Source organism: Desnuesiella massiliensis, from assembly GCF_001403615.1.
Lineage (GTDB): Bacteria > Bacillota > Clostridia > Clostridiales > Clostridiaceae > Desnuesiella > Desnuesiella massiliensis.
This window is the reverse complement of the sequence record NZ_LN879454.1, coordinates 634,386-692,056: the sequence shown is the minus strand read 5'-3', so window position 1 is coordinate 692,056 and position 57,671 is coordinate 634,386. Positions and strand designations below refer to the sequence as shown.

The window sequence follows — 57,671 nt, the reverse complement described above, 5'->3', positions numbered from 1 at the left end:
ATAGGCTGATATACCAAATTAAGTCCATCATGATCTAAAGCATTATATAAATTATGTTCAATCCTTTGCTCTTCCTTAATAGATTCATTTATATCTAAATTATAAAACTGATAGCTGTTTCCTCCGGTCTTTTTAACCTTCAATTTAGCAATGGTAGCCTGGTGAATTACCTCCTCTATAGATGCTTTAGAGGAGTCAAAAACACTAACTCCTATACTGGTTTTAAGAATAAATTCATGTTCCCTAACAGTTCTTTCACCAGTGGATTTCTTCCAAAGATCATAAATTCTATCCTCTGCAGCTTTAATATCCTTTTCCCAAAGCAATAATATAAATTCATCTCCAAAAAATCTTCCTAAACATTCCTCTTTGCGGATGTCTTTAAGAAATTGATTTGCTAGCTCTTTAAGCACTTCGTTGCCTAATTCGTAACTTCCGATGCTATTAATCTTCTTGAAATCATCTATAGAAATAACTGCTAAAAAGCTTTTTCCTTCTTTTTTTTCTAACTCCTTCAGCTTATAGGGAGCTTCTATAGAAAAACCATTATAATTATAAAGACCTGTAATAATATCCCTATAAGTTAAATTCTTAATTTGATTCAGCATCTGATTAAAGCTTTTCGCTGCTGAACCTACTTCATTTTGTATCCTTTCATCTGCCCTAACCTGGAGTTGTCCATTAGCAGCTTTTTCAAATACCTCCTTGAGCTTTAGTATAGGTGTTGATATGCTCTTAGAATATACAAAGGAAAATATCACTATTAAAATTAATCCAAAAATAATAGCATAAATAATAGCATTTCTTACTCCCACTACTTCTGAATAAACTTCTCTTTCTGAAATAGATATTATAAAGGTCCAGCCGGGAGAATCTTTAATCTTCTTAAAAAGAGCCAGCATGTTTTGCCCATTTTTATCCTTATACTTTATAGTACCGGTCTCGTCCTTTAGTACCTTTTCTAAATCATTATTATCTCCTGCAATAAAATCACGTATATTTTTCCTCAAAGGAATCTTTGAGTCCGGATGAGCTACAATCATTCCTTCTTCATTTACAATCCAGCCATAACCAGTTTCTTTTAAATCTATTCCCCTTACAATGCGATTTAAAAATTCCACTTCAACAACTATATTAACTAGTCCTATGGTTTCCCCATTATTTTTTACTGCATGGGAAATAGTTGTAATCGGTGTATTCTCATCTAAATATGGACTAATGAAAGGCTGAGATATATAATAATCTTGTTTTTCTACAAATATTTTTTCATACTGCTCTTGATTAGAGATGTCGATTTCCACACCAGTGGTTCTAAGGGCCTTACCATCCTTTTTTGCCACTGTCATATTTTTATGTTTTCCCTCTAAAACCAAATTAGGTAGATATTCCTTAATGTAGTTTATATCCATGGTTTTTATGATTGGAGATTGTGAAACTATTTTTATCTGATCGATAAACCCCGTTAATTCCTTACTTACCTCATCTGCTCTAGCCTTTGCAATCTCTCTATATTCCTTCTCTATTTGCTGAGGCATCCCATTCAATCTTTCATAGGCAAAGAAACCTAGCGCTGAAAAAACAACGACAGCACCTAGCATTAAGTAAACAAGCATTTGCATCCTGATTGATTTCATAAGCATCCATCCTTCGGTCTCTAAGAACCCAAATTTATCTTCATTCGTTACTGAGTTTAGTACTAGACTATATGTATATAATATATCGAATCAAAAGCATCAATCTTTTATAGCATATGAGGTTGGAAAATATAAGATTTTATTGCAATTTATATTTAGATTGGATTTTAAAATTAATAGTGGTGTTTTATACATTATATAATTTTGGAAACAACACAGTCAATAAGGTTACTTCTATGATTAATATTAAAAATCAGGTAATGATAGATTAAAGTTATCTGCTCTATTACCTGACTTTTAAAATTTTTACTTAAAGATTTCTTTCTCTTTCTATCACTAAGGGAATATCCTTATCTCCCTTAAGCTCCTTATCCCCTTCGATTTTTACATATTTATCTGTTATTATATTAGATAACTTTGCATTAGGCCCAATTTCACAGTTCTGAAGAATTATACAATCCTTTAATACTGCCCCCTTTGCGATATGAACTTTTCTTGAAATAACACAGTTTTCTACATAACCTTCTATAACACAACCGCTAGCCACTATAGAATTCACTACATGACTATCATTAGTGTACTTCGTTGGACTTTCATCCTTTGTTTTTGTGTAAATAGGAGACTGGTCAAAGAAAATTTCTTTATTAACTCTTGGATTTAAGAAATCCATATTTGCTTTATAGTAAGAATACAGAGAATTAACACATTTTAAATAACCTACGAAGTCATATGCTCCTACACTATATCTATCTAATGAAGAATAGATAGCTTTTTTAAGCTTTCTACATCTTCCAGTTCTCACACAATCATATACAATTTCCATAAACAATTCTTTTTTCATTACATAGGTTTCCATACAGATATTTGCTTCTTTATAGGTTCCTATGTTCTCACCCACACTAGCTATTCTATCACCATTATAAATATTCAAAACATCACATTTATAAAAACTTCTGTCAGCATCATTTACTTTTTTATAAACAATAGTTATATCATTTTCTGAATCCTCATGATATTTTGCTAACTTATGATAATCTATATTACATATCATATAGGAAGGTGCCACTATAACATACTGCTGTCTGCTATAAGTGAAATACTCCATGTTGTTTGAAAAATTATGAATATCATCATATACTGGATCATTTTCTGAAAAGTTAAATACCCTTAAACCTTCTATCTTTCTATTTAGATCCCATGGCCTTCCATTGCTTAAATGATCCATTAAGGATCTAGAGTTCATCTTTGTAAATATTCCTATATTATCTATACCAGCATTGGTCATATTTGATAATATAAAATCAATAATTCTATATCTCCCTGCTATAGGCACTGATGCTAAAGGTCTATGCCTTGTTAATTCTCTTATTCTATCTTCATTTTCATCTAGGTTGATAATACCCATATAGTTTTTTAACATAACCCTTCCTCCATTCCTGTGCTTCCGCTTCTACTCTATAGTAGAACCAGATTTTATTTCCTGACCAGCACCTACCACCGTAACCTTACTGCCATCACCGATGACACATTCTTTTCTTATGATTACATCGCTTCCTATAATGGCATTATTTATGATAACATTATCCCCTATTTTAGTATTAGGCATAATAACAGAGTTCTCTACTTTACTATTCTTTCCAATATATACTCCTGAGAATATGACAGAATTTCTAAGCTCTCCAAAAACAGCACATCCGTCTACTACTAAGGAACCTTTTACCAAAGCATTAGGTCCTATGTATTGAGCTGGTCTTACAGGATTTACAGAATAAACCTTCCAGTGACTATCATGAATATTAAGCTCATTATCCTCTCGTATAAGATCCATATTGGCTTCCCAAAGGCTTTCTATGGTACCTACGTCCTTCCAATAGCCTTTAAAGGGGTAAGCATACATTCTTTTTCCTTCATTCAGCATTTTAGGAATTATATTTTTACCAAAATCATTACTAGAATCCTTGTCGTTTTCATCTTCTTTTAAAAACTTTTTGAGCACCTTCCAATTAAAGATATATATTCCCATAGAAGCTTTATTGCTTTTAGGTAGCTTTGGCTTTTCATCGAATTCATAGATTGATAGGTCTTCTTTGGTGTTCATAATACCGAATCTACTAGCTTCCTTTAAGGGTATCTCTATAACTGCAATAGTAGCATCCGCCTCTTTTTTCTTATGATAATCCAGCATTTCGCTATAATCCATCTTATATATGTGGTCTCCGGATAATATAAGCACATACTCTGGATCATAATTATCTATAAAAGGCATGTTTTGATAAATAGCGTTAGCAGTACCTTTATACCAATTGCCACCCTTTTCTTCTTGATAGGGAGGTAATATAAACACCCCTCCATCTCTTCTGTCAAGATCCCAAGGGCTTCCTATACCGATATGAGAGTTTAGCTCTAAAGGCTGATATTGTGTTAATACCCCTACAGTATGAATACCTGAATTAGAGCAATTGCTTAGGGTGAAATCAATTATCCTATATCTTCCGCCAAAGGGTACAGCAGGCTTGGCCAATTTCTTAGTCAGTACTCCAAGTCTAGAGCCTTGGCCTCCTGCAAGGATCATAGCTACTATTTCTTTCTTAGACATTTTTATCTCCCCGTTTCTATAGGTATTTTTATAGTGCAGTATAAAAATTAAATTTATTCAATATTCTGAATAATGTTGTTTGTTACATTATAACAATTCCTCTTAGAAATATAAATAATTTCTTTATAAATCAAGGCTTCGCTGCACAATAATTAATATTAAGCATCTCCCAAAAATAACTAGTCAGTCTACTCGTCTATTTTGCGTAATACTGCGTCCACTATTAATGGAACCGGTGTCCTTCTTCACATCTTTGACTAGTTATTTTTTTACAATGCCTTATTGCACAGCAAAAGCTATTATAGACTATCTTTACTTTTTCTATTAGCTGTGAGTCTTAATAAGTTTCAAAATTTTCACCTGCAAGGGTGTCAGTCTCATAGTACACAGCTCTTCTGTTACATTAAATTCCTCTTTAGTAATCAATTCCTCATATTTTCCCTTTTGAAGGTTTATATTAAAATCAGTTTCTCTTTCTTCCCTATTTATGAAAACTGCTAAGAGCTCTTTGTTGTACCTACGAATAAAGCAAAGAAGATTTTCATTAAGCTCTAGAAAGGTTATATCTCCTTTTTTAAGCACCTCTAAGCTCCTTCTGTAGGAAGAAATTTTCTTATACCAATTTAGTATATCCTGATTTTCTCTTCCCCAAGGGTAGGCTTTTCTATTCTCTGGGTCCTTACCTCCTATTAGTCCCGCCTCATCTCCGTAATATATGAGAGGCACTCCGGGAAGACACATTTGAATAGCTGTAGCAAGCTTTAAAAGCCTTACGCCTCTTTCTTCCTGTCCAAGCTTAGTTAAAATCCTCTCTGTGTCGTGGGTTCCCAAAAGATTCATAGCTCCATAAAAGCTTTCTTCTGGGTAATTTTCTTTGAGGCTCATGAATCTTTTTTTGAATATATCTGAGCTTATATTGCCCAGTAAAAATTCTATTATCATGTCCCTAAAAGGATAATTGGTAGCAGAATCTAACTCCTCTCCAAAAACATATCTTCTTCTATACTCATAGCTTACTTTATTTGAGGCATCTTCCCACACTTCTCCTATTAGCACAGAATCCTCGTTAACTTCCTTCATTCTGCTCTTTATCATAGCTATGAACTCATCTGGAAGCTCATCGGCTACATCCAATCTCCAACCAGAAGCTCCAGCCTTCATCCACTTGCTTATAACAGAATCCTCATCTTTTATTATAAAATCCACATAGCTTTCTTCTAACTCCTCCACATTGGGATGGTTATCAATGCCCCACCAGCATTCATATTTATGTGGATATTCACTAAATCTGTACCATTTATAATATGAGGATTCTTTAGATTCATAGGCTCCGAGGCTTGCATAATTTCCGTACCTGTTGAAGTAGATGCTGTCGGAGCCTGTATGACTGAATACTCCATCTAATATTATCCTTATATCTAAATCCTTAGCCTTGTGGCAAAGCTCCTTAAATTTTTCTTCATCGCCGAACATTGGATCTATGGTTTTATAATCAGCTATATCGTATTTATGATTACTAGAAGCTTCAAATATGGGATTTAAATATATTACATTTACTCCTAAGGATTTAATATAGGGCAGTTTTTTTATGACTCCCTCTAAATTACCCCCAAAGAAATCCCACTTTGCTATTCTTCCTTCCTTAGTTCTCACATACATGGGCTCATCATACCAATCTCCATAGATAAAGCTATTCTTTTTAGGATTATTTACTACTCCATTTTCATTACCATTAAAAAATCTATCTACAAAGATTTGATATATAATGCCTTCCTTATACCAGGAGGGAGCTTTAAAATCTTTATATACTGTTATTTGATAGGGTTTAGGACTTTCAGTATATACCTTTCCTACTCCCCCTAACCCCTCTTCATTATTTCCATAGTACAAAGTTTCGCCATGATTTTTCAAAGTAAAGTAATAGTTAACTAGGCCAAGCTCCTCTAGGAAGATTTCTAAAGTATATAGGCCTATTCCCTGTACTTGCTGCTGTAAAGTCATTTGAAGGCTTCTCTTTTCCTGGTTAAACAAAGTTACATTTAATATAACTTCTTCACAAAAGTCAGCCTCAATACTGAGAGTTACCCTTGAGGCAGCTTTTACTGCCCCAAAGGGTGTTCTATATTTTAAATCTTGGGAATTGTGTACTGCATACATTTCAAATCCTCCGTTTCATCAATGCACAATGCACAGTTCACTTATTCAATGCACAATTCGCAGTTCACAATTCACAATTAAGGATATTTTTCTTAGCTGAGCTAAGAAAAATTAAAAGTTATTTTAATCGATTTTTTTCACAGAGTGAAAAAAATCTTCCTAAATTGTGCATTGGTAGAGTAAGTCGGTGGCTAATCGCCACCTTCTCCTCATCAAACCGTGCGTGCGATTTTCCCGCACACGGCTTTCCGACATTCTTCTTTCTAAGGCATTACGACTTTAATAAGCTAGTTTCTTTAGTCCCATTTCTTTGAGTTTATTTACTACCTCTTTAATCCATCTATGTCGAGGTCTGTTTTGTTTCTTGCTATTATACCAAATGGTAAATCTTTGTATGATATACCAGTCTATTTTACTCAGCTGTTTGTTTGGGTATTTTAATTTATAGTAGTTTCTAAGTCCTACTATTTTCCTATTTATTATTTTGACTAATTCATACATTTCTTTCTTTAGATTTGCTCTGTTTCCTAAAACCTCTTTTACTTTCTTCTTCATATTGTCCATTGCCTTTTTACAGGGTATTTGTATTGTGGTGTTATATCTTTGTCCTTTCCTGCTTTCTATTTGGCTACGTCTATGATGAAATCCTAGAAAGTCAAATCCTTCTTTACCGTCCCACATATTCACAAATCTTGTTTTCTCTAGATTTAACTCAAGTTCTAATCTCTCGAAAATTTTCTTTACTGCATTATATGCGTGGTATATTTCTTTCTTTGTTCTTGAGATAATAATAAAATCATCTGCAAATTTCACAAGTGTACCAAGGTGTTTATAGTATCTATCCCATACCGTATCAAAATAGTTCAGGTATATATTCGATAATAGTGGGCTTATGGATGCGCCTTGCGGCGACCCAATTTCACTTTCTTCATACCTGTCCCTTTCTACTACTCCTATTTTCAGCCATTTCCTTATGAGCTTCAATATTCGTCTATCTGATATTCGTTGTTCTACTAATATCATTAATTTATCGTGGTTTATGTTGTCGAAATATCCTTTGATATCAGCGTCAAGTACCCACCATCCTGAGTTATTGCATTTCTTTCTTATGATTTCTAATGCTTGATGTTGGTTCCTTTTAGGTCTGAAACCATAGGAATATTCCTTAAAATCTGCTTCAAATATAGGCTCGATAATTATTTTAGTAGCTGTTTGTACTATTCTATCCTTTATTATCGGTATTCCTAATGGTCTTTTCTTTCCATCTTTCTTGGGTATATATACTCTTTTAACTGGCTTAGGATTATGATGATTCTCTTTTAATTCTTGCTGTATTTCTTTGAGAAGCTTGCTCTCTCCATATTCTACAACATCATCAATATAGATTTCATCTATTCCTCCAATTCCCTTATTGGCTTTTACTTGTTTCCATGCTTTCATTAAGATATCTTCTCTATATACTTTGTCATATAGAGCATGAAACTTTCGTCTCTTATTAGTCTTGGCACTTAGATATAGTTTCCTCTGAAGTTTTCGAGCTTTGTCTATGGTGTTGTTAGCTTTCGCATTCACTCACTCTTACCTCCTTTGAAAACTTGAATGAAGCAGAGTTCCTTCCCTATATGCAGTTTTGTTGTCTGCATAATCTTTGGTACTATGAACTCCTCCGACTCCTTCTCTGCTGAATAACAATTTCGCTTTTAACTTATATGTTTTCATTTTACGGCTTTCGCCGTGCAGAGGAAGGCCTCTCCAGTTCCAAACCATACTTTAAATACATGTCGTTTTCCCTATACCGAAGGATTCTTCGATGGTGCTATCCAAGTTCTTCCCATCTTCCGTGGTCTTCGCCCCAATGCACTAGGCTCGACTTCCTCTTTGTCTACTTTCGTAGTCTATGCTTACGATACGGCAAAATTCACTTTATGTTACGACCTGTATTTTCGCTCGCACCTTCTCAGGTACTTCACCCTCACGCTTCATACCCAGTATTTCTACTACGCATGGTGATTGGCTACTAGGCTTCTTGGCAATTACCTTGACTGGACTTTCACCAGTTAGCATGGTTCAGCTTAGCTGGACGCACTGCATTGTGCATTGTGAATTGTGAATTAATTTAAATTGTGCAGTGAATTAAATTAAAGATATTAAACTCTACAGATTCTTGTACAAATACCCTGATCCCCAAATACCTGTAGCATACTCTTGAATAGTTCTATCGCTAGAGAAAATTCCAGAGTGAGCAATGTTTATGATGGACATAGATTGCCATTTAGAAAAATCTCTGTATAAGCTATCCACTCTATCCTGAGCCTTTAAATAGGAATCAAAGTCCTTTAGCACAAAAAATTCATCATTATAGGTTAATAAATGTTCATATATGGTTTTAAACTTTTCTCTATCATAAGAATAGCATCCATTTATTAAATCATTGGTGACCCTCTTTATTCTTTCATCTCCCTGACAGGTATTCCAAGCGGAGTAGCCGCCCTTTTGATAATAGTCAAGAACTTCTCTTTCCGTTAAGCCAAAAATAACTATATTGTCATCCCCAACCTCATCTCTTATCTCTATATTAGCTCCATCTAAGGTGGCAATGGTTATAGCCCCATTCATCATGAATTTCATGTTGCTGGTACCAGAAGCTTCCTTGGTGGTAGTGGATATTTGCTCACTTAGTTCTGCGGCGGGTATTATAGATTCTGCTAAGGACACCCTATAGTTTTCAAGAAATACCACCTTTAGTTTATCCTTTATTCTCTTATCATTATTTATCTTATCTCCTACTGCAGTTATTAGCTCTATGGTTTTTTTAGCTAGATAATAGCCTGGCGCCGCCTTGCCGGCGAAAATGAAGGTTCTTGGTACTATATTTAAGTCTGGATTTTCTGTAAGCCTATTATAAAGCTCCATTATCCTTAAGCAGTTTAGAGTCTGACGCTTATAGGCATGGATTCTCTTTACTTGTACATCAAATATGGAGTCAGGATTTATAGTTATCCCCTGCTGCTCCGCTATAATGTTAGCTAGATGGATTTTGTTATTTCTTTTTATCTCATATAGTTTTTGCTGTACTGCTTTATCCTCGGCGAACCTTTCGAAGTTCTCCATATCTGTGGGATGCTTTATCCAGCTTCTCCCTATGGTCTCTTTTAGCAGATTGGTTAGCTCTGGATTGGACTTTATAAGCCATCTCCTATGGGTTATTCCATTGGTTTTATTATTAAACTTATGAGGATACATATAATAGAAATTAGCCATCTCTTGCTTTTTGAGTATTTCAGTATGAAGCTTTGCTACTCCATTTACACTATGACTCCCTACCACAGCAAGATGTGCCATCTTCACATAGCCATCACTTATAATAGCCATCTTTGATATCTTATCCCATTGCCCTATATATCTGTTCCATAGGTCTTCGCAAAATCTTCTGTTTATCTCTTCAACAATCATATAGATTCTAGGAAGTAGCTTTTTAAACATGTCTATGGGCCATTTTTCTAGGGCTTCTGCTAATATGGTATGATTGGTATAGGATATGGTATTTATGGTTATTCTCCAAGCATCATCCCAGCCTATGCCTTCCTCATCCATCAGTATTCTCATAAGCTCTGGTATGGCTAAAACCGGATGGGTATCATTTATGTGTATAGCCATTTTTTCATCAAGATTTCTTATATCTATGCCCTGCTTCTTATGATGTTTTATAATGCTTTGAAGACCTGCTGAAACAAAGAAATATTGCTGCTTTAACCTCAACCTTTTACCCTCATAGAGACTATCATCTGGATATAGCACCTGAGAAATGGCCTCCACAGAGTTTTTATATTCTATAGCCTTTAAATAATCACCCCTATTAAAGGAAGAAAAATCAAATTCATTATTAACGGGTTCTGCGCTCCAAAGCCTCAAGGTATTCACTACATTATTTTCGTACCCTGCTACTGGAATATCATAAGGTACAGCTAGCACTGGATCATAATTCATATGAGTAAATTTTAATTCTCCATTTAAGGATTCTACTCTTACCTCTCCGCCAAATTTAACTATTTGAGCTTTATCTGGTTTCTTTATCTCCCACACATTTCCGTCTCTTAGCCAATTATCCGGCGCTTCCACTTGAGAGCCATTGATTATCTTTTGTTCAAAGAAGCCGTATTTATACCTTATACCGCAGCCATGACCGGGAATGTTTAGGGAAGCCATGGAATCTAAAAAGCAGGCTGCTAATCTTCCTAAGCCGCCATTACCTAGGCCTTGATCTTGCTCTAAATCCTCTAAGGTTTCTAGGTCTATGCCTAATTCATTTAGACCTTCCTTACAAGTGTCCCTGATACCTAAATTAAGAAGGGTGTTTCCCAAAAGTCTTCCTAATAAAAATTCCATAGAGAAATAGTAAACCTGCTTTTCTCCCGTCCTATTGTAACATTTGTTAGTACGTATCCATTTTTCTACTACATAATCTCTTATAAGGCTTCCAAGAGCCTCATATCTATTATTATCCGTTCCTTCTGAAAGGTCTTTGCCATGCATTTCTCTAAACTTTTCTATATAATCATGCTTAAAAGTTTTTTTATCAATTCTTAGCACAAAAATCCCTCCCTTTATATGAATGTTGCTTTATATTAATCTCTCACTTCTTCAATGCACTATATAGTTCTTTATAGCTATTAGCTGATTTTTCCCAGCTGTTATCGGAAGTCATAGCTTGAAGAATCAGACTGTTCCATACTTCTTTATCTCTATAGTAGTTTAATGCCATTTGCAATACACTTAGAAACTCATCTCCATTGTAGTTTGAAAAACTAAAGCCATTTCCTGCCCCTGTGTAGTGATTATAAGGCCTTACTGTATCCTTTAATCCTCCAGTTTCCCTGACTAAAGGTATGGCTCCATATCTTAAGGCTATTAACTGTCCTAAGCCGCAAGGTTCGAATAAGGAAGGCATTAAAAATATATCTGAGGCTGCATATATCTTATGAGCTAAACTATCATCAAATTTTATATTGGCAGATATCTTATTTCTATGCCTTGCTTCTAAATATTTAAAATATTCTTCATAAGCCCTATCTCCTGTGCCCAATATAACTATTTGCACATCCTGCTGCAAAACTCTATCAATAATATAGGTGATCAGATCCATACCCTTTTGACTAGTTAATCTTGATACTAACCCTATCATCGGGGTATCAGCCTTTATAGGAAGTCCTAAATCCTTCTGAAGACTTGTTTTATTTTCTTTTTTATCATCTATGCTATCTGATCCATAGTTCTTGTAAATAAGTTCATCCTTTTCTGGATCATAAGCCTTATAGTCTATCCCATTTATTATGCCTACTAAATCCTGATTTCTGCTTCTTAATAATCCCTCTAGCTTTTCTCCATATTGCGATGTTTGAATCTCAAGAGCATAAGTATTGCTTACTGTGCTTACCTTATCAGAAAAACTTATGCCCCCCTTCATAAAGCTAGCTGCTCCATAAAGCTCTAAGGCCCCATTTCTGTAATTTTCATCGCTTAACCCAAAAAGATCTTCCAATACTTCAGGATTGTAGTTTCCTTGAAATAACATATTATGAATACTATATATAGTTTTTATATTATGATAAAAAGGGTCCTGTTGATATTGCAATTTATATAAAACAGGAATCATAGCGGTTTGCCAATCGTTGCAGTGGATGATGTCCGGCTTCCAGTCTATTTCTTTAAGCATATTCAATACCGCTCTATCAAAATAGGCAAACCTTTCTCCATCATCAAAATGACCATATAATGCATCCCTTAAAAAATACTGCTCATTATCTATAAAATAATATTTAACTCCCTCTATCTCATAATCAAATATCCCACAATATTGATTTCTCCAACCCACAGGTACCATAAACCACTTTATAAAATTCAATTTATCTCTAAACTCAGGCTTTATATTTTTGTACTTTGGTATGACCACCCTCACATCTAAGCCCATCTTATTTAAATACTTAGGAAGCGCCCCAGCTACATCCCCTAGTCCTCCTGTTTTTATAAAAGGATCTGACTCCGAGGCTACAAAAAGAACTTTGATCATTTACATTCCCTCCCCTTTTTTCAATGCACAATGCACAATTCACAATTAAGGATATTTTTCACTTCGTGAAAAAAATCTTCCTCAATTGTGCATTGTGAATTGTGAATTAAATTTCTAAACCTCTTCTTGTAAAATACTCTTCACCTTTAGTATAGTAATGGCCATAGGCGGTACCTTTATGGTTAGGGTATATTTTTGATTGTGGCAAGGCTCCTCTTTTGAAAATAAGGCTTCGTCCATGATTTGGTTTGAGCCTCCGAATTCTTCACTGTCAGAGTTAAATATCTCTTCATAATCTCCTAAATAAGGAACCCCTATGTTAAAATCATAGTAGACCACTGGAGTGAAGTTACAAACCACTACTAGTGTTTCCTCAGGTTTTTCCGTGTTTCTTGTAAACACTAATATGCTCTGCTGGGCGTTGTCTGCGTCAATCCACTGAAAACCCTTTTGATTATAGTCTAGCTCCCATAAAGCCTTCTCCTCTTTATAAAGGTAATTTAAAGCCTTAAAGAAATGCTGTGTTTTCCTATGCATATCAAATTGCTCTATGAGCTTCCATTCTAGCTCCTCATAGTGCCTCCACTCTATGAATTGAGCAAATTCATTTCCCATAAAGAGAGTTTTCTTGCCAGGGTGGGCGAACATATAGCCTGCAAAGGCTCTTAATCCTGCGAACTTATTCCAATAATCCCCCCACATCTTATCCACTAGGGATTTCTTTCCGTGAACCACTTCATCATGAGAAATAGGTAATATAAAGTTTTCTGAATGATTGTACATCATGGAGAAGGTTATTTGGTTATGATGGTTCTTTCTATATATTGGATCTAGCTGCACATACTTAAGCATGTCATTCATCCAGCCCATATTCCATTTAAAATTAAAGCCTAAGCCTCCTATATCCGTGGGTTTTGTAACCATAGGCCAAGAAGTGGACTCCTCAGCAATGATTAAAATATTAGAGAACTCTTTAAAAATGGCACTGTTTAGCTCCCTTAAAAATCCTATGGCCTCTATGTTTTCATTGCTGCCATATTTATTAGCTCTCCACTCACCTTGTTTTCTGCCATAGTCTAAATAAAGCATATTAGCTACGGCATCTACTCTTAATCCATCTATATGAAATTCTCTAAGCCAGTATAGTGCGTTAGAGATTAAAAAGCTCCTTATCTCTGGTCTTCCTAAATCAAAGTTCGCTGCTCCCCAGCCTCTATTTTCTGCTTTAGTTTCATCTTCGTATTCATAGGTTGGTGTACCATCAAATCTATATAAGCCATGCTCATCCTTGCAAAAATGTCCTGGCACCCAATCTAAAATCACACCTAAGCCTTCCTTATGGCAGCAATCTACTAAGTACTTAAAATCCTGTGGTGTTCCAAACCTGCTGGTCACGGCATAATAACCCGTAACCTGATATCCCCAAGAGTCATCTAAAGGATGCTCCATGATAGGCATGAGCTCAATATGGGTGTAGCCCATATCCTTAGCATATTTAGGCAGCAGTTCTGCTAACTCTCTATAGGTTAAAAACTCTCCCTCTTTATTTCTTCTCCAGGAACCTAAATGCACTTCATATATATTTACAGGACTCTTATATATATTTGTTGATTTTCTCTTCTCTATCCATTCTTCATCGCTAAAAGTATAGTTGATATCCTTCACGATTTTAGAGGCATTATTAGGTCTTTTCTCAGAAAAGAAACCATAGGGATCAGATTTTAGTACTACTTTATCATCATTTAAGGTTATGGCTAATTTATATAGTTCTCCCTCTTTTATGCCAGGTACAAATAAGCTCCAAAGCCCATTATCATTTACTTGCTCTAAGTCGTAGCCCTCATCTAAGCTCCAATCATTAAAGCTTCCCACTATTTTTATGTTCTTTGCCTTTGGAGCCCAGATAGTGAACCTTACACCGTTCCTTCGACCTTCCTTTTTGTAGTGAGCTCCCATAAATTTGTAGCATTCATAATGCTTTCCTTCATGAAATAAATAAATATCGTAATCTGTTAAAGGTGGATTTTTCTTAGCTTGAGGAGAAACATTCTTCTTAGTTGAAGAGAGCGCTTCTTTATCCTCTGCAGCTTTGCTTCTATTTCTTCTTTTTACAGGCTCTTCAACTATTTTTTCTTCAGTGGATTTTAATTGCATATCATCACTAATCTTTTCATCAGTTTTTCTTCTTCTGGAAGTGCTTTTAGCTTTTATGTTTTTCTCATCCTTTTCTGATGATATAGATACATCCTTAGCTATATCCTCCATATTTGCAATTTCCTTTTTCAAATCCTTCACCTCAATCTCAATTAATGATTATAAAACTTCCAAATTCTTTAAATTAAACGTCCCTTTATTTATAAGAATGACTTACAATATATAAGGAAATAAGTTAATATTACAGCAAAATCAAGTTTCCTCTGACACTAAGAGAAAAGCCCATAAGCACTCTCTAAAAATTCTTGATTTTTTAGACTATTCTTTCTCTATACTATTCTACATTTTTTAATTTCAACCTTCTGAAAAATATGTCACATCTCTAGTTTTTACAAAATCATAATATATTACAATGAAATTGTTTTCGCTACATTCTTGCAATGGTATACATTTGTGATTTATTACAATTTCTGCAGTAAACTTTTGTGCAAATATCTATATATTAAATTTACTTTCTAAAGTTGCTAGTTTTGTTACAAAATTAGGATTAGAAACATATGGTTGTAAAATTGTAAATTATATGGTAATATATTCACGCAAACAGCTGTTTCATAATATTATAGACATTATATTTGGCTGGATTACTAATAGAATTACGTTACTAATTTCTATATTAAAAGGAGGTAACAACAGTTGTTAAAAATAATGACAAATGGTAACATTTAGTAACAAATAACATTAAGAATATAGATTAGCAAGATTTGGGTATAATTATCTTAAAGACTTATCATGAAAGAAGATGAGAATAGTGAAGATAACCATGAAAGCAATATTAATAAATGAAACTGATGAGCAAAAACAAATTATAAATAATTTAATGGTAGTATTTTGCACAGCTATAAGATATTCATTTAAGAGATTATTAGAAAATATAAAAATAAGTGACTTAGAGAAAGCTGTTTATAAAAAATATAATCTAAATATACGTCAAGCAAAAGATGCAGTAGAATCAGCAAGACAAACTATTCTCTCTCAAAAAGAATTAGTTAAAATGAATTATGAAAATTATTGTAATAAAATTAAAGCTATTGAAAAGATATTAAATAGCAAAAAGAAAATATCAGATAAAAAAAGAAATGCTTTAATAAGTAAATTAGATAAAAGACAAAGAAAAGCTAATTATTTTAAGAATTTCATTGATACAAATACCATTCCTTCAGTAACTTTTGGAACTAAAGAAATATTTATAAAAAGGTGTAAAGGCTTAATTTCCAAAGAAGAATGGAATAGTTGTAGAAATAACAGAATCTATAGTCGTGGAGATAAAACTAAAAGTGGTAATCCTAATTTAAGAGTTATTATAAAAAATGGTATGAGCTATTTAGAAATATCAACTCTTGAAAAAACATCTACAAACAGAGCTATTAAAATTCAAGTGCCAATATATTTACCGCAAAAGTTATCAAGAAAAACTGGTAAAGTTAATGGTACTAATTACAGAGAGTTATTCTTAAATCATTTAATAACTGGTGAAGCTTATCAAGTTGAATTGTTAAAAAGAGATGGTAAATATTATTGTCATATAACCTTTGAATTACCAAAAACAGAAGTAGTTTATACAGGACATAATAGAGTTATAGGAATAGATACAAACCCAGATGGATTTGCATTAACCATGATAGATAATAAAGGAAACTATAAATGGCATACTTATTTAAAGCAACATGAATTATTATATGCTAGAACCAATAGGCGTGAAAATTTATGTGGAGAACTTGCAAAACAAGTTATATTAATAGCGAAAACATACCAATGTGGTATTGCCATTGAGGATTTAAAATTTAAAAATGACAAAGATGTTCATAGTAAATTTGCTAGAGTTAAACATCAGTTTATATACTCTAAATTATTAACCATGCTCTATAGTGCTTGTGTAAAAGAGGGTATAGAAACACTTAAAGTTAAACCTCAGTTTACAAGCAAAATAGGATTATATAAATATTGTCATCAATATGGCATGGGTGTTCACAATGGTGCCGCAATGGTTATAGCTAGAAGAAGTTATAAACTTAAAGAAAGAGTTCCTAAAATTTTAAAGGATAAATTAGTAAATGATTTATATAAATTTAATAAGAAAAATGAATGGTCAAAATGGAATGAAATAAATAAAAATATAAAAGGAAAGGTAGGTGAAAATCCTGATTTATGGTTAGTAAATAGGAAGAAAATACTTGGATTAGTAAGTTAATAATAACTTTAATATAGATTTAAACTGCCAAAGTACACTTAGTTGAAAGGCTTTGGTGGATAATTAACATTAGGGGCTGAGTAACACTCGCAATTCTGTTGTACTTTATAAATGTCTAAAATTATAAAGGCTATATAGAATTTTAGTATTATGGTACTAACCTAAGTAGTTGAATCCTGTGATACTACCGCCTTATTTAGCCAATAAGGTGAAAAATCATGCAAAAATGGTTAATATTACTGTTTGTTATGATTTTAAAAATCAGGTTGGAGAATGAAACGAGCTACTTCCATTTTGGGAATTATATTTAGTTTATCTTTAATTGTTTTAATGACTGGATGTAATTCATCAGCCTGTGTCAAGTAAAAACTAAAAAATTTTTAAATTTTTCACATAAAAAAATAGAACCGAGCGATTTCTTCAACGAAACCACCCGGTTTAAGATTATTAAGAATCATCCGTCCTTTGCTTTGGTTTATTGATATTTCTATAATTCATCTGCCGTAAGCAATTCAATACCTTGCTCCTTCCAATCTCTTAAAAGAGAAAGAACATCAAAAACATTTCTGCCAATCCTGCTCATATCTTTTACAATAACGGTATCAATCGCATTTACAGATATGGCATTCTCAATTTCCTTGAGTCCTTTCCTATTGAGATTCAGCCCACTGCCAATATCTCTTGAATATCCAACTATGCTAAAACAATGTTGCTCGGCCAATTTCTTTAACGATCTTTCTTGCCCAATCAGATAAACATCATTTAAATTTTCAGCATTAGCAATCCTGCTGTAGATCCATACTCTCTTCATTATAACATCTCCATTATTTTTTCATAATCATCGGCAAAGTTCCAGACAATCTCAATCTGATTTTCACCGAACACATATATTGAATCAACGAGTTCATTCACTAAATCCCTGCTTAGTTCTTTGATTTCCTGTTTGCTTTTGAAGTGTTCGACAAATTGGTTTTCCGACTCCTTATTCTTTAGTTTTTGAATTTCGTAATCGGCTTCCAGTTTACTAATCTGTGAGGATGTTTGTTCAATCTCTTGATTGTACATTCCCCTCTGCTTCAGATAGTCATCTTTACCGATCTTCCCATCTGAATATTTCTCATATTCCTCAATTCTCAAAGCATTTAGCCTTTCAAGATATTGCTGAGCTTTCCTTAAGGATTGTAATAATTCAGCCACTTCACTTTCTGATTTTTCTTTTGCCTTAAGTACAAGCTTTTCTGCTTTGTTGGCTATTTGAGCCTGTTGCCGTATTGCTTCCAATAGCACTTCCAGAATCATTGGCTCCTTAGTTCTTCCATGAAAGCATAGGCTGTTTTCGTCATAATAGTTGCTCTTACAAATATAATAAGGCACCTTTGTGTGAGAGCGTTGAAGGTTTTTCTTACAAATACCGCATTTAACTTTGCCGTAAAGAACTCTGGTATTATCAATCTTATACTCCTTACGCTTGGATATTTGACGGATCGCCTTTTGAGCTTCCAAATACAATTCCTCGCTTATAATAGCTTCATGAGTATTGGGAACCACAATCCATTGCTCTCTCGGAACAGCGACCGTACTCATGCTATTTACGTCAGGCTTTTCCCTCTTATGGTTGATTGTCTTTCCTGTGTAAGTTTCATCTTTAAGGATTTTTAAGACAGCCATAGTTTGCCAAACCAAATCTCCTTTGGCTTTTCTCCACTTTTTGTTATTATGATTTTTTTGGTAGTGCCTTGCAGGTGAAGGTACTCCATCTGCATTGAGTATTTTGGCGATCGCACTTGTATTGTTCCCCTCGGCTGCCAATTGAAAGATTCGCTTAACAACAACTGCAGCTTCCTCATCAACAACAATTGCATTTTTCTTATCCTTCGCTTTGAGATACCCAAATGGAGCGAAAGAACCAATATACTCGCCCTTTTTCATTTTGGCTGTTTTAGCTGTCTTTACTTTCTTTGATAGGTCTTTACTGTAAAGGTCGTAGATAAGGTTCTTCAACCCAATATCAAGGCCTGCCGTTATACCATTATCTTTTGCACTGTCATATCCGTCATTTACAGATATAAATCGAACTCCTAAAAACGGAAATACTTGCTCCAGATAATCCCCTAACTCCAAGTAGTTTCTGCCAAATCGTGAAAAATCTTTTACCACAATACAGTTAATTTCTCCTTGCCTTACTTTGGTTAACAACTGCTGTACTGCCGGACGTTCAAAATTCGTACCGCTGTAGCCGTCATCGCAAAACTCCAAGATGTTTGAATCTGCCAAATCAGGATGGCGACTTATAAAATCCATCAACAGATCACGCTGATTACTAACGCTGTTGCTTTCAATTTTTGCATCATTTTTTGAAATGTCCGCATCCTCATTGGAAAGCCTAATGTACATAGCTACTGAGACATTCTTGTTCATCAGGCTTCACCTCATCTTCTATAGTGTTAAGATAATCAAGTAATTCCTCATATTCGTCTTTAAACTTAAAATTGATCTGTATACTCCTATCGGCATACAGTTCCACAGTTTCTATGAGGGCTGCAACCATTTCTTTAGTTAATTCTTTTTCATCTCGGAATGCTCTAAAAGAAGATAACCACTGGTTTTCATAGGAATATGTTTGATCATACTTCTTCTGTTGTAACAACAATTCATTTAGTCTGTCTTTTAATGCAACTTCATCTTTCTCATACTTGATTTTTGCATATAGATACTCCTGTTCAGTAAGCAGTTGTTCAATATAATCATCATAAAGAGAACTTCGCAAGGAAGTCAGCCTTTCAATTTGTGCTTTAACCTTTCTGATTTCATTAGCCAAGTTGTCTTTCCTATTCTCATAACTCGCATCGGAATTTACTTTTCTCAGAATATCATCCACCGATGCAACCATATCTATTTGACTGCGAATAGCAGCATATACTGCTTTAATCATATCAGTTTCTACTATATGCTTTCTCGTGCATTTATAACCACTATTTGTTTCGTAAGTAGTGCATGAAAAATAATAATAAAGCTCATCATTTTTAATCCTTCTCCTGCGAACAAGTTTACATTTGCAATCTCCGCAAATAGCAATATCCTTAAAAATATTCTCAGTATTTTCAAAATGCTTGTTTTGCTCTAAGCGTTCAGTAAATTCTTTATATACTTCCAATCGTCTGGCATGGACAATATCAAAAGTTTCTTGATCGATAATCTGTTCATGGTCGTTTTCAATAATTGTCCATTCATCTCTTGGCACTCTTGATTTTCGCTTGCCTTCATAAAGGGATGCCTGAATTTTGCCATATATCTTGTGTCCTAAATATACTTCATTCTCTGTTATAGCTTTAATTGCCTGACGCTGCCAGATATTGTTATTATAACGGGCATTTTTCCACTCGCCCTTTAAATGTTTGTACTTGCTTGGAGAAGGTATTCCCATATCATTTAAGCGACGAGCTATTGCAGTATCGCTCAGCCCTTCTTCTACTTTCCACTGGTAGATTTGCCGAACGACTAAAGCAGCTTCCTCGTCAACTACAAGTTTATAAGTGCCGTCATCCGGCCTGCTGTATCCATAAGGCACGTGTGCACCTAAAAATTCACCCTTCGACTGTCTTTCTCTGAAGGTAGAGATGATTTTCTTGGATATGTCCTTTGTATAAACATCATTCAAAAGATTTTTCAAAGAAATAATCAAGCCTTCATTACTGTTTTCAGGGTTAAAGCTGTCATAATTATCATTGATAGATATAAAACGGACTCCAAGAAACGGAAAAATCTTTTCAAGATAGTTTCCGGTTTCAAGATAATCTCTGCCAAAGCGCGAGAGGTCTTTTACCACAATGCAGTTCACTCTGCCTGCTTTAACATCGTCCATAAGCCTGTTAAATTCAGGACGGTCAAAATTCGTTCCTTTTTCTCCGTTGTCCGTATATATTGAGTAAATCTGCAAAAATGGCCTTTCCTCAACGAATTGTTTCAACAAATATGTCTGATTTTCAATGGAATCACTATCTTTTCTGTCACGCACATCCTCAATAGAAAGACGGACATACAGTCCTGTTTTAAAAACCTTCTCCTGTGTTACCGTTTCTTTTTGTGCGATCACAGACTGTCTTCTGCTTTTTCTTGCCATGATTAAATCGCCTCCTTAAACGCAACACTCGCATCAAAGGAGTCTGATTTGCTGGCGCTTTCTATAAAACGAATAGCACTTTCATATTCCGCTTGATGTTTAAAATGAATATCGATTTTCCCATTTTCATATACATATATTTTCTCCATCAATGACACAACTACTTTTCGTGTAAGCTGCTCAATGTTTTGGTACTGCTTAAAATTCTCAATCCATAAGTTAGTTGGCGTCTTATTGTTTATAATATCTTCAATCTCTTGTTTACGCTTTAGTATAAGCTTTTCTGCCTTTTGAATTTTAGCATTATATCTGCTGACATGGTTTCGGTATTCTTCTTTGGTGATTACTTTATCTACAAAGTGTTCGTATGATGTCAGCTTATACTTTTGAATCTTTTCTATTTCCTCTTGTGCCTTGACAATTTGAGCATCCAATTTCAATATTTCTTCTTGCTTGTAAGGTAGTGTATCGATATATGTTAGAATACGTTCAATATCAAGAATACTGCGTATATGTACATTTAAAGCCGCCAAAACAGCTTCTTCAAATGCCTTTTCACTGATATTATGGGTAGTGCAACTATTTTTATCATTTCGGTTGGTAGAACAAGTGTAGTAGTAATATTTTTTCCCATTAGCAGGAACCGTCTTGCGGATCATATTTTCTTTACAATCTCCGCAGGCAATAATACCTGAAAAAAGATATACGGTTTCCTCAGCAGGGGCAATCCGAGTGTCATGGAGCAATAAACCATTTACTGTGGTAAATAGCTCTTTTGATATTATAGGCTCATGTGCATTTTCCACTCGCACCCACTCTTCTTTAGGACGTTCAACTCTCGTTTTTATTTTGTAATTCGGAGTGGTTCTTTTTCCCTGCTCCAACACACCGATATACAATTCATTTGTTAAGATTCGTCTGACTGCAACGGCAGACCAGAGAGCCTGCTGTTTTACTTTAAAGGTTGTTTTGTACCTTTCTCCCAATGAGCGTTTATATTCCATAGGGGACAGGATACCCATTTCATTTAGTCGGTTGGCTATACCCTGCTGGCTCATCCCTTCAAGTTTCCACTTGAAAATGTCACGGACAACTTGAGCTGCATATTCGTCTATTTCCAGCTTATTCTTATTATTCTCAGCTTTCTTATAGCCATAAGCAGCAAAAGAGCCAATAAAATCACCCTTTTTACGTTTGATTTCAAGTTGGCTCCTTATTTTAATTGAGGAATCTCTGCAATATGAGTCGTTTATTAGATTTTTAAATGGAATCATGATGTTATCGGTAATATTTGAACCTTCCGCACTATCATAATTATCATTGATCGCAATGAAACGCACACCAAGAAAAGGAAATATCTTTTGAATATATTTCCCTGACTCAATATAGTTTCTGCCAAAACGTGAAAGGTCTTTTACGACAACACAGTTTACCTTCCCTGCCTTAATCTCTTCCATCATTTCTAAAAAGGCAGGCCGATTAAAGTCAACGCCACTATATCCATCATCTACGTGCACAGAAGCAATTTGGATTTCTGACTTTGACCTTAAATATTCACGAATTAGTTCCTTTTGGTTTGAAATGCTGTCACTTTCTTCTTTATCTCCATCATCTCTTGAGAGTCTTACATAAATAGCAGCATTATAGGTTTTGTTATCTTTTAAAAATTCCATGAGTAAAGCCTCCTGTTTGTTTAAAGTATTAGCAAAACTTTAAACACATTAGGCTTCACTGATTATAGTCCAATAAAAGCTTAGCATAAAATTAACTGCGCGTCCAGATTTCCGAAGCGCCAATTTGTAAAGTTTTGCCTTCTACTGTTCTATAAGCTTCTAAAGTAATTCTCCAACCTGTCTTCTAATGTTGCTGTTGTATCGGCGAAACTCATCTTAACCACAACCTTGCCACATCTGAAGCAGTAAGGATTTTTCACTTGTCTGATAAAATCTTTCTTTCGTTCTTCCACCGGTAAATCCGTATTGACTTTGACTGTTTTAATATCTACTAAGGTGGATGGATCAACTGTACGTATATCTATATTTTTCATGTCCGTTATGGTCATGGCTGTATTCATGAAACCGCTCCTTTCAAAAAAAGCGAGCAGCTATTCCCATAACCGCTCACTCAATCTTGATAAAAATATTCTTTTCTTTTTACTTTACGGAAAAATGCTTTTACCTCATCAAGAGAATCTGTCACCCTATAGTCTGATAGGGCACCAAGCACCCTCTTGCGGTACTTTCCTTTTTTACTGATCCTGAAATCTAAAATGGCAATGAGACCGGTATCAGTTTCACATCGAATCAAGCGCCCCATACCTTGCTTTAGCTTAATGAGCATTTCAGGAAAAATAATAAATTCTATAAACTCTTTCAACTCCGCATACTGTTTCTTCCTATGTTCCAAAATCGGTGTCGGTGTTGGAAACGGCAAGTTGACGATAATAAGTGAAGATAGAATATCTCCGGGACAGTCAACACCTTCCCAAAATGAGCCTGTAGCAAAAAGAACACTGTTTCCGCTGTTTTTAAAAGCTTCAACAATGTTCTTCTCACTTTTATCCATTTTCAGGACCGGATATTTGATTCTGTGTCTCGCCAATTCATATACTCTTGATAATAAAGAGTAGGAAGTAAACAAAATCACTGTATGCCCATAGGCTGCATCCACAATCCTTATAATTTCATCAGCTAAAGCCTCAATATACTCATTGCATTGTTTATCAGGAAATGGTACGTTTTCACTGACATAAAGCAATGCATTATTTTTATAGTCAAATGGAGAACGACAGCTCATCTCACTGATAAAATTTTTATTGACCTTATCTATTCCCGCATTGCTTTTGAAGTAGGTAAAGCCTCTATCATCTGATAATGTTCCGGAAGTCAAAATCTTTGGGATTCCGTTTTTCCATAGTACTTTGTGCAATTGATCCTCTAAATCTGTTGGGATGCAGCAGATAGAAACCAATTTGTCGCTCAAAGGGTTTTCAAGCCAGTAAATGATATTCTCTGTCCGGAAAAAAGTTTCAATCTGTTCTTTTGATTCCAAAAACATAATCTCCAATGTCCTGCTCTTTGAAATATCCACTGCACAGTATTCCTGAATATTTTCAATGATTTTTAACATGTCTAGAAGCAGTCTTTTTTCATTGCGCCCTATGAATATACCAATTTGTGATGTTTCATCATCTACAGCATCCAGGTTAATTTTTGAAACCAGACTTCTAAAAAATCTCGTCCTCAGAACAGATAAACTGTCTAACTTCATTTTTGCTATCTGTAAATATGCCTTATTACCTTTCAGATTGCTTTTTAGCACATTGGTCATGATCGTTATATCTTCACTTGAAAATCTTTTCCCAAATATTTGCATAGCTGCATCCGGCAATTTATGTGCCTCATCAATAATTTCTACAGAGTGTTCCGGAATAAGAGTATGCTGCCCTTTGACACGTTTCATTGTATCTGCCAAGTAATAGTTATGGTTACATACTTGAAAGTCATGAATTGATGATCTCGCATAATCCATATACTTGATATACTGGCATTCCTTATAGTAAGGGCAGGAAATTTCACAAGCTTTGGGTACATTGATTTTTTGAACAATATGGTTTTTCAACCCTTTGTATTCATCCAAATCAATTCCGTAATCCGGTATCTTTAATGCGGACAATTTATAAAGCAGTTCTCTGTCCACAGCTTTTTGACTACTCTTTAAATAACTCGTTAACCGGTCGTATCGCATCTGACAAAAGTAATGTTCTTTCCCCTTTCTTAAAACTGCACTTAAAGGACGATCAATCACCTTATTCTTCAGCAATATATCAGATAAGATTGGGACATAAGTGCGAACAATGGCATTTTGCAAATCAATACTGGATGTTGATATAACACAAGGGACAGAGCAGTATTCATTGTCCAAATATGTAAGTATACCTGCTTTGCTACGCTTTTGTCTTTCATAAAGAGCATAAACAACACAAGCAACTATGTAAGCATAGGTTTTTCCCGTTCCAACCTCTGCTTCGCAAATAGCAATATGATTCTGCTTAATTCCTTCATACATCATTTTAGATAGCTCAATTTGATTTTCCCTGATTGTAAATCCGCTTGCTGCCATCAGTTTTTTGAAGATAAATTCAATCATGGCATTCGGGTTTTCAGGAAGTGTGACTTGATAAGCAGGTGTAGCAATAAACTTCTCTATTAGTTTCTTTTTTATATCATCAGAATAAACTTGCTTGCTTTTAGCAAAAGCAACCATACAATTTCTCATCAAGCAAATTACATAGTAGGTATTTATGCTTCTATTTTCTTTCACCATGAAAATGTAGTTTTTATCAAATGTAAAAAGATAACGAAATTCGTTTCTGTTTCCATGCTTTTTGAGATATTGTTGCATTATCGATTCGTCTGTCGTTTTTATCTCAAACATAATTTTCCTCTCCTTAGTATTATGTGGGATACTTGACAGCACAATGATACGGTGGCCTGTACTACTATTTGAGCGATTTTGAATAATCAGCTTTCGTACAGGCCACCGCATAGTTTCTGCTGTCAAGCAATTCGTTTGAACAGTAGAATTGGTGTGTATCATATTTGTTCTCAACGCCCCTGATACAACTGAGGGGATATATCAGTTTGTCTTTGGAAAACATCATATAAGCTGACATGGCTATAAGTTCTCAAGCCAAATGAGCGTTATCCCGTCATTCGTTGCGGGCTGCCCAATGCGGTGAGGCGTTCAAGGCAGAAGTATCATTATTTATCCCTTTGTCGGTCATCGCAATTAGCCATTCCACTGGCTATTTCAAGCCGGAGGTGTTCGCTCGCGTCCAGGACGGTCATGGCGCTCCGCTTTCGTTGCTTGCCATTTCTGGCTGCAAAGGTGGTTTTCCTGATATACCGTATGTTCAGTTTTCAAGGAGCATAAGGAGAGTAAAAAATAACCCCCTCACTTCTAAGCCGGAAAAGTGAGGGGGGTGTACGGAATTATTTTTTATTTTCCATATATTTTTTTAGCTTCTTTAGGATTCTGTTCTTTCGATCACTTATGGTCATTACTGGTATGCCACTTTCCTCTGATAGCTGTCGCTGACTTTTTTCTTCATAAAATAATTGGATGATTAAATTCAGTTCATCATCAGACAAAAGGGATAGACACTCCCTTAATTTCTCAATCATGATTTTAGTGACAATAGAATCACAAATATCCTCTGTAAGCCTATCCACGAGCATTTCTTCTCCCAGAATATCCTCATAGGCATTATCAAACTGTGAATACAAGAACCTGCCATGTGCCAAATCCCGTTCTTCCAAATAGCGCTCTCTTCTGAGCATTTTGAAATACTCTCTGTAAATTTCTTCTGTTACCTGTTCAACGTGATTTCCAATGCGTATAAAAAACTTCTTTTCCTTATCCATTTTCTTAACCTCCAAATTTCGTTTTGATGAATGTTCAAGCGAAATTTGAAAGTCATGGATAACGGGCGATGCTTGTTTCCCACCGATTTGTGCTATAGATACAGGTCTTCATAAAGGCACCTCCAAAATTCCTGAAGTATGCCTTTAATACAAAAACGTCTAAAAACACGTCGTTTTGTTTTAAGGAATGTTCATGCTTAATATGAAAACGAGAGCTGTAAGTTCCCCGCCTTTTCATACAACTTTCTCCTGTTTCCGGGCATAAAAAAAGGCCGGAAGTGAACTAATCACCTCCGGCCTTAATCGCCGCCATATTTACTGATAAAACAGGGCATTAAAAAAGCCCCAAAATCCTATTTGGATATTGAGGCTGTAAGCTTCTATATTCAAGTTAATTTATGCCATAATTCACCAGCATAGACAGTGTAACATGTTGGAAGTCGGAAAGCAGTAGGGAATTAATCGGGACTTTGTCGGGATTAAGTCGGGATTAAGTCGGGGTTGTCCAAACAGCAAAAAAGCTCGGTATCTCACTTTCTCCTTCGATTGCAGCAAAAATTCCTCTCATTGATGGAATTGTATAGCCCCAAAGGCAAATAGCGAATAAATCAATCGCTTCCCGTTTTTTATCGTAATATGTACTACGCTCCATATTTAATAATTCAAGCATTTCCTGCTCTGAGTATTTGGAAACCGTCAAATATTGTTTACTTAATATTTCATGATACATCTTCCCGTTATCTGGATATTCATAAATTTTATTCATTGTGGAATCAATCAATGAAATGAGCCAATGTGTTTCAAATAAGGATCGTACATTTTCTGAAAACCTATTTTGTTCAGTTTCAGGCGCAAAATTAGCCAGGTACTCTAATGCTCTCTCCAAATTTTTACCGCAATAACATTCGGCACTCTCACATATTTGATAGGCTCTATTTGATGTTGACCACACGACCGGACGATATATTTTAAGAAGCAGTTTTGTTTTATGTAGAACCGTAGTGCGCTCTATATTTAATCCTTTATACATTAGTGCGCATTGTTTCATTACTTTGCTCTCTTTACGCATAGCATCTGTCCTTCCTTAATTTTCATATTGACATCTGTTTCAATCAAGTGTAACATATATAACGAACGAAGTTGCATATCGTATATCCAAATTATACACGAACACATTTTCGTTTGTCAATAGAATTATTGTGTACGATGTTGCATATTGAGCATATAAAAACGCATTGCTTAGGAAGGAGCCAATATCATGTTGTTTGGTGATAAAATTAAAGAACTGAGAACTTCGGCAGGAATGAGTCAACAAGAATTAGCAAATAAAGCAGGGCTTTCCTTACGATCTATTCAAAATTATGAGAGCAACCAAAGATACCCCAAAGACGTAGCGATTTTGAATAAGCTCTGCAAGGCATTGAATACCACAATAGAAGAACTGATGAAAGAAGAAGATAATTTTATTCAGGAAGCATCTGAAAAATACGGCACTCGTGGCAAAAAAGATGCTCAAAAATTAGTTGATGAGATAGGGGGCCTTTTTGCCGGTGGGGAATTGAATGAAGAAGATAAAGACAAAGTTTTTAGAGCTATCACTGAGATGTACTGGAGAGCCAAGGACAATAATAAGAAATATACCCCTAAGAAGTACCGAAAAGAGTCTGATGAATAGGTTACTGTCCGTTTTATAGTACACATTATTTGGTATAATGGGGATACTAAGGGGGTGAATCACGTATGCCGAACAAAGACTATATTCAATCGGTTGCTTCCGGGTTAATCAAGCGTTATGATACGAGAGATCCTTTTGAACTATGTAAAGCTATTGGAGTTGAAGTTTTTTATGCTGATTTAGGGCATCTCAAAGGAATGTACAAATATCTTAAACGGAACCGTTTTGCAGTCATCAATGAAAAACTTGATGACTACATAAAAAAGTTGGTCTGTGCTCATGAATTAGGGCACGACTTATTACATAGGGATTTGGCCAGGAGGGTATGCTTACAAGAATTTGTGCTATACGATATGAAAAGCCGTCCTGAATATGAAGCTAATCTATTCGCATCTGAGATTCTTCTACCGGATGATGCTATTTTTTCTTATGCACATGAAGGTTACGATATTGAACAAATCGCACGGATACTTTATACCGACATAAATTTAATCGCCCTAAAAATGGCTTCTATGAATGCCCGGGGATACCAATTTAGAACAGTTTATGATCCGAAATCCGATTTTTTAAAGAAATAAACAGAGCATTTTCTTCATCGAAAAGCTCTGTTTTATTTTATTGTATATTTTAGAACAATAGTTTTATTACAGTTGTTTGATATACTATGCAATATTTATGATTTCTTCCGCTATTCTTTTGGCTTCATTGATTGTTTCTATTAGCACATTTTTTTCATCTTGATTGATATCCGCCATGCGAGCTGCAGAAGCAAGCCTTCCATAAAATTCATATTTATTATTGTAATCAATGTACTCTTGAAAAATATCTTTAAGCTCATAAAAAATATAGCTTAATTCTTTGGCAAGCTTTGTGCATACCACCTGTCTCCCTGCAAACTCAACCTTCCCAGCCCCAATAACAATAGGCGGATTTCCCTGCCATAATTCAAGGTCTTTTGTCATAGCATCAGTAATGACAACATCTGCTCCACCCCACAAATGAACATTTTCACTCACTTTGAAGTTATTTGCCAAAACTTTTGCCTGCAAGTTCTCAATCTTTTTCATCAGCATATAATAATACCTCCGGCTTAGATAATTTTTTCATGAAATGTCCTTTTTCCATATTTTAAATGAGTATTCCGGCTCTGTTTGAGCCACCTGTCCGGACTTTCAGAGCCACCCTTCCGGTGGATGAGAGCCAGTATTCCGACATTAGGGAGCTAGTATCCCGCATTTATTCCACGGTTCTCTTGACAATGAGCCTCCATCGGCATGTTTTCAGGCATCAAGGGCACCACCCATACTGAACAAAGAAGCAGGGCTTTGGAGAATGGGTAATGCCCGGCGTTATAGCCTAACATGCCTTCTCATTGTCAAGAGACTTTCGCGGCATAAACGCTGCTTGGTTTTTCTGACCGGAATGGTGGCTCTCGCCACACCGGACCGGCGGCTCTGCCGCACAAGAATATTCATTTTAATAATGTCATCTGGAATAACATCATGTTTTACACACATTTCACATTTAAGACTGTAAGCATTTTTAAAAACAAATTTTTGCATTCCATAATTAATCATTTCCTTGCATATATTGATAACCTGAAAATCCATTGAATCCGATATATTCAAGCTGCATTCAATGACAGTTGGAATACCTATTTTTTGTAGTATTGGATAAACAATATCCTTTACAGGCCATGCAGCTCTTCTTGTTACCTCTCCGCCAAAAAATTCAAAGAATTCTTCACATCCTTTATATTCTATCAATTCTTTAGTTAGGACGAACCAGAGTAGCCCTTCCCTCCCAACAAAGGACCTATTTTTTTCAAATGTGGCAAAGCTGTCTTTTATCTTTTCAAGTATAACTCTATCAATTCCAATACTTTTGAATTCATCAATAAGAGTGCTCTGAAATTTCTGTGGCCTTAAAACAGTTAGGCCTTTTCTCTGAATGCCATTCCAATTTATAATTTTAGTACAGTGATATCCTCGAATTTTATGCTTAATGAGTATATTCTTTAGATCTTCAACACTTTCATCATATACACGACAATAAACCGGGTTCAATATGTATGAGCCATCACATAAGGATTGTTCTTCACGTTCCTTCTCATCTTTAATATAATAAGCTCTATTTTCTAAAATCTCTAATATTTGTACAGGCCAAGTATCAACCTGATCTAATTCAATCATCAACTAAATGTTCCTTTCACTTGTCATGTTCATAGGTAAAAATCCTAAAACCCATTGAATATCTTAATAATAGAAAATAATATCATAAAGCCCCACAGCATTTTTTATATTTCAATCCACTTCCGCAAAAGCAGGGGTCATTTCGTCCAAATTTACTATTCAGGCCATTTAAATAGCCCAACAATTCCTTTTTCCTTGAGAGCAAGGTTCTTAAAGCTTTGATATCATTTTTTTCTACTGCTGAAAATACTTGTTCAGCAGTTTTTAGAAATTCAATTATATTCGGATCATTCCTTAGAGATATGCGCACATTATCAACTCTTTGACCAGTAAAAGTCTTATCTCTATCAGGTAAAAACAATATTTTATTAACTCCATAGTCATTCGGTGTAATATCAACGAATTCCCCGGAAGGGCTTACCCAAATTGCATGAAATTCAGCCTCAATATATATCGTAGGCCACTCCCAGATAACCCACCCATGTTGAATAGAGCCTCCCTGTTTTTGAACCCTTAAATTCACATTTTCAAAGCACTCATGAGGTATAGCGTTTTTATCCGGTTTCACTTCTATGTAAAAGGGCTTATACTCAGGATCAAGTTTTTCACACAGGTCTCTTATTTGTTTTGATATTATCACTGGAGTAGTTGTTTTCATTAATAACAGCCCTCCATTTCCCCATAAGTTATAATTCCATGGCTCCTTTTACTCATTGTAAGTAATTTGAACCTTAATGTGAAAACTATTAAAGCAGGGACCATACCTTTTCTTTCCTTTTGGAGAGCCTTCATAACCTTGGCACCTTCTATCGGTTTCAAATTCAGTACGTTTGCTTTCAACCATATTTCGTATAATAGAACCAATGTTAAAACCGCCATTATAGCATCGTGAATTACTGCAATTAATAAATTCACCCATATTTTCTTTGGAATAAACCTGTTTTTTACTGAGTTCATATACTCCTTCCCCATCCTCTTCAACTTCAACTCTGATATTTTTAATCTGCGGAAATGCCTCAGAGAAGCTTACTTTACTACAAAATGCATAATCTGTGCTGTTAAAAACATCTGAAGCTTTATCTCTCTTGTTTGCCGGCATGCTGGTAACCCCCTTCTCTTTCACTACTATCATAATTTGTTTTCTTTTGACTCCTCTTTTTTAATACCCCTAATTGACTGCATTTTGAAAATTATAATTCGATCAATAAAAGTTCAGAAACGTAGTTCCTATTGAAATTAAATCCATTTCTTAGAAAACACTAAGAAATTCATTTTTTCATACCATTAAGCAATTCATGTATGTATGCATCAAAATTTGAAGCAATTACCTCAATTTTAGGAAGTTTGCTTCCATGAACACAGGTTACGATCTTGCCATCCATTATTGCAATTGGATCGCTTTCCCGGGTTGCAAAAACAAAATATTTATCACCGAGGTTATATTCATTTTGCAAAGACTTTAATCTATTTGTAGGATAAAGTTTAACTGAAGTCAGATCATTTAAGACAATTTCCACATCAACTGGAACATACTGTGAGTAAAATGGAACAAGCTCTCTTGGTATTTCTAAATTGATATCTCCAGATCTCTCAAAAGTATTCCTTGCATCTTGCATTATAATAGCATTAATAAATTCTGTATAATCCAAATTACACACCTCCGTAAAACACAGGTTCGCATTTTTGTATGGTATATATGTGTACTTGTTCAGAAATCAAATTTCTATATTTACTTTCGGAAATCTTATATACCAATACGATTACACCAATGCTTATTGAAACCACTACACCAGCATATCCACCCCATAAACCTTGTGCAATAAGCGCTATCAGTAAAACTGTAGTGGAAAACGCTGCAGATTTCCCAACTCTCAGCAAGCACTCTTTGGTACTGTATCCTTTAAGTTTAAGCTTAATAAATTGGTAGACAGAAAAAATAATAATTGTCATACCTCCCATTACTGCCATATTACACATTTTTGCAATATTCTCCGTAACAGTCATGCCTAAATTTCCAACAATGCCCTGCAAAGCATTTGTTGATATTTCACCTATTCCTCTTGTTACAAGATGAGTTACTACACCCAATGCTGCACTCTCAACACCTGTTTTACCTCCAACGATTGTAGCATGTCTTATACTTTCAGAAGAAACACCAGATTGTGCTAATGTAACAATAAAACCCAAGGTAAACCCAATACCTAAGCCAATTGCGGCAGCAGCGCCGATTCCTGTAAGTTCATTTTTGAACACCCTAGTATGATTGGCTTTTTCTAAGCGTTCATTTCTGTCAATCAAATCACCACTTGTTTGATTTCTGAAATCTCCATCATGCATCTCCAAATGCTCAGCCCGGTCTTTAGCAAACTTAATATTGTCTGGATTTGCTTGTTGCGAAGGGTTATCAGCCACATTATTGATGTGATGCCCTTCAGCACCTTTTACTTTACCCGAATCAAATATTTCTTGCTTTTGTGATGATGACCAATCAGTTGTACCCTTTCCACCCATTTGTAATTCAGCATGCTCATATTTCCATGCCAATTCCACACCTTTATTCCGAAGAATATCATTAGTACCAGAGCCACTTGCAATCATTTCATTTACACGTTGCTGATAATCTCGCCTAATATCATTCAGATTGGTAAAAATATCATTAAACTGAGTATTGAATTCATTTGTTGTTGACATTGTTCCAAAAGTGTTAACTGATTGAATTCCAACTGTGAACATTCCCGGATTAATGCCACTAAGATTTGTTAAATTTGACGAGCTATAGGTTATTTGGCTGAAGGTCAGGCTCATTTTCTTAGACTGCATAACAATACCTCACCTTCATCTCTTTATTTTTTCTGTATCGATAGAAATTTGTGTTAGTCTGAATTTACCCTCATCATCCAACTTGCTAAATACAAACGAATAGACATGGTTGTAATAAATTAGCGTTTCGTTAAACAGTTTTGCAGGATCATATGAGAATAATCGCTTTGATACAAGTGTAAAAAGCTGAGATTGGCTATTTTTGTATTTAGCTTCGTTTTCTCTGAATTCATCAAATACATGCTTAAAATCTTTTACTGCCGTTCTATTATATTCTGTATTACTTAGCAAATTAAGTTCCATCATCTTATCGCTTATTATGACAGAGTATTCCTTTGTTAACGTGTCATATAAAGCCTTTTGTTCATTAGTGAGAGCGTCCTTTACAAGAGTATTTTCCTTCTCATTTATCTTAATAAGAAGAGCGTCAAAATCCTCTTGTTTCTTTGCTGATAACAGCTTGTTTTTATAATCTACCAATTCTGTAAGTAATTCATTATTGTCTGCAACAAGCTTGTCATTGTGCTTTGAGATGATTTCCTGCTCCAATTCCATAATTGCATTCGAAGTCTTTATAAGCTTGTCCCTGCAGGCTTTAATGAACAATAATTGTTCAGTGCTCATTTCGGCATTTTCAGAGTAAAATACGAGCGCTGTTTCAGCTTCACTGATAAAGTATTTCCTTGTTTTAATTTCTATTGGATAATTTGCGATAGTACATGTAAAATCAAAATATTTACTAAAAATATCTTTGTTGCCAAGGTCTTTGCTATAGAGGTTTTTGCCTACCGTGTGTGCATCCCAAATATTATTGGCTGCTATAAGGTCTTCAAATAATCTCAGTTGTTCCATTTTTATCCTTCCTCTCGTTATTCAAGGCATCCCACTTATTTATCATCTCAAACCAGTTCTTTATAGCGGAATGCCTGCAAGAAAATTTTTAAATTCCTCCGCCGCTTTAATCTTGTGTTGGATGTCTCGAATGTTATATGAGGACACCATTTCTTCAAGATTACGAATATAGTCCTTCCATTCTTTATCCAAAGCATCAGCAGCTATATTAAACGCATTTACAGTATCTGTCCAAAACTGTTCAATACTCTCTTTATATTTCATCAAGCAATTTTTTGCATCATACTCCTTAACAATCTTCTTAGCCAAACTTTTTTCCCAGCCACCAGATAATAGTGCAAATACTGAAATTGCCGCAATAATAGCCAGTGCGATACCTATCACAATTGGTCCACCTATTGCAGATACAGCAGCCGCCGCTCCAGCTGTCCCCCCTGCAACCGAAATACCAAGCGCAGATAGCAAACTTACCCCCTTAGCTACAAGGATATACGCACCTAAATTCCCGAGTGAAGCCGCCCAAAATGCCAATCCACCAAACGTAACCGCCCCTGCTAATCCGGAAGCAAAAGCCTTCGTCACATCAAAGGAAAACTTAATATCTCCAACATCCACAGAGAAATTATTACTATTGATGCTACCTTCAAAGTCCGCAAGATATTTATCAATTTTTTCTTTTAATTCATCAGAGTGGTCTTTTAAGATATCCTGCATTTTATTTTGTAAGGTTGAATTAATATAGCTTACCAATGACTGAATATCTTCCTTTTTTTTCTTAAATCCTTTTTCTTTAATAATAGAAACAATTTTATCCGTAGATATAACACGACCATATTCATCCGCAAATTTATCTACAGAGGAGAAAGACATTTTTTTAATATCAGAGACCAAATCCATTCTACGATTTTGGTTTTCGTTTGCTCTCTTAGGTTCATTCTTTTTAATTTCTTTTAATAAAAGTTCATATTTATCACGTTCAGCAATAATGTTACTATATTCAGCTATTTCGTTATCCAGATTAACGCCAGTTTCTTTGATATACTGTCTTACAAAATCCTTAGCTTTTTCATTGATTATTTGTGGTAGTTTTTCTACTAAAATTTTTATTTCTTTTTCGAATTCTACTCTCAATCGTTCAATATCAGTTGTATATGTAAAAAAGCGGCTTCTGATAATACCGTAGTTATAATCGTACCCGGATATTTCCTTTTTATTGCTCCAGAACCCTATTGGCATTGTTTGAAGCAATCTGGCACAACCATTATCAAGTATAGTGGCTAGTGATTTAGGATTACCTCCATCGACAGTATGAGCATGTGATGCAATCACAAACAGATTTGAAAGTGGCTTGAGTTCATTTTCTTTTTTATTTTCAATAACATTCAAAGAGTTAATAGCTTCTTTCAGATATTCTATGCTTCCACCTTGCATAAACTGTCCAGCATGTGACATGTAAATCAAAACATCAGCAAATTCCTTTGCTTTTAAAGTCATTGTATCATCTTCAACACGATCACCTGTTCCAAATCCCGGTAAATCAATAACATCACAATTTTTCAGAATTTCACTGTCAACAAAGATTATAGCAGAACCAGCCTCGTTCGTTCCGTACATTTCCCCTTGTCGGGTACCATAATCCTTCAGAATATCAGCACTTCCTCCAGCTAACTTCCAAGACCTGCAATATTCTTCATTATTTAATTTTTTTTCATCCCAACCAACAACGCCATCAAATGATGCTTTAAAAATCCAAGCCTCCTCCTCAATATAATTTGGTCTATCTTTTATATGCTTAATATAAACAGTTATTGATGTTGTTGGCGTCCATGAAGTAGGCATTTTTTCTGCACCAATAACTGAGTTTATCAATCTGCTCTTACCTACATCAGAATGTCCAACAATTGCAACTTTGGGCTTTGCAATCACTCTTTCCACCTTTTCTCTGAGTTCGCTTATATACTTATCATAATTCTCACCCCACTGGCTACGATAACTTGCTCCACAATCAATTATGTAATCAACTATCGTACGTTTAGTGAAATCAGCACTACGCCAAGTATCATCTACCTCTAAAGGCTTTGGGGTCGGGCGTTTATATTTGATTAGTTCATCAAGGGTTGTACCTGTAACATTAGCTATTTTCACCAATACTTCAAGAGGGATTTGTTCTGTAGATTGCTCTAACCTTGAAATATAATCTTGACGGACCCCAATAAGATTTGCAAATTCTGCCTGTGTCATTTTAAAAGTATTTTCTCGAAAGCTCTTTAAGTCAAACATTTTTTCCTCCTTCAATTTCTGCACAATATTCATTTTTTACTCCATAAATTTATTTACATTCCATATCTTAGCAAATAGATTTGCATTAGTCAATATGTTTTATGCAAAATTGCATATTTTATATTTAAATAATGTTAATGTGCATATTAATAAAAAATCCGGCCATGGCTTTTTCAGCCTCAACCGGCGATGCAATTTTGCAAATACTTTTTATAATTAAACCGCTATCTCAACCTTCGAAGGGTCTGCTGCAACCAATACCGAACATGGATATTTCTTCATTTCGTATCGTCCGCGCACATACAAATTTCAGAAAGTTTACCTATCTTTTACTCGCGATCGCTCTACCCCTGCCTATAAAGGGCTTGATATTTCGGGAGTTGTCGTACATATTGTATCTATACATACATTTATAAAACGATATAGCTACTCCTGTTCCTAAAGGCTCGCTACTACGTTCCTTCTAAATTTACCATACGAATCCCCCGTTATTCCGTAGTACATAAAGTACCTGCAAGCCATTATTATTCCAGTCTTCCCATTAAGGTAAATAAATGTACTCATCGGGATCAAAAATTATTCATTGTATTGAGTTTTAATCAATTCTACTAACTCCTTATTTGATGTCTGTGCTATATCTTCATATCGGTCACGATATCTGAAATAAAATCTATCCGGTATCAGAGGACTCGCTGATCGATTTTCAAAAATCATATCTTGTAAACATCTAATATCATTTTGCAATTTTTCATCTGGATACAACTCTTTCGCTCTTAGTCTTTCAATAATACTATCAAGTTTATTTTTCATATCATTCAAATTTTGAATTGCTTTTTTATTATCACGGTCAATTTTATAAACAAGAACGCCTCCAGGTAAAATTGGTGAAATAACAGACATAATAAATCCACTGAGCGTGATGCCATTAAATAATGCTATTAATAACAAAAAGATAAAAATGGTCGCTGTGCTAAGAATTAGAAAATTAGAGTATTTTTCTCTTAATTTTTGATTCCACCAGCAATTAGTGCTTTGGCAAATAATTCTGCCATATTTTAGATCTGCCATATCCATTCCAGGATACCAATTTACTAACAAGTCAAAGTTTTTATTTTTTGAAAGATACTTCTTACTATTTTCTTGTATAGTTTCTAACATAGTTCCATGGCTATTTTTTATATAATTAAAGGGGATTTGTAGTACGTCACAGTCAAAATCTTCTTGAATAATTGCAGCATTGAGTCTAAGATTTTCAATCCTTTTCGTCAAGAACAACTCATCAAATAGTACACAGAGAATCGACAAAACTGTTATGTAAACCGCATATTCTTTGCTTATGATATTGCCAATTATTGCAAAGACTATAACAGCCATTCCACTTATAGCAAACTGAATGTGCATCATTTTCTTGGCATCAGAATATAGTTGTCTCTGAGCAGCCAGTCTCTTTAAATTTAATTTACTATTCTGCCTTTCATTAATGCTCATAAAATACCCCCTACTCATATTTAGGAAAAGAATCCCCAAAAATTTCACGCCATTTATTGATGGAGCCTTTCATATCTTTGTCTTGTTCTAATTGCCTGGCCTCCATGGCTTTATAATAGTCAGAATAAGCTTTATTCTTAATTTTGGTTTTTTCATCATAAGTAAGTTTATTGATATTGCCTTGAATATTTTTCGGATCGTTTACATCATACATAATATTATTGTGAATATAAGCAATAACATCCGGCAATTCAATATCTACATATTGACTGGCAGTTGTCGTTTTAGCTTCATAATAATTTAGTATCATTGTTTCTAACAAATATGATGACATTGTCGGCATAGTGGGTCTTCTATTCCAATACTTCATAACTCTAATCACTTGCAATACATTACCATCATGAGTTTGGTTAATTCTTGATATTCTTTCCTTATCTATCCTGGGATCGGTTTTCTTCCAATGTCCATTCCCATCCGGTATGAGATAATAACTAACACCATAAATATTTGTTGTTGTCATAAAGCACGGCACGATATCAAAATTCCAGGTATACGATGATAACTGCAATGTAGCTGCTTCCTGATTTCTTTTAATATCTGCATTACTATATTGAGGTACATTGGAACATGCAGATACAAATTTGTTAATAACTTTTTTTGAATTTAACTTATTTGTGTAGTCATGACACAAATTTAATAAGTCTTTGGCATCATCAGCTACATTTATCTCAATCTTATCCGTATATTCGGTATATGTTGATCCCTGACCTGTTAAACCAATCATTAAGTCGATATCATCAAGCTCTCTAATTTTTGTCTTTCTTGCGAAAGAACCAAAATGTATATTGATGTCAGAGTATAATTTAGGAAAGGTATTGTCCTTTTCATTAAATTTGGAAATTTGACCCAATAGCCAATCTCTACTGCTTCTTGCAGTTTTACTTATATCAGAATCCAAGTTAACAATATCTTTTAAAAATTCATTAAATGCCTGAATCACTGTTGTTGCCATATTTTTTCAAACCTCCTTATCCCCCAATACAAACATTTAGTCACCTGCTCCATCAATTTCTTTTACTCCACCGCCAAATGACCAATAATTATTTTCAATGAAATCGATAAACTTATGTAGAAAATCATCCTCTGAACAACTTTGAGGAACTAAAACGCAACCGTTTATTTCAATCTCCTTAGAGACTCTATACTCATTGTCATTCTCAAAATCCATAGTTTCAAATATCCGTTCTGATGCTTTACGATATTTTTCTGCTCTTTGATAATCTTCTTGGATAGGGTTTGAAATACGGGACAAATCCATATTGTCACTTAAATCAGCCAACTTTACTTTACAGGCTGTTTTATTCTCAATAACCCTGCCAATAAAATCATCATAGTTTTCATTCTCGCGCTTTGTCAGAGCATTTAATGCACTCAAAACTTCTTCCGAAAAACCTTCTCTTCTCAAATATTCAATAGTAATATCTGAATCCTCAATAACATCATGTAACACTGCACAAATACTTTCAGTTTCATCCCTTCGCATAAACATGACCCGTAGCGGGTGTAGTATATATGGCTGCCCAGCCTTGTCCATCTGTCCTTCATTAGCTTTAGCTGCAATACGAATAGCTTTATCAAGCATTTAGTACACCCCATTTCATGTTTTCGATATAGATAAAACAGCAAACTATATCTATAATTTTTTAAACTCGATATACTCCTTTAAAATCTGTTCAGGTTTTTCAAATTGCATTCTTCCGGGCTGAGCATCAAACATATTCTGAATATCTACAAACGCACCCATAGCATTCAACGCAAGTGTAAGTTCTTCAACAGCTTTTTCTTTATCCTGAGTATTAATCGATTCTATGGCACTTTTTATAAGATACCTTACATCATCTGCCCATATGGTATATCTTGAAAAGGTAGCAATATTGTTCCCATCGCGCTGGTCAAAGGCTGCTCTCTCCAACCGGGAAAAAATGTATTCCTCGGTATTACCATTGTAGTGTTTTAATTCACAGAAGGCTTGTTGCTTACCGAGAGAAGAATAGAATTCAAGAACAGCCCGTATATTATCTGTTAATTCCATCTGATATTTCACCTCTCCCATAACAATTTTAAAGCTCTTTTAACGGTTTAATGATCTTTTCAATTAATGCTTCATCGTCTGTAATACTAATAAGTGGCAAACTGAAAACATACGCTTCATCAATATATTTGCATTCCTCGGATCGGAATTTATTAACTTTGCCATCTAATTCATAGTTATTGTCTTCACTTGCATCAGACCAATAAAACCAGATATTCCATAAATCCCAATGATCCCTTTTATCTATATCGGAGTATACAATTTTTCCGGCAGTAATAATTGGTTGTTCCACATCGTCTCCCCAAAATGTGATTGTAATGCATTTATTAACCAGTTTATCTTTATTATTTTGATAAACACGGAAAATTGCTTCAACAATCCATCTGTCAGCCTCCTGCAAGCTTGCGCTTACATCCTTTGTTATTCTATTGCCATATAAGTTCCCCCACTCAGGAGCTAATTGGTTATCAATCTTGAATATTAACCTCTGGCATTCTTTAAATACTTGTTGAATATATTGAAAAGCTAATGTTATTTGATGACCCTTTTGAATATCACTCACAACTGATTCCCCCTATAAAAGATATTTTTTTCTATTGTAATGTCTAAGTTGTTCAATTGGTCAAAATAAGTTTTCTTCTCAGCAGAACTATTTCCATTATTATAGAAAATCGGGTACGGCAATGAAAACGCCGAATTCAACGACTTATCCAGCAGAGATATTCCTGAAAAATCCCTCAAACCGAGCTTTTCCATATACTTCATCAAGTCGTCTACGATATTCTTTTCAAATGACGAATAGAATGGATACATTTTTTCAAGCGTTTTATACAATTGATGCCATCTCAGATGAAAGACATTTTCTTTTATTTCAATATATCTGCTTTGTATTATTTTGGTAGTCGCCGTTATATCCGAATAAGCTTCGGCTTCTGTCAAATAAACAATATATCCCTTTCTGCCTTTGAAGCTTGACACAGATGATTCAGTAAAATTCTCTATATCATTATTTATTGCTTCAAAATAGCGGACTAATTGATCATTTTCGTCTGTTCCACTTTTCCCTGATTTGAATTTAGCTTCAACAATAAGAAGCAAATCATCAAAACCATGTACATGGTCTCTAAATATGAGGATTAAATCCGGCTCTCCATAATTCTGATTCCAAGTCCAGAATACATACTCTACTTCCTGGTAACATCTTAGCTCAATTCCTTCCGAATTTAATTTTTCCCATAGAGTTGTTCTTTTCCCATTATATAAAAACGCAGATTCAATAAAAGGAATCAATATCATGTCTGGCCTTAGATATTTTAAAGTGCCAAAGACTGTTGAAGTAAGGATATCCTCCGTATACTCATAACCTAACGATTTGCCTTCAAGTACGGCTTGTATCAAATTATCACCCCCAATGGATAACTTATTTACTTATCAGTTATGCAAAAGAAAAAGCTCAAAATAGGTTTTATTATTTAAAAAACTTAAAAATATCAAATATACTAAACGAGGTTTTACGGTAGACCTTGTTATACAAGGCTTTTTTAGGATTTGTGATCCAACCCCATCCTCTTGGAGCTTTCACACCTAAGCTGTGGCGTATATATCTTTTTACACTCGTTCTTGCCGCAATACTCTTTTTAATACTTGGTTTTCTCATACCGAACTTCATTATTATCACCCTCTTTTTTCACTGTCAGGAGTTTTCAAAAATTCTTAAATTTTTTTCTTAAAAACTCTTGACTTTTATTAGCTGGTCTTTTATTTCTCAATTACAAACCCACTCCAGCTATCGGCATACTGCAAAAGCAGCGTGAGCCGTTCCTCATGGGTAGCGCAGGAACGGTTATCCTCCACATATTGTCCATCGTGATAGACAATTGCCTGCACTTCTTCCTCTGTAAGGTTGATGTGCTGAAGCGCCAAATATATACTCCTAACCGGTACACTCAAATATGTAAGTTCAGAATTAAAACGATATGGATAATCCGGTTTGTATCCGTACTTTTTCTGCTTTTCTGAAGGTTCATTTATAAGATACTGTGGATTTCCCGGCATACCCACTTTACCTAAATCATGCAACAATGCTACTATGACGCAGCTCTCATCACTTATTTCCGGTGCAATTGCAGACTTGATCTTCAACATAGTTTCAGCAACATTTACCGAGTGCTCTAAAAGACCACCCTCTTTGCAGAGATGGTATTTCGTGCTTGCAGGTGCTGTTAGCCAAGCGGTTTCTTTCTCGATGAAGTTTATTACCCTATCAAATTGTTCTTTTCGCTCTATAACAATGGATTTTAAATCTTTATATCTTTCCGATACACTTTTTTTCATAACAAACGGTCCTCACAATGTAATTTCGAGTGTATTACTTTTTAACAATAACCTCTGTACGCCGGTCGATTTTATATTCAAATTCTACCTTTACTTCACTGTCAGCCGGTACATTAACAGAGAATTCAATAAGCCCCGATGTTTTCTTTGAATACTCATGTGTTGCATAAACCATTTCCCATATACCCCAGGCATAATGTTCAAAATGTACTTCCGCAGCTTCTTCTTTATGGTTCTTAATAATGCACTCATATTTGTAATGTTCAAATCCATTTATTTTCTTCCTGTCAATTTCTGTAAAAGCGAAGGTAATGTCAAACGCATTGCCGATAGCGAGCTTAATATCTTCATCCTTTGGGGTGTGCCCTATACTATCCTCACCAATGAACTCAAGAGAATTGTCTGCTTCATCAGTTTTATACAGCTTGATTTTCCCCTTTGGCATGGCGCAACCCAAGCCACACTCTTTCTTATTTGTAAATTCAATAATTACATTTGCCTTTTCTTCACTCATGTTGAGCTTGTAATACTTTTTATAGGGTATATTTAGACCATTTAAAATATTTATTTGCTTTGTCTGATTATCTTTTAGATTTGTTGGATTTACTAATGTGTACATGTGATAATCAAAGAAAGCTTTTTCCTCAGCCTGAGGCGCAACAGAGGACTCACAAATATACATGCGTTCTTCCATGTCATAGCTATCGTCCCGAATTCTGTTGACATCTCCGGCAATAAGTTTTATTTTGGCATTTTCAAACGATGCACCACTTTGATTTTCAATTTCTGCCCATCCTGCAATGTTTAAAGTTTTTCCCAAAATCTCTACGACGTAGTTTGCATTCCAATTGAAGCCCTTGCTAAGATAGGAAACCTTAACATATTCAGATGTCGACTTCCCAATCTTCCATACAAGAGCAGGCTTTACAATAAGTCCAGATGGTAGGGAAGGGAGAACAATTTCTGCCTGAGCATCGATATATATTTCCTTTGTATCATTATCCTCTAATACACATCTTCCAGCTCCCTCAACCGATAAAAGACGACAGCTTTTCTTTTCACCGATTTTCCTATCTTTTAAATAAACTTCCTTATCAATGTACTTTTTGAGGAGCTTATCCCTATCAACTAAATCATAATCATAATTGAATTCCAAGATATTCAAACCTTCCACCAGGAGAGAATCCGTTTCAATCTGCTGTGCTACATCAGCAAAAATAAGCTCAGTCTCAGCCCCTGTAAGGCTTACGGTACGTGTTTCCTTGACAGCGCCGAATCCTCCATTGTAAATAGTCAATGAAATGTCTTTTGTATCAGTTGCAGTAGATATTTTTTTCATGATCCAACACCTTCCTTTATAACAAATTATATCAAATAATATGTACAATAAAACGGACAGTAAATTTATATTCTATTCTGTTTTAACAATATCAATAAGCTGCTAAGCCTGCACAGAAAACTTCTGTTATAGCAAAAGAGAGAGGGATGCCCTCTCTTTCTCATTGAAAAACTATCTTTTCTTTTTATCAAGATAAATCAAGAATGCAAGAAGCACAATTATTAACAGAATGATAAGTGTACCTTGAACAGGGTGTTGTTTTAGTGCTTCCAATAACTGCATGGTTTCCTCATAATGCAAAACCTAATCCCCCCATCTATGTTAATTTATATGATTTTAAATTTCACATAATGGAAAATTTGCTCCTACAACCTTATTCCTAACTGATTTTGCTTGAAATAGTGCCTTATCTGCTTCTGCAAATAAAATATCTATAGCAATTGGTTTATCAGTTGTTGCTACTCCAATACACACAGTAGCACCAAAACATTTTTCGGATTTCTCTATTGCCTTCCTTAGCCTCTCCGCATATTTTAATGCACCTTGATTATCTGTGTCAGGAAGGATAATGGCAAACTCTTCGCCTCCCCATCGTGCAATAGTATCAATTTCCCTGGAATTTGCTTTGAAAACTTCTGAAACCCGTGTGAGAAGCTTGTCCCCAGCTAAGTGCCCGTATTTATCATTTACTCTTTTAAAATGGTCAATATCAATTATGACTAATGAAAGTGCCGTTTTTGAACGATTCAGTCTTTTCAGCTCTGATTCTAACTTTTCATAGAGGTATCTACGGTTATAAAGATCCGTGAGTGGGTCTTTATAGGCATAATATATAATGTTTTTTATCCACCGGCCGCAGAATACACTAATAACAGTTGAAAATACAATAACACTTATCCAAAAATAATTATAGAAGGTTGGTTGTATGCTGTAATAAACAAAGCAAACAATAAAACTTATTAACAGTCCCCCTAGACCTATATAAATAGGAATATTCCTATATAAAGCATTCCTCATATAAAATAACCACCTCACTTACCTATTTCCCCTATTCATTTACAATATTTTACTTTATTTATCAGAAACATTCCAATAACTTTTTACAGGTATTAGCATTTATTTACTTTATATTTTATACTTAAATTCCCTTTGAGTAAATATTAATCATTACTGATAGTGCACATAGTATATATAAAATAAGGGTAGACTACCTACCGTTGTGTGTTCTACCCCTATTTTAATCTCTGTTTTTGTGAACTAACATGGCTCGAATAATATCGTTCAGCAAACTTATTTGCCCTTCCGATAATTTATTGGCTAATAGCTCCATTTCTAACCTTTCAGGACTTTTAGCACTATCTCTATGTCCGAACGCAAGATAATCAAGAGTTGTATTTAAAGCAATCGACAGATTTAAAAAAGTCTCGAATGAAAATCGCTTTTCTCCTCGCTCTATCTTGCCCTCGTATTGTGGAGATATATCAACTTTTTCAGCAAGTTGAAACTGTGTAAGTCCCATTTTGTTTCGTTCCTGTTTTATTCTTTCTCCGATAGCCTTATAGTCCATGTCTCAACCCCCTGTAATAAACATACAGGGAAGTTTTTGAAATAAAAACAGTCCATTGGTAAACACAACTATTTACTATATGGTCACATTCCACCCTCTTATTTGTATTGTTCTAAAATCTCCTGAATAGAGTTTTTGTATTTTTCAATAACGCTCTCCGGAGATAATATCTTCACTTTATTTCCAAACTGTGCTAGCCATGCAAAAAAGGTGGAACTAATTGCAACGTTTATCCTTACTGAAAAGCTTTTGTCGTCAGCTTTGTCTAAAGTAACATCCTTTCCAAAACGATCGATGACCGCATTAACAAGTGAATTGTCAAACTTTAATTTTACCGTCTCTTCTTCTCCTCCGAACATATTGAATACTTTTTTTGAATAGTCAGCAATGTTAAATTGCTCATTGTCCGGCAGTATCGCTCTTGGCTGATCTATGATTTCAATATTCGTCATCCTGTCAACTCGATAATGGGTAAAGTCATTATATTTTCCCGAGAAAGTAATGAGATAATAATTCTCATCATCCCAGGACAAAGCATAAGGACTAACAAAATAAAGGTCTCCATCCTTTCGATATTTCTTTTCTTTTTTAATATCGTAGTCAAAATACTTAAAAGATACCTGCCTATTTTCTGCAATTGCGACATGAAGCCTGTCCACATTATAATAAATGTTTTCATTAATAGCCTTAACCCTGTTTGCCACATAAACTTGGCGATGAAGCAACGCAGCTTGATGAAAGCTTGCCAGGCTCTCTATCTTTTTTATAAGTTCATGACTCTTTTTATATGTAATAAATTTCGAACATTGAACAGCATCAACCAATAGCTTTAATTCCGGTAATTCAAAGACACGGCTTGCTACAAAATAATCCGTAGTTTTACTTTTTCGAGTAGCAATATCAATTCCATAATGACGCAAAGCTTCGATATCATCATAAATTGATTTTCGCTCAGCAGTAATGCCGTAGCATTCAAGTTCCGCTATTATATCATTTACTGTCATTGTATTTTCTTCATCCGTTTTTTCAAGAAGCATTTTCATTAAGTATAGAATTTTCAACTTCTGATTAGAACTTTTTGCCATAATGCACCCCTGTTATTTCAAGATCATTCCAAATAATTACACCTCCAATGATACCATAATATCACAAGAGGTGTCCAATAAAACGGATTGTGTTTTATATTACTGCAGCTATTTCTTTTAATCGTCCATATATATTTTCCCACCTTGTATTAAGGTTCAAAGTCTTCACATATATCTTTTTGCCCTGAATACTGTAAACAAAGTCAAGCTCAGTATCTACAACAGGGTAAATCAGCATCCCAGCTTTCTCTCCGGTAAAGGTGCTGTTATTTATGTATGTGTAGATCTGGTACAGGTTTCCTGATATAAGCTTTTTAGTATCTCCTACATTGCGAATTTGTAATGCATTCGTATAATACTTTGCATCAATGATTAACTGACTTTTCTCATTTTGCAGTACGATATCAGTTCTCATCACCGGCAGAAAGCTTTCCCCAATGTGTTCAAAGTCAGTATCCTTTTCCCATTGAAAGATAGGGGAATAGACTTGTATCGATGATAATTCCTTTTTATAAAAATTAAGTATAAACTTCTCATACAGAGCAGCCATTCTACTATCTCTAATGAAATCTTTAAAGATCGTTTCACCCTTTTGAGATGTAACAAGTACTTCATCATATATAAGCTCGCAAATATCAATAATTAACTTATAAAAGCGGTTATTCCGATGATATCTGATGCCTGAAAAATGTGATTTCTGAAGCCTTATAACATCTATTCCCTGAAAATATCTGTTAATATGGATAAGCTGGTCTTTTACCTGCTTATCCAGCTCTTTATAGTTAATAAGGGTAATGATTGATGCCTTTATGATCTGATTAAACAATACATTCGGTGAAAGCTCATCATATTCACAGCTAAGCTTACCAAGAATAAAGGTCTGTCTTTTCAAAGTATCATTTACGGCTATTTTACCCCTAAGCACAGGCAACTCATCAGACACACAGATATATTCTCTGTTAAAACCACGTTTAATAAGAAGACTCAATCCAGTTACGAGAATCTTTCCGAAGAGATCATAGATGTTATCAAATTCTTCATTCGATAAATTGACATTGTCCCCTTTCTTTAAGACATCATAAGCATAACTGAGCATGTAGTATATATTACGAATCGGTATCTCGTTTGCCATTCATATCACCCCAGCAAATAATCCATGTACTCCTGTGCCTTCTCTTCGTTGTCGAACCAGTATTCCTCGATAAGCGGATTGATTTCATACTCAATAACACTCTGATACCAGTTCTCATCTGTGGAAGGATTACAGAAGTAACTGTGTCCAATTCTAAACCCTCTACCTAAATTACTGTCGGATGCAATTTGGCTATTCAAATACATTAACCTGCTGATAATCTTTTCTATTAAGTCCACATGAATTCCATTGTCCGCCAAATGCTTTCTAAATGATTGTGTATTAAAAGCCGGCTCAATCTCAACAAAGCAGAATCTTCTTCTAAGGGCATAATCAATCATCGCCAAAGAACGGTCGGCAGTATTCATCATACCGATAATAAATATGTTCTGCGGTACATAAAAACGGCTATCCGGTTTGTATGTAAGAGGAACTGCAAATTTTGAACCACGTTTATCATTTTCAATAAGCATTAGAAGCTCACCGAAAATTTTACTTAGATTCCCTCTATTTATCTCATCAATGATAAAGTAATAGTCCCGATTAGGGTCATTGGCAGCCTTTATACAAAACTGATGAAAAATACCATTCCTAAGTTCAAAGCCTCCACCTTCAACCGGCCTGAATCCCATAACAAAGTCTTCATAGGAATAGTTTTGATGGAACTGAACCATTTCTATTCTTGAATCATCAACAGATCCCATCAGTGAATAAGCCAGCCTTTTGGCAGCAAAGGTCTTTCCGACACCAGGTGCTCCTTGCAAGATGATGTTTTTCTTTCTATTCAGAAGTATCGATATTTCATCATATTGCTGTTCTGAAATAAATACCTCATTTAAAAAGTCTTCCTTGGTGTACAATTCTAATGAACCCTTTGGACCTGAAGGCTCGTCTTCTTTAATATCAGGTTGAGTAGCTTTTTCGTCAGAAATCAAGTCTTGAACTTTCTTATCAAAGCAGGGCAATAGGATGTTTTTTTCAAATTCAGCATAATCATTTCTTGGTACACGCCAAGCAGTGGAATTGTAATTTGGAGTCCACCCCTTTTGAGCTGCTGAATATTGGTAATCCGGAATCTTTGAATAAGCTACTACTTCATAATTTCTATAGAGCCATCCCTGAGTCTTGCTTGCCAGTTGTACAGCTTCTGATGTAATTTTCCCAAGTAGTTTTATGCCACTATTTCCGTAACACAAATAAAAATAATCCCCGATTTTTATACCATTCTCGAACTCGTTTCCTTGACCTCTTCCCGTATCTCTATGTACAGTAATTATTCCCTGATCAAAATACTTTTCTCTCTCTTCTTCAGAAAAACTGCCATCGTTCCCATGAGATATTTTCCAAATATTTATCTTGTCATCCTGTGTAATAGTCGTATCATTAACTGATTCTTCTTCTACAATATCCTTACTTCTACCATAGACAGACAATTTCATATCCATAGCACGATAATTTCTAAATATGCATTTTTCATCTCTGAATTTTTTTAGCTGCCTTGAATTTTGAATATAGTACCCTAATTCTTTAGGCTTAACTAACGATACTCCTTCTATCTGAAAAAGTGATGCTGTATCGTTAACAGCACTATTCATAATAGGAAACGTATACGGCTTCAAACAGTGCAGCATAACAGAAGCCGCCGCACTCTGCATCCCTTTTATACCTTTCTTAATAGCCTCATCTACCTTTACGAACATTGCTTCATCGTCAGCCATGTCTTTCAGCTCAACACAAAGAGAAATGAACCTTTGAGCACTTTCTTTATCTGCTTTTGAGGCAAATGTATGAAAGCCAGTGCCAAACATTCCGATAGACCATCCTAAATTTTTGCCTTCCTCTGCAATATTCTCATAGCTATGCTGAACAGCTTTTTCCTTAACTTTTTCTAAAATAGCAGAAAGCCTGTCCTTTTCAACTGTATCCAAGTGGCTGTCTTTAATTTTTTGTCTTTTCACATCAACACCACTTCTCCAAGTGCCAACTACCATGAAATAAAGAAGATCAAGGTCATTTATATCAAGCTGCTCCCATGGAATAGTTGATAGGGATTCAACAGTTTCTCTTACAAGCTCATATGATCCGTCATGCTTGTCAGGATCTACATCAGGTATCGTCTTGAGTTCCTCAATCATCTTGTTATCTTTAAATTCTATATATAATTTCAAAGCAGCTTTTAATGTATGTGTTCCGTTATAAATATCTCCATCAATTGGAATGTTGTGCTTCGGTTTTGCTCCAAGCTTTTTATCTGTTGTGGTATAAGTGAGCTGCTCTATAAGACTAATACACCTATCGGAATTATATATTTTATCCAAATCACCATAGAATTTTTCAATTCTCAGGCAGTTAGAAGTTCTTGCATTACTTGTAGTCGAATCAAGTTTTTTGAAACTCTTAAGCCAGTTATAAAACAACTCTTTATCCATTCTGCATTCCCCCTAATTTGCTTAGTCCATCAGATAGTTTCCTAACATATCTAAGCAACCTCATTGCGTCTTGATTTTTTATAATTACTCGTTGGCCTACCCTGTATGTTATATCTCTTGAGTTCTGTATGTATCTTTCATCGATCAATCCATTATTGTGTTCAATTATGTGTCTTTGCTGAAATAACATATTTATGTCTGCAATTTCATCTTCAGAAAGCCATGAATCATAGCCTTTCCCGGTAACTTCTTTAAATAAATTGCTGCCTTTTTCAATTATTTGAAAGTCGTTAATTCGAACTTTTTTATTTGGCATAATTTGCTTATAAATTTCTTCAGCATACTTTTGGAAAGCTGAAACAATATCTCCCAACGTACCTTCTATCATTGATCGACACATCGATTCAGCTTTATCTTTGCCATAGCTTTTTTCGAAGGTGCTGTATATATCTTCAATAGACTCAATCATCTTTTGGACTGTATCTAAAGATTCATTAAAAACACGCTCAACGGCATTATGTCCGCAGCAGGGACAAAAATAAGCACTTCCAATTACACTATATCGGGTCTGACACTTTTCACAAGTTATCTCTAATTCCCATTCCGGTCTTTGTCCTATGGGATTATTCACGAAGGATATCTTCTTGCCAGGTTTATAAGTTATTTGAACATATTTATTCCCACGCATACTACGTGCCATTTTTCCAAATATCTTATCCAATTCATTGCTGATGTAAGACTGAGCGTAACTGGCAGCTATCTCCTCAATAGCCTCAATCTGTTCATGAGTATACCACTGATCGGACGTTGCGGTATGTCCACACATAGGACAAAATACTTGTTCGTCAGATACTTTATCTTTCCAATCTTCCATATATATTTTAAAAACAAATTCACATTTATCATTTGGACATTGCCTGTCATAATAACCCTTTTCATCTGATGTGAATTCAACAGGTATACTAATGTCTGACATATGCTCCCCCCTCCTACATGGTAATAGATGTTTATTTAATAAACAATTTCATATACTTCAACACCTCTTGATGATTGTATTTTATCACAAGAGGTGTCCAATAAAACGGATTGTGAACTTATAATTTGGTAAACACCTTCTGTGCTCTCAACTGTTTAAACAGCTCTTCAACATTACTTGCTTTTTTATGAGAATTTATTAACACACCCATTTCAATATTTCCTTCTAATCCATGATAGGAAAGGTTTGAAGACGAAATAAAAGTCTTATGACCATCAACCACTAATATTTTGGCATGAAGTGCTGCCATTTTATCCGATCCTTTATTATAGTCGTAAATATTCAAAAATCTCCCTTTGTATATCTCCAATTTATCAAGCTGTTCCTGTTTACTGGCAAAATCATTAACATATAAATTGATGTACACACCTTTACGGCTTTTATCTAAGAGCATTTCTAAAAGCTCAGAAAAATATTCGGATATTGAATAACCTGTTAAGGTGATACTTTTCTGTGCACTACTTATGAGATCATGCACTACTATGCTCGTCTTGAGTGCCTTCAATTTGAAACTATTCGGCGCAGTAATAACTAATTCCACTTTTTCTTGAACTTTGTAATTATATAAGCTTATGGCCATCTGAATTACAGTGTATATTTCTTCTTCAGTTAAAGATGGAAACTTCTCTCTAATTGAAGAATATGATTTCTTAAAAACTTGAATATCTATGTTTTCTGCGCCAAACCTCTCAATCTCAGCCACTAAGGTTTCAACAATTATAGCTATTCCTATATATCCATCCCGCATAATTCTTTCACCAACTCCCTAAAGTAGGCACTCTCTTCTTTTGATGGCAAAGGTATAACAAGCGAACGGTCAAGTAATCTATTACCACTTTCACATGCGGTCTCTGCTATCATCACACAAGAATGACAAGCTACTCCATTAAGGTCATCAGCAGAAGGCTCACTCATCATACACTCTGGGTCAGTCGTGCAAAGCATTGCATTCTCAAGAGCTTGTTTTAATACAATGATTAATTTATTCATTTCTCCAATTTCCACAAGTCCGCCCAAGGAACCTTCTTTATCAGAACTACCGGTGTATAGCAGAATTCCACACATATTCTCACTACTATAGATTCTCTCTTTTATGGCTGATGAAGAATATCCGGATTGCATTGCCATTTCTTTTATCATTAAGTGAGCAAATGTATGCAGCAGAACATACTCTGCATTTCTCTCTTTATATTTTGTCCAACCTCTCGAGCTGCAAAACTCGTTATAAAACTTCTTGTATTGATCTGATAACTGTCCCGTTCTCAATACCGTATTCCATTTTGCAACCGTTTCTTTATTAAACTCTATAAAGATACCTTCCCCATTGATTTCAACTCCTGGTAGCCACGATTCACCTGTTTTATTTTTTGTTAGATATACTATGTTTTTCGCATCTTCAACTTCTGGTTCTGGGGAATCCATTCTCATAAAACCAAGCAATACCATTACTTCTCTTAATCTATGGATCTTAATTACTCTGGAAAAATATTTGCTTAAATATGCAGGAATTAGCTCTTCTTCTGCTTTAAAATATTTTACATCCGTCTGATAAAGTAAATCATTATGATGTGTTATAGCTGCATATTCCATTTCTTTTATTTCGATAAATTCTTTAACCTTTTCATCTCGTCTTTTAACTGCTTCAACAAATTCATCTTTCGAGCAAATTGTCGTAAAGTGCTTCTCATATATTTTTATAATGGCCTCTTCACCAATGTACTCCCTTAAATTCAAAATATCCCTATAGTGTTCATCTATCATAGAGTTTAACGGGTTAATCCAAGGCGGTATGGATATTGCACTTCTTATGACAGGAAAATATACATTAGAAGCTCCTCTTTGCGAGGGAATGACCGCTTTATCACATTTAGAATAGGTTCCATTTGTCTTTTTTGCCATTCTTGGATTATGCGGATGTCTTCCACTGCATATCAGCCCTGCAAAATTCTCTGACTGCGTTGAACCACTCATCGTTCTTGAAGCACCACATTCACATTTAACAATTATTTCAGCTAGAGATGAGGTATTACCTGTCGATACCAGCTTCAAATCCTTTTTACATTTAGTATCGCCATGATGAACCCACCAACGCCAAGGGAAATCATCTAGATGTCCATCAACACAGGACATAATAAACCTTGCTGGATAAGCTTTGAACCCACAAATAGGGCATGTTGGACCGTTTTGCAAATACTTGTCCACATCAAAATTTTCACTAATATCGAATAGATGATTACATGTGCTTTTCTTGCATATATGATAGTTCGGGAATGAAACTACTGGTATGTCTCCTTGCCAAGAAGTTTTAGGAGTTTTGAAATTATCAACTCCTAAATAAGATGCTAGCCTTGCATCATATATGGTTTTCCCATATTTATCCCAATAATTAATATCTAACACTGTTACCGAGTCCTCCACTACATCAAGTATCGCTCCAGGGCCAAAGGTTGTTATTAATTGGTTTGGCCTTAGTTCTCCCAGTTTATTTATTTTCATCCTATTGCGCCCCCTCCGTGTAATAATATAGTGAAGATGTACTTTCTACCTCTCTCATTGAGTTAAGTGTCGGTTTTTCTTTTGGTGTACAATATTCATTGTAAAAATTGAGAAGTCTATTGAAGTTTTCCGTATTTTTAACATAGTAAAATAGTCTTTTGTCACTATTACAAAGATGCTTCCATTCATCAATGAAAATATCCATTTCTCTGAGAGTATCATCATTTGCTTTTGATGCAACAACAGCCCCTCTTTGCAAAATGATATCTTTTGCCTCCTGAATTACTTCATCAGCAGCCTCATTGATTCTTCCCGCTCCTTCATTGATTGCCAGTTCCCCGTTTTTCAATCTCAAAAGCGATACCAGTAAAGCATGTAATACCCTATCTCTTGCTCGTGCCGAGAAAGGCGTAGCAGTAGTTCCTTCCACATAACGATACATATGAGAATGGAATCCCATGAAATTTTCATAATGCGATAAGTCTCTTGGTCGATAAGGATTATAGATCGTCACAACAAGTCCAGGATACTTTCTCCCAATACGGCTTGTTGCCTGAATGTATTCAGAATTTTGCTTAGGTTGTCCGGTCACTGACATCAATCCTAAACGATCGACGTCCATTCCAACAGCAATCATGTTTGTTGCAATTGCGACATCTAAGCATTCCTTATTATCTGATTCAATTGTCAATTTTTCTAGTAACTCAGCTATTTGATAAGAAGACACACGAGATGTTATCTCTTTCGTTCTGTTCAAGTATCTTATTGAACCATATCCATATTTTTTTACAATTCGTTTTATGCGGGCAGGGATGTCATCCTGCAACAGTCTAACTGTACCGCCAAGCTCTCTGATACTGTTGAAATAACCAATTAGAGTATAATATGGGTCAACGTATTCTTTGAACTCTTCGATTTTTGAAAGTTCTAGTGCTTGTTGCAACAAAACTGCATAAACTCTTAAAATTGTTGTCTTCATAGACTTCCCAGTAGCACAAATACCACAGTACTTTCTAAAAGGCTTATCTTGAAGAGAGATTTCCTTGATAAAATAACTATCGCTGATATCAAAACCACTGGGTGGGAATTGTGAAAAATTATCCCTGCCATATAAGCATCTAATTTGAGCATCTGCGTTTTTAATTGTTGCTGTAGATACAATATATTTGGGGAGAATTTTCCTGCCATCTCTTTCAATGGCACACATATCCTCGACAACAGTTTCATATGCACCATAAATTGTACCAAGTGGTCCGGTAATCAAATGCAACTCATCCTGAACAATTAATTCTGGGGGGTAGAACATTTTTGTCTCAATTGTTTGCGAAGCTGCCAATGATTTTGATTTATTATGCCTGTTTGGATGTTCTTCACCAACCGCAATATAACCGTGACGTTCACAATACCTGTCTGTTTTACCAAACAACAATCCCATTTTCTCATCCCAAGGCAATCTTGCAAATTTATCAACAGTAGATATTATTACGGTTGGGCACTTCCTGTATATTTCTTCGTCCACTAAATATACAGGAATACTCACACCATTAAATTTGTAGAAATGACACTTAGAATCAGGACAATGGATTTTTACTTCGCATTTGTCCGTATCAATTTCATAATTCTCTTTTTTAATGGCTGTACCACACATTGGGCAGACAATTACCTGTTTTGTAAGTTTATTAATTGCTTGAGGACCTTTTTCAGCATCATCAAGTTCTTTAAAATTATTAGGAGTAACCCCACTACCAACCCAGAATCCTATAGAAATCCTTTGTTTTCCATATAGGTCTGGATTTTTACTACGGATAATTTCAGCTGCGCAAATCATTTTCGTCAATCTATCACGCTGTTGCGTAGTTAATAGACGTAATGTGTATCTTAAAAATACAGTTACACCACCATCTTTTTCATATTCTGTTTCCTTCGAAGCCGTCAATCTTCGATATCCTATAACAAATGCAATAAGTCCTAAATACGCCTCAGTCTTACCACCACCTGTAGGAAAATACAAAAGATCAACATTATCTCTATATGCATCCTTAAGGTTAGCGCAACTTGCAATATTTAATAAGATAAACGCTATTTGAAACGGTCTCCAGGTGCTGTGATCTTCCTTATTAAAATCGCCAAGACTACAATCTATCCCCTTTCCATATTTATTAGCAAACTGAGCGATACTTCTTTGCAAATACATGGCTTGATTCATAAAACAAAATGCTCTGAAAACATCTTCATTATTTTCTAAAAGACTTATTCCTTGTGAAATTCTATCAGATGCTTTCCTGCACTCATTTATGATGCTATTCCCCTTGGATAAAAAAGAAGAATCCTTCATTTTGTCGCTCTTGCCCAAATCATTTATCCATTCTTCGTACTCATCTTTTAATGCTTTCAATCTACTAATGGTCTCAACTTTGTTATTTGGTCGAGACATAAATCTCATTGAAAAATAATTCCCGCCGAAGTTCTTCAACTCCGGACTAACAGCATTTATCTCGTGAGAAGGGATAAATTCCGACTTTATCTCACAAGCATTTCCATTGTCCTTACAAACCCAGCTTGCTGCACAGCCATGACCTCTGGAATAAATAGGACGCTTTTCATAATAGAACTCATCCGCAATTTCTTTCTCACGACATTTATGCTCAGGCAAGAAAATGGAACTACCATCGATAGATTTTACAACTAATTCCGTCTGAAACATTACATTTTCGAAATCTCTATCTTGCCCAGTTTGTTTGCCATTATATAGATAAACTGAAACCAACTTGTGTTTATTATTCAATTTGAATTGAATGATACGTATTTTTATAGCCGGATCAGATACCAATGGGACGTCATGGGCTTTATCAAAACTGCGCAAATCAACAGAAATAGATTCAACTTTTTGTTCACGGATATAAACGGTTTTTTTACTTTTTTTCTTACCGCTTTCAACATCCTCTTCCAGCTCAATCTTATCTTTGGAGTATTCTCCCCATCTGGCCACAACTTCAAAGTGATTCAGTTCTTCCGACACATAGAAACTTAAGCCTACAGAAGATTGCTGCTTGAATTTTGAAACAACCTTATCTTCGTAGTCTTCTTCTAATGTATCTCTCTCGTCTTCTATCGTATCACTTACAAAATCATTATTTTCAAGCTCAGCTTCACTTGATGCTTGACTCTTCAGTGGATATAGCATACCTGTGATATAAGTACTCAAAGGTGATTCATCAAGCATTTCCTCGACTTCAAGAGGGCCAATCAAATCAGTATTTAAGGCTTCTATTATCTTCTCACGAACTTTCGCATAAACATGATCACTCATTTACTATGCCCTCCATGTTCTCGCTCATCCCCATGGTGTATTTAAAAGTATTGCCAATAGCGATATTTTGTCCTGCAATTAGCCTGAATTTCCATTCTTTTTTGTCAGCATCGACTCCGGCAGCACATTCACACCACTTTATTGCAGCTTTAGCCTTATCAATTACATCTTCATCCTTGGTCATATTACTTGCTTTTACTTCTACCAAGTACTTGGTATTTGCTGTTTCAACAATAAAGTCCGGATTATATTGATGCCCTGCCTTATAGAATAAACCCAATTGATTAAGTGGGGGTTTGATCCAACGTACCACATCTGGATCATCTTCTAATATAACTGCCAATCTTCTCTCATCATCACTATCAAACCCATTTTCAGGATAGTATGACTTCTTATATCCAGTAAATAAATACTGTCTAATATTCTTCTTGTCAGCTATTTCTTTTTTGTAATCAACTTTACCGTCCGGCTTTACATTCTTTACGAACTTTCCAAACAGAATCAAGTCCTTTTCAACATTATATATGAACTCGGTATGCTCCTCTTTCGCGGCATAAACTTGGTCACTTATATCTTTAATTATTGCTGCTGCATATCTTCTAACTATTTTTTTCTTATCTTCAAAGCTTCCCTCAATCAGATTGAGGTATTGTTCGACAACATCAATAATATACTCAGCATCATTTGAGTCGAATTCATCAATTGAATCCAATAACATACACGCCAATTCATTAACTGGGTCTTCTGTCTCAAGAGCAACAGCTTCTATTGACATCAACAACCTTTCGTTAATGACATCATATCTTTCGATATATGAAGTCGCTGTGTCAAAATCTACAATGTTTCTTTTGATGGTAACGGGTTTAAAAGTGATAGTCGAACTATAGCCGATGCTAATCCTTGGAACACTTACAGCTCGTTGTGCAACCTTTTTGATTTTTTTTATAAATTCTTCTTTTTTCATAATAGGCGTTTTAGCCTTTGGCTTCTGTTCTTTTGACTCATCTACCTTATAAATAGCAGGTTCTTCAGCCACTTTCTGAATGAATACCTCAAGATCAAACAATGACATCTGGTCAACCGTTTTATCATCTTTAACCGGTTTCATCTCTTTCGCAAAAGCTTTTAGATAGCCCTTATAC

45 protein-coding genes and 1 pseudogene (2 of these 46 cut by a window edge) are annotated in these 57,671 nt (G+C 35.0%); 3 read left to right on the top strand and 43 right to left on the bottom strand.

What is annotated here, in order from left to right:
- The 8 genes from BN2665_RS06915 to glgB form a co-directional block, all read right to left on the bottom strand.
- Positions 1-1,634, bottom strand: the 5' portion of a protein-coding gene (locus BN2665_RS06915) for a bifunctional diguanylate cyclase/phosphodiesterase (RefSeq protein WP_055666361.1). Its footprint begins 718 nt before the window's first position; the window shows 1,634 of its 2,352 coding nt (coding positions 1-1,634); its start codon is at positions 1,632-1,634; the stop codon falls past the left edge of the window.
- Between the two features lie 310 nt (positions 1,635-1,944).
- Complete coding sequence (glgD, locus tag BN2665_RS06910; protein ID WP_055666360.1) at positions 1,945-3,054, bottom strand: glucose-1-phosphate adenylyltransferase subunit GlgD; 1,110 nt, start codon at positions 3,052-3,054, stop codon at positions 1,945-1,947.
- Positions 3,055-3,084: 30 nt separating this feature from the next.
- The gene (locus tag BN2665_RS06905; RefSeq protein ID WP_055666359.1) at positions 3,085-4,230 is read right to left on the bottom strand and encodes a glucose-1-phosphate adenylyltransferase; all 1,146 of its coding nucleotides are present in this window, start codon (positions 4,228-4,230) and stop codon (positions 3,085-3,087) included.
- A gap of 324 nt (positions 4,231-4,554) precedes the next feature.
- Positions 4,555-6,387, bottom strand: coding sequence for an alpha-amylase family glycosyl hydrolase (locus tag BN2665_RS06900; protein WP_055666358.1), 1,833 nt, complete (start codon positions 6,385-6,387; stop codon positions 4,555-4,557).
- Between the two features lie 279 nt (positions 6,388-6,666).
- Positions 6,667-7,959: a group II intron reverse transcriptase/maturase gene (gene ltrA, locus BN2665_RS06895; RefSeq protein WP_055666357.1), complete on the bottom strand. Its 1,293-nt coding sequence runs from the start codon at positions 7,957-7,959 to the stop codon at positions 6,667-6,669.
- A gap of 582 nt (positions 7,960-8,541) precedes the next feature.
- Complete coding sequence (locus BN2665_RS06890; RefSeq protein ID WP_055666356.1) at positions 8,542-10,977, bottom strand: glycogen/starch/alpha-glucan phosphorylase; 2,436 nt, start codon at positions 10,975-10,977, stop codon at positions 8,542-8,544.
- A 43-nt stretch (positions 10,978-11,020) separates the two neighbouring features.
- Positions 11,021-12,451, bottom strand: a complete 1,431-nt coding sequence (gene glgA, locus BN2665_RS06885; protein WP_055666395.1) for a glycogen synthase GlgA — start codon at positions 12,449-12,451, stop codon at positions 11,021-11,023.
- 117 nt (positions 12,452-12,568) lie between these two features.
- Positions 12,569-14,608, bottom strand: coding sequence for a 1,4-alpha-glucan branching protein GlgB (gene glgB / locus BN2665_RS06880; protein ID WP_082435829.1), 2,040 nt, complete (start codon positions 14,606-14,608; stop codon positions 12,569-12,571).
- A 799-nt stretch (positions 14,609-15,407) separates the two neighbouring features.
- On the opposite strand from glgB, the gene BN2665_RS06875 reads away from it, so the two are divergent.
- On the top strand, positions 15,408-16,856 hold the full coding sequence (locus BN2665_RS06875; protein ID WP_242865905.1) for an IS200/IS605 family accessory protein TnpB-related protein: 1,449 nt from the start codon (positions 15,408-15,410) through the stop codon (positions 16,854-16,856).
- A gap of 487 nt (positions 16,857-17,343) precedes the next feature.
- Here the strand turns inward: BN2665_RS06875 and BN2665_RS06870 are convergent, their stop codons facing one another.
- From BN2665_RS06870 to BN2665_RS06835, 8 genes are all read right to left on the bottom strand, one after another.
- A complete protein-coding gene (locus tag BN2665_RS06870) occupies positions 17,344-17,667 on the bottom strand; it encodes a recombinase family protein (protein ID WP_019226923.1) in 324 nt (107 codons plus the stop codon).
- Entirely contained in the window at positions 17,667-19,274 is a 1,608-nt protein-coding gene (locus BN2665_RS06865; protein WP_055666354.1) for a recombinase family protein, read from the bottom strand. Before BN2665_RS06865 ends, BN2665_RS06870 begins: the two co-directional genes overlap by 1 nt.
- Entirely contained in the window at positions 19,240-20,976 is a 1,737-nt protein-coding gene (locus tag BN2665_RS06860) for a recombinase family protein (protein ID WP_055666353.1), read from the bottom strand. Before BN2665_RS06860 ends, BN2665_RS06865 begins: the two co-directional genes overlap by 35 nt.
- A gap of 2 nt (positions 20,977-20,978) precedes the next feature.
- On the bottom strand, positions 20,979-22,649 hold the full coding sequence (locus BN2665_RS06855; RefSeq protein ID WP_055666352.1) for a recombinase family protein: 1,671 nt from the start codon (positions 22,647-22,649) through the stop codon (positions 20,979-20,981).
- A gap of 149 nt (positions 22,650-22,798) precedes the next feature.
- Positions 22,799-23,038, bottom strand: a complete 240-nt coding sequence (locus BN2665_RS06850) for a DUF6870 family protein (RefSeq protein ID WP_035269449.1) — start codon at positions 23,036-23,038, stop codon at positions 22,799-22,801.
- A gap of 62 nt (positions 23,039-23,100) precedes the next feature.
- On the bottom strand, positions 23,101-25,413 hold the full coding sequence (locus BN2665_RS06845) for an ATP-dependent DNA helicase (protein ID WP_055666351.1): 2,313 nt from the start codon (positions 25,411-25,413) through the stop codon (positions 23,101-23,103).
- A gap of 557 nt (positions 25,414-25,970) precedes the next feature.
- The gene (locus tag BN2665_RS06840; protein ID WP_055666350.1) at positions 25,971-26,402 is read right to left on the bottom strand and encodes a sigma factor-like helix-turn-helix DNA-binding protein; all 432 of its coding nucleotides are present in this window, start codon (positions 26,400-26,402) and stop codon (positions 25,971-25,973) included.
- 490 nt (positions 26,403-26,892) lie between these two features.
- Positions 26,893-27,471 (bottom strand): hypothetical protein, encoded by a 579-nt coding sequence (locus tag BN2665_RS06835; RefSeq protein ID WP_055666349.1) that lies wholly within the window; start codon positions 27,469-27,471, stop codon positions 26,893-26,895.
- 189 nt (positions 27,472-27,660) lie between these two features.
- Here BN2665_RS06835 and BN2665_RS06830 point away from each other — a divergent pair, with 189 nt between their 5' ends.
- Both BN2665_RS06830 and BN2665_RS06825 read left to right on the top strand, forming a co-directional pair.
- Positions 27,661-28,077, top strand: a complete 417-nt coding sequence (locus BN2665_RS06830) for a helix-turn-helix domain-containing protein (protein WP_055666348.1) — start codon at positions 27,661-27,663, stop codon at positions 28,075-28,077.
- A 65-nt stretch (positions 28,078-28,142) separates the two neighbouring features.
- Positions 28,143-28,655, top strand: coding sequence for an ImmA/IrrE family metallo-endopeptidase (locus BN2665_RS06825; protein ID WP_055666347.1), 513 nt, complete (start codon positions 28,143-28,145; stop codon positions 28,653-28,655).
- A gap of 84 nt (positions 28,656-28,739) precedes the next feature.
- Here BN2665_RS06825 and BN2665_RS06820 read toward each other — a convergent pair whose 3' ends face one another.
- The 27 genes and pseudogenes from BN2665_RS06820 to BN2665_RS06690 form a co-directional block, all read right to left on the bottom strand.
- A complete protein-coding gene (locus BN2665_RS06820) occupies positions 28,740-29,150 on the bottom strand; it encodes a hypothetical protein (RefSeq protein WP_055666346.1) in 411 nt (136 codons plus the stop codon).
- Between the two features lie 276 nt (positions 29,151-29,426).
- Complete coding sequence (locus tag BN2665_RS06815) at positions 29,427-30,269, bottom strand: hypothetical protein (RefSeq protein ID WP_055666345.1); 843 nt, start codon at positions 30,267-30,269, stop codon at positions 29,427-29,429.
- Between the two features lie 82 nt (positions 30,270-30,351).
- Positions 30,352-30,927, bottom strand: coding sequence for an SEC-C metal-binding domain-containing protein (locus BN2665_RS27535; RefSeq protein ID WP_055666344.1), 576 nt, complete (start codon positions 30,925-30,927; stop codon positions 30,352-30,354).
- Between the two features lie 48 nt (positions 30,928-30,975).
- Positions 30,976-31,368 carry a hypothetical protein gene (locus BN2665_RS06805; RefSeq protein WP_055666343.1) on the bottom strand — a complete coding sequence of 131 codons (393 nt, stop codon included), beginning with the start codon at positions 31,366-31,368 and terminating at the stop codon, positions 30,976-30,978.
- Between the two features lie 169 nt (positions 31,369-31,537).
- On the bottom strand, positions 31,538-31,918 hold the full coding sequence (locus tag BN2665_RS06800) for a hypothetical protein (protein ID WP_055666342.1): 381 nt from the start codon (positions 31,916-31,918) through the stop codon (positions 31,538-31,540).
- A 1-nt stretch (position 31,919) separates the two neighbouring features.
- On the bottom strand, positions 31,920-33,089 hold the full coding sequence (locus BN2665_RS06795; protein ID WP_055666341.1) for a hypothetical protein: 1,170 nt from the start codon (positions 33,087-33,089) through the stop codon (positions 31,920-31,922).
- 15 nt (positions 33,090-33,104) lie between these two features.
- The gene (locus tag BN2665_RS06790) at positions 33,105-33,941 is read right to left on the bottom strand and encodes a hypothetical protein (protein ID WP_055666340.1); all 837 of its coding nucleotides are present in this window, start codon (positions 33,939-33,941) and stop codon (positions 33,105-33,107) included.
- Positions 33,942-34,001: 60 nt separating this feature from the next.
- On the bottom strand, positions 34,002-36,221 hold the full coding sequence (locus BN2665_RS06785; protein WP_055666339.1) for a helix-turn-helix domain-containing protein: 2,220 nt from the start codon (positions 36,219-36,221) through the stop codon (positions 34,002-34,004).
- Positions 36,222-36,797: 576 nt separating this feature from the next.
- Positions 36,798-37,709: an S-4TM family putative pore-forming effector gene (locus BN2665_RS06780; protein ID WP_055666338.1), complete on the bottom strand. Its 912-nt coding sequence runs from the start codon at positions 37,707-37,709 to the stop codon at positions 36,798-36,800.
- 10 nt (positions 37,710-37,719) lie between these two features.
- On the bottom strand, positions 37,720-38,721 hold the full coding sequence (locus tag BN2665_RS06775; protein ID WP_055666337.1) for a hypothetical protein: 1,002 nt from the start codon (positions 38,719-38,721) through the stop codon (positions 37,720-37,722).
- Between the two features lie 207 nt (positions 38,722-38,928).
- A pseudogene (locus BN2665_RS06770) lies at positions 38,929-39,351 on the bottom strand (GTP pyrophosphokinase); the annotation flags it as partial.
- A 51-nt stretch (positions 39,352-39,402) separates the two neighbouring features.
- Positions 39,403-39,801, bottom strand: coding sequence for a hypothetical protein (locus tag BN2665_RS06765; protein WP_055666336.1), 399 nt, complete (start codon positions 39,799-39,801; stop codon positions 39,403-39,405).
- A 28-nt stretch (positions 39,802-39,829) separates the two neighbouring features.
- Positions 39,830-40,363, bottom strand: coding sequence for a hypothetical protein (locus BN2665_RS06760; RefSeq protein WP_055666335.1), 534 nt, complete (start codon positions 40,361-40,363; stop codon positions 39,830-39,832).
- Positions 40,360-41,199 carry a hypothetical protein gene (locus tag BN2665_RS06755; protein ID WP_055666334.1) on the bottom strand — a complete coding sequence of 280 codons (840 nt, stop codon included), beginning with the start codon at positions 41,197-41,199 and terminating at the stop codon, positions 40,360-40,362. The genes BN2665_RS06760 and BN2665_RS06755 overlap by 4 nt, the downstream gene beginning before the upstream one ends.
- A 70-nt stretch (positions 41,200-41,269) precedes the next feature.
- Entirely contained in the window at positions 41,270-41,470 is a 201-nt protein-coding gene (locus BN2665_RS06750) for a hypothetical protein (protein WP_055666333.1), read from the bottom strand.
- An 89-nt stretch (positions 41,471-41,559) separates the two neighbouring features.
- A complete protein-coding gene (locus BN2665_RS06745) occupies positions 41,560-42,135 on the bottom strand; it encodes an HD domain-containing protein (protein ID WP_028308449.1) in 576 nt (191 codons plus the stop codon).
- Positions 42,136-42,169: 34 nt separating this feature from the next.
- On the bottom strand, positions 42,170-43,474 hold the full coding sequence (locus BN2665_RS06740; RefSeq protein WP_055666332.1) for a DUF4139 domain-containing protein: 1,305 nt from the start codon (positions 43,472-43,474) through the stop codon (positions 42,170-42,172).
- Between the two features lie 336 nt (positions 43,475-43,810).
- Positions 43,811-44,491, bottom strand: a complete 681-nt coding sequence (locus BN2665_RS06735; RefSeq protein ID WP_055666331.1) for a GGDEF domain-containing protein — start codon at positions 44,489-44,491, stop codon at positions 43,811-43,813.
- A 220-nt stretch (positions 44,492-44,711) separates the two neighbouring features.
- Positions 44,712-45,041, bottom strand: a complete 330-nt coding sequence (locus BN2665_RS06730) for a helix-turn-helix domain-containing protein (protein WP_028308447.1) — start codon at positions 45,039-45,041, stop codon at positions 44,712-44,714.
- A gap of 98 nt (positions 45,042-45,139) precedes the next feature.
- Positions 45,140-46,126: a helix-turn-helix transcriptional regulator gene (locus BN2665_RS06725; RefSeq protein ID WP_055666330.1), complete on the bottom strand. Its 987-nt coding sequence runs from the start codon at positions 46,124-46,126 to the stop codon at positions 45,140-45,142.
- A 94-nt stretch (positions 46,127-46,220) separates the two neighbouring features.
- Positions 46,221-47,258: a 5-methylcytosine-specific restriction endonuclease system specificity protein McrC gene (gene mcrC / locus BN2665_RS06720; protein WP_055666329.1), complete on the bottom strand. Its 1,038-nt coding sequence runs from the start codon at positions 47,256-47,258 to the stop codon at positions 46,221-46,223.
- Between the two features lie 5 nt (positions 47,259-47,263).
- Positions 47,264-49,576: an AAA family ATPase gene (locus BN2665_RS06715; RefSeq protein WP_242865904.1), complete on the bottom strand. Its 2,313-nt coding sequence runs from the start codon at positions 49,574-49,576 to the stop codon at positions 47,264-47,266.
- Positions 49,577-49,679: 103 nt separating this feature from the next.
- Positions 49,680-50,663 carry a hypothetical protein gene (locus BN2665_RS06710; RefSeq protein ID WP_055666327.1) on the bottom strand — a complete coding sequence of 328 codons (984 nt, stop codon included), beginning with the start codon at positions 50,661-50,663 and terminating at the stop codon, positions 49,680-49,682.
- Between the two features lie 118 nt (positions 50,664-50,781).
- Positions 50,782-51,471, bottom strand: a complete 690-nt coding sequence (locus BN2665_RS06705; RefSeq protein WP_055666326.1) for a phospholipase D-like domain-containing protein — start codon at positions 51,469-51,471, stop codon at positions 50,782-50,784.
- Positions 51,453-53,219 carry a DUF1998 domain-containing protein gene (gene drmB / locus BN2665_RS06700; RefSeq protein WP_055666325.1) on the bottom strand — a complete coding sequence of 589 codons (1,767 nt, stop codon included), beginning with the start codon at positions 53,217-53,219 and terminating at the stop codon, positions 51,453-51,455. Before drmB ends, BN2665_RS06705 begins: the two co-directional genes overlap by 19 nt.
- Before the next feature lies 1 nt (position 53,220).
- Positions 53,221-56,529: a DISARM system helicase DrmA gene (gene drmA / locus BN2665_RS06695; protein WP_055666324.1), complete on the bottom strand. Its 3,309-nt coding sequence runs from the start codon at positions 56,527-56,529 to the stop codon at positions 53,221-53,223.
- Positions 56,522-57,671, bottom strand: the end of a protein-coding gene (locus tag BN2665_RS06690) for a DEAD/DEAH box helicase family protein (protein ID WP_055666323.1). 1,505 nt of this gene lie beyond the right edge of the window; the window shows 1,150 of its 2,655 coding nt (coding positions 1,506-2,655); its start codon lies beyond the right edge, outside the window; it ends in the stop codon at positions 56,522-56,524. The genes drmA and BN2665_RS06690 overlap by 8 nt, the downstream gene beginning before the upstream one ends.

What these genes read in the sequence shown, in the direction of transcription:
- glgD (WP_055666360.1), bottom strand. Translation starts at nt 3,054, where the DNA reads ATGTTAAAAAACTATATGGGTATTATCAACCTAGATGAAAATGAAGAT.
- BN2665_RS06905 (WP_055666359.1), bottom strand. Translation starts at nt 4,230, where the DNA reads ATGTCTAAGAAAGAAATAGTAGCTATGATCCTTGCAGGAGGCCAAGGC.
- BN2665_RS06900 (WP_055666358.1), bottom strand. Translation starts at nt 6,387, where the DNA reads ATGTATGCAGTACACAATTCCCAAGATTTAAAATATAGAACACCCTTT.
- glgB (WP_082435829.1), bottom strand. Translation starts at nt 14,608, where the DNA reads ATGCAATTAAAATCCACTGAAGAAAAAATAGTTGAAGAGCCTGTAAAA.
- BN2665_RS06875 (WP_242865905.1), top strand. Translation starts at nt 15,408, where the DNA reads ATGAGAATAGTGAAGATAACCATGAAAGCAATATTAATAAATGAAACT.
- BN2665_RS06870 (WP_019226923.1), bottom strand. Translation starts at nt 17,667, where the DNA reads ATGAAGAGAGTATGGATCTACAGCAGGATTGCTAATGCTGAAAATTTA.
- BN2665_RS06865 (WP_055666354.1), bottom strand. Translation starts at nt 19,274, where the DNA reads ATGAACAAGAATGTCTCAGTAGCTATGTACATTAGGCTTTCCAATGAG.
- BN2665_RS06860 (WP_055666353.1), bottom strand. Translation starts at nt 20,976, where the DNA reads ATGGCAAGAAAAAGCAGAAGACAGTCTGTGATCGCACAAAAAGAAACG.
- BN2665_RS06855 (WP_055666352.1), bottom strand. Translation starts at nt 22,649, where the DNA reads ATGGAATTTTTAAAAGATAACAAAACCTATAATGCTGCTATTTATGTA.
- BN2665_RS06850 (WP_035269449.1), bottom strand. Translation starts at nt 23,038, where the DNA reads ATGACCATAACGGACATGAAAAATATAGATATACGTACAGTTGATCCA.
- BN2665_RS06845 (WP_055666351.1), bottom strand. Translation starts at nt 25,413, where the DNA reads ATGTTTGAGATAAAAACGACAGACGAATCGATAATGCAACAATATCTC.
- BN2665_RS06840 (WP_055666350.1), bottom strand. Translation starts at nt 26,402, where the DNA reads ATGGATAAGGAAAAGAAGTTTTTTATACGCATTGGAAATCACGTTGAA.
- BN2665_RS06835 (WP_055666349.1), bottom strand. Translation starts at nt 27,471, where the DNA reads ATGCGTAAAGAGAGCAAAGTAATGAAACAATGCGCACTAATGTATAAA.
- BN2665_RS06830 (WP_055666348.1), top strand. Translation starts at nt 27,661, where the DNA reads ATGTTGTTTGGTGATAAAATTAAAGAACTGAGAACTTCGGCAGGAATG.
- BN2665_RS06825 (WP_055666347.1), top strand. Translation starts at nt 28,143, where the DNA reads ATGCCGAACAAAGACTATATTCAATCGGTTGCTTCCGGGTTAATCAAG.
- BN2665_RS06820 (WP_055666346.1), bottom strand. Translation starts at nt 29,150, where the DNA reads ATGCTGATGAAAAAGATTGAGAACTTGCAGGCAAAAGTTTTGGCAAAT.
- BN2665_RS06815 (WP_055666345.1), bottom strand. Translation starts at nt 30,269, where the DNA reads ATGATTGAATTAGATCAGGTTGATACTTGGCCTGTACAAATATTAGAG.
- BN2665_RS27535 (WP_055666344.1), bottom strand. Translation starts at nt 30,927, where the DNA reads ATGAAAACAACTACTCCAGTGATAATATCAAAACAAATAAGAGACCTG.
- BN2665_RS06805 (WP_055666343.1), bottom strand. Translation starts at nt 31,368, where the DNA reads ATGCCGGCAAACAAGAGAGATAAAGCTTCAGATGTTTTTAACAGCACA.
- BN2665_RS06795 (WP_055666341.1), bottom strand. Translation starts at nt 33,089, where the DNA reads ATGCAGTCTAAGAAAATGAGCCTGACCTTCAGCCAAATAACCTATAGC.
- BN2665_RS06790 (WP_055666340.1), bottom strand. Translation starts at nt 33,941, where the DNA reads ATGGAACAACTGAGATTATTTGAAGACCTTATAGCAGCCAATAATATT.
- BN2665_RS06785 (WP_055666339.1), bottom strand. Translation starts at nt 36,221, where the DNA reads ATGTTTGACTTAAAGAGCTTTCGAGAAAATACTTTTAAAATGACACAG.
- BN2665_RS06780 (WP_055666338.1), bottom strand. Translation starts at nt 37,709, where the DNA reads ATGAGCATTAATGAAAGGCAGAATAGTAAATTAAATTTAAAGAGACTG.
- BN2665_RS06775 (WP_055666337.1), bottom strand. Translation starts at nt 38,721, where the DNA reads ATGGCAACAACAGTGATTCAGGCATTTAATGAATTTTTAAAAGATATT.
- BN2665_RS06765 (WP_055666336.1), bottom strand. Translation starts at nt 39,801, where the DNA reads ATGGAATTAACAGATAATATACGGGCTGTTCTTGAATTCTATTCTTCT.
- BN2665_RS06750 (WP_055666333.1), bottom strand. Translation starts at nt 41,470, where the DNA reads ATGAAGTTCGGTATGAGAAAACCAAGTATTAAAAAGAGTATTGCGGCA.
- BN2665_RS06745 (WP_028308449.1), bottom strand. Translation starts at nt 42,135, where the DNA reads ATGAAAAAAAGTGTATCGGAAAGATATAAAGATTTAAAATCCATTGTT.
- BN2665_RS06740 (WP_055666332.1), bottom strand. Translation starts at nt 43,474, where the DNA reads ATGAAAAAAATATCTACTGCAACTGATACAAAAGACATTTCATTGACT.
- BN2665_RS06735 (WP_055666331.1), bottom strand. Translation starts at nt 44,491, where the DNA reads ATGAGGAATGCTTTATATAGGAATATTCCTATTTATATAGGTCTAGGG.
- BN2665_RS06730 (WP_028308447.1), bottom strand. Translation starts at nt 45,041, where the DNA reads ATGGACTATAAGGCTATCGGAGAAAGAATAAAACAGGAACGAAACAAA.
- BN2665_RS06725 (WP_055666330.1), bottom strand. Translation starts at nt 46,126, where the DNA reads ATGGCAAAAAGTTCTAATCAGAAGTTGAAAATTCTATACTTAATGAAA.
- mcrC (WP_055666329.1), bottom strand. Translation starts at nt 47,258, where the DNA reads ATGGCAAACGAGATACCGATTCGTAATATATACTACATGCTCAGTTAT.
- BN2665_RS06710 (WP_055666327.1), bottom strand. Translation starts at nt 50,663, where the DNA reads ATGTCAGACATTAGTATACCTGTTGAATTCACATCAGATGAAAAGGGT.
- BN2665_RS06705 (WP_055666326.1), bottom strand. Translation starts at nt 51,471, where the DNA reads ATGCGGGATGGATATATAGGAATAGCTATAATTGTTGAAACCTTAGTG.
- drmB (WP_055666325.1), bottom strand. Translation starts at nt 53,219, where the DNA reads ATGAAAATAAATAAACTGGGAGAACTAAGGCCAAACCAATTAATAACA.
- drmA (WP_055666324.1), bottom strand. Translation starts at nt 56,529, where the DNA reads ATGAGTGATCATGTTTATGCGAAAGTTCGTGAGAAGATAATAGAAGCC.